The organism is Holdemanella sp. DFI.5.55, assembly GCF_020593575.1.
GTDB classification, from domain to species: domain Bacteria; phylum Bacillota_I; class Bacilli_A; order Erysipelotrichales; family Erysipelotrichaceae; genus Holdemanella; species Holdemanella hominis.
This window is the reverse complement of sequence record NZ_JAJDMK010000010.1, coordinates 1-47,507: the sequence shown is the minus strand read 5'-3', so window position 1 is coordinate 47,507 and position 47,507 is coordinate 1. Positions and strand designations below refer to the sequence as shown.

The window sequence follows — 47,507 nt, the reverse complement described above, 5'->3', positions numbered from 1 at the left end:
TGTGAAAGCAGGACGTTATAAGAATATGTCAGAAGCATTAGAAATGGCATGGTTTGATGCTAAATATGAGCAAGCATTTCAATGTGATATTTGGAAAGCAGGAGGAAGTGATTGTTATGAATAAGACAGTTAATATTGAAAATAAATTCTTGCTTACATTCACAGAAGCAAGTCAGTATTTCAATATTGGTGAAAATAAGTTAAGAAATATGGCTAGTTTAGAACAAAATCCAGATTGGATTGTATATAACGGCTATCGCCGTTTAATTAAACGGGTGCGATTAGAGGAGATTCTTTTGAAATCCGAGACAATCTAAAATATATGAATTGAGCTTTGTGTGTGGTATAATCAGCTACATGGCAAGGCTCTTTTCATACTAGAAAGGAGCAATTATGAGTAGACGAAAAGATAACAAAGGACGATTACTCAAAACTGGAGAATCACAAAGAAAGGACGGACGATACGCATATAAATATCAAGATAAAAATGGAAAATCAAAATTCCTGTATTCGTGGCGATTAACCGATACTGACCCTATTCCAAAAGGCAAACGTTTTTGTAGGTCGTTGCGAGATCTTGAAAGAGACCTGCAACGTGACATCATGGACGGAATTGATACATGCGGAAAGAAAATGTTGTTGTGGCAATTATACGAAAAGCATAACGCTTTAAAACCGAATGTGAGAAAATCAACGGTAAACGGAAGAAAATACCTTATAGACATTCTTAAAGTAGATACACTAGGTAATATGCCTATTGAATCTATCAAACCTAGTGATACAAAAGAATGGGCTATCCGCATGAAGAAGAATGGATATTCCTATCAAACGATAAACAATCATAAAAGGTCATTGAAAGCGTGCTTTTACACAGCTCTTAACGATGATTTGGTAAGGAAAAATCCTTTTAACTGGAATCTTAGTGATGTATTGGAAGATGATACGATACACAAAACTGCATTAACAGATGAACAGGTCAATGCTTTATTGTCATTTTTAAAGATAGATGATGTATATAAAAAGTATTACAACGCTATTGTGGTTCTGCTATATACAGGATTGCGTATCTCTGAATTATGTGGTTTGACAACTTCTGATATTGATTTTGAAAAAGGGTTTATACAAGTGAATCATCAAATTAACTATGATAAAGGTAAATATTCTATCAACGAGACAAAGACAGAAAGCGGAATCAGAGAAATTCCTATGATTAAAATTGTAAAAGAAGCATTGCAAGATGAAATCAAAAACAGGGGTAAAATACAAAAAGTAAATATTGATGGTTATTCTGATTTTGTATTCTTGAATCAGAAAGGCTATCCTATGTATGCAACAGCCTATTCCTCAACATTTCCTAATATGCTAAAGAAATACAATAAGTATCACAAGGGAGATGAACTTCCGCTCATCACACCACACACTCTACGCCATACGTTCTGTACAAACATGGCAAATAAAAAAATGACCCCTAACACACTTCAATATGTTATGGGTCATAAGAATATCACGATGACACTCGGATATTATGCACACGGTACAGCTCAATCAGCTATGGTTGAAATGCTTTCTATCTCCGCTTAGTTTACTACAAATTTTACTACATTTGAGAGATAGAATATGAGTTGATTTAAGCCGATTTGTGAACTGACATTCAAGCTATAACTTCTCAAATACCGCATAGAATAAGGGTTTATAAGGATTTGAGAAGTTATAAGCTGAATCGTAAAAAATCATTTAATGTTTTGAATAAAAAATATAAAAAGTCAACTAAAAAGTGTAAGTGTTTTCTTTTATAAAGAGTATAATAATAGTTAGGAGGAATTGTCGATATGATTATTCAAAGTAAAAGAATTTGGGTCGTAAATACATGGTTGGCAGCCCAAGTTGAAGTAGAAGAAGGAAAGATTGTTAATATCTATCCATATGGCGAAAAAGAAGTGGATGAGGATTATGGAGATAAACGAATTATCCCAGGATTTATCGATGTACACACACATGGTGCTTATGGATTTGATACTAATGATGCGAATGAAGAAGGCCTTCGTAACTGGATGAAAAATATTGTTAAAGAAGGGGTTACAGGTATTCTTCCAACAACAATCACACAGTCTGAAGAAGTTTTGACAAATGCGGTTAAAAATGTTGCGAAAGTTGTTGAAGAAGGGTATGAAGGTGCAGAAATTTTAGGTATTCACTTTGAAGGACCTTATTTGGATCAAGTATATAAGGGAGCACAACCTGAACAGTATTGTGTAAAACCAGATCTTGAACAATTCAAACGTTACTTGGCAGCTTCTAATAATTTAATTAAAATCGTGACTATGGCTTGTGAACACGATGATAACTATGAATTAACTAAATTCTTACGCGCAAATGGAATTGTGTGTAGTCAAGGTCACTCAGGAGCCACTTTTGAACAGGCTCGTTTAGCCATTGCGAATGGTGCAAACTCAATGACTCACGTATTCAATGGTATGACTAAATTCCATCACCGTGAACCAGGATTAGTTGGTGCTGCAATGCGTTATAGAGATGTATATGGTGAAATCATCTGTGATGGAAACCACTCAACTTATGAAGCATTAAACGACTTCTTTACAGCTAAAGGAGCAAACCACTGTATTATGATCACTGACTCATTAATGGTTAAGGGACTACCTGTTGGTACAAAAGTATTGTTTGGTGGAAATGAAATCGAATTATATCCAGATGGAAGTGCACACTTAACAGATACGAAAGGTCTTGCGGGATCTACATTGCATGTCAACGATGGACTTCGTATTTTAGTAGAAAAAGCAATGGTTCCTTGGCAAACAGCTATCAATGCTTGTACATTGAACCCGGCTCGTATGTTGAATGTAGATGATCGTAAAGGATCGATTCAAACTGGAAAAGATGCAGATTTAGTTGTATTAAATGATGACTATTCTGTTGAAATGACATATGTAAAAGGTCAAAAAGCATTCTAATATAATAAAAGCACATTTAATGTGCTTTTATTATGTTTTCGTGTTTTATAGTATCATCTAGTTTATTATCGGTGATAATCATGTCAAAATCATCAATATTGGCTATTTTTGACATATACTTCTTATGGAATTTTGTATGGTCTGCCATACAAATTTTTTTATTGGAAGAATCAAGAATCGCTTTTTTAACTAAAGCATCACTCATGCTGGGAATGGATACGCCATAGTCTAAGTCAAGGCCTAATACGGAAATAAAGGCTTTATCGATATAATAGTTTTGAAAGAATTGAATGGTGCTTTCAGATAGAGCTGCCTGAGTTACAGGATTATAGGTGCCTGGAGCCATAATGATTTTCGCCTTGGTATTTCGATCTACATATTGAAGAATCTTCCAGAAATTTGTAAAGATTGTGATTTTTTTATGGTGTATACGTTTAAAGAGCTCAAGGCAGGTTGTACCACAATCCAAATAGATAGAATCTCCATCTTGAATGAGTGTACTAGCATAAATCGCGATTTCTTTTTTATCCGATTGTGACATACCTTCTTTGATTTCAAAGGAAGGTTCAGTTGAACTAGACTCATTGAGTGTGGCTCCTCCATAGCGCTTTGTGGCGAGTCCTTGGTTTTCTAGACTATCTAAATCTCTTCGTATGGTCATTAAGGAAACGGAGTATACTTTTGCGAGTTCACTTACTTGTACGGTTTTATCTTTTTTTAGTTTTTCATAGATTTCATATCTTCTTTGTGTTGTGTTCATAATTCTATTAAAGCACAAAAAGAAACAGAAGGGAACATGTTTATTTGTGTTCTTTTGAAATAAATTGTTTGATGTGAAAAGGTTATTGAATCAAAATTTTTCTGGTGTTAGTATACAGATGAACTTAAGGAGGATCTATTATGGAATTAATTATCGATTCATCAAATATTGAACAAATTAAAGAACTAAATGAGTTATTAACAATTACGGGTGTTACGACAAACCCTACAATATTAACAAAATCGAATAGAGAAGCAATGGATGTAGTAAAAGATCTTTGTGAGGTGTTGAGCGAAGATCAATTGTTGTTTATTCAAACGGTACAGACCTCTTTTGAAGGTATTATGGAAGAGGCAAAAATGATTTCTTCCATTCGTAATAAAAATATGTATGTAAAGATTCCGGTTACACATGAGGGCTTAAGAGCTATTAAAGAATGTAAAAAGTTAGGAATTCACACATTGGCTACTGCCATTTATACAGCGGACCAGGCTTTTTTAGCTGCAATGAATGGAGCTGAATATTTAGCACCTTATACAAATCGAATGTGTAATTATGGAGATGGTGTTCAGAATGTAAAAGACTTGATTGAAATGTTGAGAGTGAATCATATGCCGGCTAAAGTGATTGCGGCAAGCTTTAAAAATACATATCAAGTACATGAATTGATCAAGGCTGGAATTCAAGCTGTAACTGTTCCTTGTGATGTTTTATATCAAATGATTGATCATCCAGGAACAAAGATTGCGGTGGGTGAATTTAGCGTAAATTGGCAAAGAGCTTATAATCGTAATACATTGGAAAAGTAGAGAAATCTACTTTTCTTTTTAAAAAATAATTAGCACTTAAGTGTTGACAGTGCCAAAAATGGTGTTATACTATCATTAGCAATCATAAAGAGTGAGTGCTAAGTGCAAGGAGGTGCTTATTTATGAATATCGATCAAATGTCAGAGCGTTTGCAGAAGATTTTAATGGATGCCATTAATTTGGCAAAATCCAACCAACATCCAAGTGTAGATACTGTGGATATGTTGGAAACGATTTTTAAGGATGATGTATTGGACGGCTTGTTTGAGCGTATCGGCTTGGATAAAGGTCGTGCTTTACAGATGGTTCAACAAGAATCTAATCGTGTCGCAAAGAGCTCAACAAGTAATATAAATTTATCCAATGAAGTGCAGAAATCGTTTGAAGATGCGCAAAACTGGGCGAGTCAACATGATGAAACTTATCTTTCAGTAGCTAGTGTATTCTTAGCTCTATTGTTTAATCGTTCTTATATTTCTAAAGAATTGGTAAGAACTTTTAACTTGAATAAGGATGCTTGCTACAAAGCTGAATTAGAGCGTCGTAATGGTAAAAAATTTGATACGCCAAATTCAGAAGAGAATGTAGAAGCTTTAAAGAAATATGGTCGTGATCTAGTTCAGGATGTGCGTGATGGTAAGATTGATCCAATTATTGGACGTGATGATGAAATTCGACGTGTTATGCAGATTTTATCTCGTAAGACAAAGAACAACCCTGTTTTGATTGGTGAACCTGGTGTTGGTAAGACAGCTGTTGTTGAAGGGATCGCATGGCGTATTATGAAGGGGGATGTGCCTGAGTCATTAAAAGAAAAACGCTTGATTGAATTGGATATGGGATCTTTGATTGCCGGTGCTAAGTATCGTGGTGAATTTGAGGAGCGTTTAAAATCCATTTTGGATGAAGTTAAAAAATCGGATGGACAAATCATCTTGTTTATTGATGAAATTCATAACTTGGTTGGTGCAGGTAAAACTGAAGGTAGTATGGATGCGGCTAACTTATTAAAGCCAATGTTAGCGCGTGGTGAACTACATTGTATTGGTGCAACAACTTTCAATGAATATCGTAAATATATTGAAAAGGATGCCGCTTTAGAGCGTCGTTTCCAAAAAGTACAAGTTGCTCAGCCAAGTGTAGAGGATACAATCAGTATTTTGCGTGGATTAAAAGATCGTTTTGAAAGTTATCATGGTGTACGTATTTTGGATGAAGCTTTAATTGCGGCAGCTACTATGTCCGATCGTTATATCACGGATCGTTTCTTACCAGATAAGGCAATTGACTTAGTGGATGAGGCTTGTGCTACGTTAAAGGTTGAAATGGAAAGTATGCCTCAAGAGTTGGATGAATTACAGCGTAAGATTTTACAACTTCAAATTGAAAAGACTTCTCTACAAAAAGAAGAAGATAAAAGGGCTATTGAGCGTCGTGAAGAAATTGAAAGTGAATTAGCTTCTTTACAATCAAAGCGTGATGAAATGCATTCTAAGTGGGAAGATGAAAAACATGGCTTGGCTAATGAAAAAGAGGATAAACAACGTTTGGAGAAAGCTCGTTTGGATTTAGAGCAAGCGCGTAATGAAGCTCGTTACGAAGATGCTGCTAAACTTCAATATGGCACGATTCCAGAATTAGAGGCTCGTATTCAAAAAGAGCAGGCAAGTCAAAAAGAGGATGCTTTGATTCAAGAAACGGTCAATGAAGAATTGATTGCGAAAATCGTTTCTAGATGGACAGGCGTTGAAGTGACTCGTTTGGTTGCCTCTGAAAGAGATAAATTATTGAATTTGAAGGAAGAACTTGAAAAACGTGTTGTTGGTCAAAATGAAGCTCTAGAACTTGTAACAGATGCAATCTTGCGTTCTAAAGCACAGATTCAAGATGAGAATCGTCCAATTGGATCGTTCATGTTCTTAGGTCCAACTGGTGTTGGTAAAACGGAGGTTGCCAAGGCTTTGGCTGAACAGTTATTTGACGATGAAAGACATATTGTGCGTATTGATATGAGTGAATACATGGAAAAACACAGTGTGGCACGATTAATTGGTGCACCTCCTGGATATGTAGGATACGATGAGGGAGGTCAATTAACGGAAGCTGTTCGTCGTAATCCATATAGTATTGTCTTGTTTGATGAAATCGAAAAGGCGCATCCAGATGTATTCAATGTGTTACTTCAAATTCTTGATGATGGTCGTATTACAGACTCGAAAGGTGTTACGGTAGATTTTAAGAATACAATTATTATCTTAACATCTAACTTAGGTAGCCAATATGCCTTTGAATCTGGTGATGTACATGATAAATATATGGAAGAAGTAAAGCGTCACTTTAAACCAGAATTCATTAACCGTATCGATGAAATTATTGTGTTCAACGCATTAGATGATTCGGCCTTTATTAAGATTGCCCACAAGTTTGTCGGCTTGCTACAAAAACGTTTGGCTGAACGTGACATTACATTGAATGTAAGTGATGCTGTATACAATCAGATCGCAAAGATGGGGGTAGATCCTGTATATGGTGCTCGTCCTATGAAGCGTTATATCCAAAGAAATCTTGAGACACAGATTGCCAAGGAAATGATTAAGACTGGCGCTATGCAAGGGGATGTAATCCATGTAGATTGTCAAAATGGCGAGTATACATTTGATATTCAAGGAAGATAGTGAATTATCTTCCTTTCTTTTCTTATTTAGAGGTATAATAGTTTCAGGAAGTGTGCGCCAGTTCGGTGCCAAATATATAACTGGTGGGAATCCAGTCTGGTAAAACCTAGCAAGTTGCCAGTACCAAGTCCTTGGAGCACCAAAGGCTAACAACGGTGTTTAAGCGTAGGACAGGAAACAGGAACGCCGTAATGCGTAAGCGTGAAGTGATTGAGCTCCGTTAGAATTATCGATTGTGTGGGGTGGTCTACTACTTTCTTGGGTCACCAACAAGGATTAGTCGCTAAAGCGAGACTATGAAAACACACCGGAGTCCTAGAGCACGGCATACCTGATATTGTTATATTTGAAATACCTGGGAGGCCTGGATGGTTCTGTACATGAGACAGTAGGGAGTATCGGTCAATGCAATGATGAGTATGAACGAAGACCATTGAGGAGTCGGATTCGTCTATAGTACCATGGAAAGCAGTAATGACGCTAGAGGGAAGGGACGGACAATAAGTTGCTTTTGCAATCAAAACATAGAAAGCACAGGAGGCAAGTAATCTATGGAAAAAGAGAAAGCAGAAATAGCCAATCTCGTAGCAAGATATGACAGAGTACAGTCGTTAATGAAATATGTAAACAATGACGCACTCAAGGAATCCTACAAAAAGCAACCGAAAGGAAAAGCGGTTGGAGTTGACGGGGTAACCAAGGAGCAATATGGAGAAAACATAGACGAAAATATTGAAAATCTGTTAATCAGAATGAAGAAATTTTCTTATAGGCCTTATCCAGTTCGCAGAGCCTTTATACCGAAAGGAAATGGGAAAATGCGCGGACTAGGCATTCCATCATTTGAGGATAAAGTTGTGCAAGGAGTCTTCAAGGAGATTCTAGAGGCAATCTATGAACCCAAATTCAAAGATTTCTCTTTTGGGTTTCGTCCAAACAGGAGTTGTCACGATGCAATACAGAGAGTGAACAAACATATCATGGCTAATAAGGTTAATTACATCTTAGACGCAGATATTAAAGGATTCTTCGACAACATCGACCATGATTGGATGATAAATTTTTTAGAGCATGACATAGCAGACAAGAATTTTATCAGATACATCAAACGATTTCTGATTGGTGGAGTTATGGAAGATGGTAAAACGACTGGCTACAGATTCAGGAAAAGTACAGGGAGGATTAATATCACCAGTACTGGCAAATGTGTATCTACATTATGTACTTGATACATGGTTCGATTATGTAAAGAAACGTGAATTCAGGGGCGAAATGTATATGGTACGCTATGCAGATGATTTTGTATGTCTGTTTCAATACGAGAATGAAGCGCAAAAGTTTTATCAGCTTTTAATAAAGAGACTAAAGAAGTTTGGTCTTGAAATTGCAGAAGATAAAAGCAGAATACTACCCTTTGGCAGATACAAGGGAACAAAGGAATCCTTTGATTTTCTTGGATTTACACATTACAATGCGAAAAGTCATTGGGGCAAATATTGTGTACTGCATAGAACAAGCAAGAAGAAGTTGAAAATGAAAAGAGAAGCCATTAAGAGATGGTTATGGGAACATATGCACGAAAGCATTAAGGATACCATTGAAGCGTTGAATGTGAGATTAACAGGACATTACAGATATTATGGAATTTATGGTAACTATGTCGGTCTACTAAAGTTCTATAAATATGTTCTAGTAGAATTGCGTAAAAGCAAGAGACGCAGAGACCAGACTAACTGGTTAACTAGGAATAAATATATAAATATCCTAAAGATACATCCACTGGAGTGTCCTAAGATATATTTAAATAGTGCTTATTAGGTGAATAATTTGTTGAAGAGCCGTATGCCTTAATAGGGCACGTGCGGTTCTGCGAGGGGCTTTTGAGACTTGAACCTCTCATCGCGAAATTATTTTATATTGATGAAAGGGGTGAAGGTCGAGACAAAGTCTACTCGACGATGTTATGTCTTTAAAAGATTGGATTCAAGAAAGTCATAATATAGTATTTTTTGGTGGTGCTGGTGTGTCTACAGAAAGTAACATTCCAGATTTTCGTAGTGATAATGGATTATATAAAAAGAAGTATCCATATCCGGCTGAGATTATGTTGTCACATAGTTTTTATTTAAGTCATCCTAAAGAATTCTTTGATTTTTATTTTAATCAGATGATTTATCCAGATGCCCAACCTAATAAGGCGCATCATGCTCTTTCAAAGCTTGAAAAAATGGGAAAGCTAAAAGGGATTGTGACACAGAATATTGATGGCTTACATCAGATGGCAGGTTCTAAAAAGGTCTATGAATTGCATGGAAGTGTTTTAAGAAATACTTGTACGCATTGTCAAACAAAATATTCTCTAGAGGATATGATGAAACTAAGAGATAATGAAGGTATTCCTAGATGTAGCAAGTGTGGTGCCATCATTAAGCCAGATGTTGTTTTGTATGAAGAAGGCTTAGATGAATATACATTGTATTCGGCTATTCATGCGATTGAGCAGGCAGATCTTTTAATTGTAGGTGGTACAAGTCTTGTCGTATATCCTGCGGCTGGTTTAATTAACTATTTTCATGGCAAACATTTGGTTTTGATCAATAAAGACAGTACAAATATGGATTCAAAGGCGGATCTTGTTATTCATGATTCGATTGGTAAGGTTTTAGATGATTCACTATGTGAAGTTTATGTGAAATAAACACTAAACTTGAAATTTAGACATAAATAAACTAAAATTTTATCATGTCAGAAAGAAACAAGAAATCTTTTATCCGTGATGGATTATATAACATAGAAAGAACAATGCAGTTAGACCCAGCAGCACATTCAAAATGGGAAGTGTTTTGGTTGTATCCACATATTAAGGCAATTGGTTTACATCGTATTGCCCATTGGTTTTGGGTGCGTAATCATACATTTATTGCGCGTTGGGTAAGTAATCGAGCAAGGCATTGGACAGGAATTGAAATTCACCCTGGTGCTGTGATTGGTCGTGGTTTGATGATTGATCATGGTATCGGAGTTGTGATTGGTGAAACGACAATTATCGGGGATGATTGTCAGCTTTATCATGGTGTCACACTTGGTGGTACAGGAAAGCAACATGTCAAAAGACATCCAACTTTAGAAGATGGTGTATATATTGGCTGTGGAGCAAAATGTTTAGGAAATATCACTTTGAAAAAGGGATGTCGTGTAGGGGCAAATGCGGTCGTCTTAGAAGATGTTCCTGAAGGGGCAACTGCAGTAGGAATTCCTGCAAGAATTATAGAGAAGAAATAGGTGGTTGTATGTGGAAATATCGTTGTAAATCCCATTTAATAGCTTTAGTTGTAGCTTTTTTAGTTGGACTTTGCTTATGTGCGGTTGTATTTGCGAGTGGTATCGATATGAGTTCGGATATGTTGTCGAGTTCATTAAGTTCTGTACCAGGTGTAGATACAGAATCACTGAAACAGGTTTTAACGTATCTGCAAAATAATATGTGGATCTTATATGTAGGTGATGCCTTATTGATTTCAGGAATCATCAATATCATTTATATTGGACAATATGTAACAGCGCGATTCAACATTAGCCCATGGATCGTTATGTGTTTGATTTTCTTTTTACCTGAATACATGATCTATATTGGTGCCATTTTGGTTGTGCCTGCATTTGTTGTATGTATTTATGGAATGTTAAGTTTGCGCAAAAGCATTTCGAAAGAACGTCGCGAATTTAATTTTACAAGCGATGATGAATTGGTTCGTATATATAAGATTCATCATGAATTGGATGAGTCTTATAAGGATCTTGCAAAGACTTGTCGTAAAAATGTTCGTAAATTAACAGGTATCTATGCGTTAGGCATTGTTGCCTTATTTGCAATTTTAATTGCCGTAAATAATATGATGCTTCTAGCTGTATTATTGATGTTCTACTTATTTGCGTTTAATTTAGTGTTACGTTATCGTGCCGTATCCCTTTTACCAATCACAAAATTATTATATGAAGATTGTAATCCTGAGGCTTGTGCGAGTGCCATTATTTACTATTGCACAAATTCAAAGGGACATACGCGCTTGAGCCAGCATACATTGCTTGCACAATGCTTGATTTATTTAAATGATGCTGAACTTGCTCAAGATGTATTGATTAGTTATCCGCGTAAGGATGCTGCGAGTTCTTTACAATATTGGTCATTGATGTCGTATATTTATTATATGTTGAAGGATGAAGAGGCTTTATCTCGTTGTAAAGAAGAGGCGCAAAATATTCGTCTTCATTATGGACGTGCTGGTGTCATGATTCAAAGTGAAGAAATGGCGGCCATTGAAAATAAGATTCATCTTATGGATGGGGATTTGAATACTTGTAAGAAATATTATTTACAAGGTCTACAAAGAGCGAATTTTCCTTTCCAGCAAGTAGATTCATGTTACTACATTGCTTTGATCTCCTTTGTAGAAGAAGATTATAAATTGGCTCGCTTATATTTTGAAAAAGTACTTGAGCTTGGAAATCGTATGTATTTTGTGAAAAAAGCGAAAAACTACTTAGTTAAGATTGAAAAGATCAATCCTGAAACATCCAGTGATGTAGTAGAATATTCGTAGTAAATGAAAAATAGATTTCGCAAAAGCCAGTAATGTGGCCAAACATAAATGTGAACACAAAACTCAATCCAATGTTGATAAAAAACAGGATTGAGTTTTTATTTAAGTGAACCGGAATATAAAGAAACCATTCAAGGATAAAACAGGCTACAAAAAGAATGGAAAGCCATACGTGAAGGTCTTTTAAAAGTGTTATATCGTTATAGGGAATACTACATGAAAGAATCATGCCTAAACAGATTAAGACATGATTTTTTTTATTGTAATTTACGTTATATTTTTCCCATATTTTTTTTGAATAATAATAAAATCCAATTGCCGAACTAAACGCCCATAGAAATAAATATATGGGGTGATGTAGTTGATTTCCTATATACGTCTGATTGTCATAGAAGATGTCAATCCAGCAAAATGGAAGGAAATTCAGGATGGTTTGAATTAAATAAACGTGAATATATGTTATAAATTTCATCATTGTTTCATTTTAGACAAAAAAACTCAAAAAATCAAAAAAATAATGAAAGTTTTCTGGAAAAAGTATTAAAAAAAACGTTTAAGAGTATGGAGGTGATGAGATGTCCGAATGGATTGAACAAGATCACATGGATGATAATCACTTGTATGTTCATTTGAAAAATCCAGAATTACTCGACCTATCCATTTTTGATCGATTATCGAACGATGATTTTTGTCTGCCTTGTATGTTGACAAACGAAAAAACGGCATCGATGGTGTATGCGATAGAAGGCTATATTCCTTTACATGATTTTTTAAGTCAGTATGTGTTTGAAAAAGAAGAAGGCTATATATTCTTGCATCAGTTATTTGAACAAGCCATCGCATCCAATCGCAATAAACCAGTTCTATTTGATCCAGACTACGTATTTGTCTCTAGTTTTGGAGATCGCTTTGCGTTTGTCGTGGTGCCCATTCAAATATCGAACTGGATGTTTCAAAAGGATATGTCAGAAAAATGGGTGGAGTATATCGCAAAAACGATGCAGACTACAACCGCTTTTGAAATTCCTGGATTTTTATTGAAGTTTTTAAAGAGTGCTGAGTTTAGTTTACCCAATCTTGTCTTAGGTCTGGATAATATACGAAATTTATATTATCCGAAAAAGTTATTTTTCTTTAAAAACAAGAGAATGCAGACATTTAAAGTCAAAGAACCCATACAAGCTTTCCATAAAGAGAGGCCTGTTGAATCTGTTTTGGAAGAAAAAACACAGCTTTTACAAGTAAAAGTAGATTTTTATGCCTACCTATTATGCGATCAGGAAAAATATGCATTGTGCAATGAAATCAATCTAGTAGGAAGAGCGATGGTATGTGATGTCCGTATACAGGATGCGAGTATATCTTTAAAACATGCCAAGATCGTATGTGAAAATGATCGGTACTATATACAAGATCTAAAGAGTACGAATAAGACGTATCTGAACGAAAAAGAAGTGAAACGCAAGATGCGATTAAAAGATGGAATGACGATAAGATTTGGTGATGTCGTGTGTGAATTTAAAGAACAATAGATATAAGGTCGTACATACCTATAATACCAATGTTTATCGTGTTATGGATGAATTTAGTACATGTGTTTATATTTTAAAAATCTGTCCAGATTATGAAACAGAACGATATAAACATCAATTTAAAACAGAGATCAATGTGCTCTCTAACTTAAATTCGATCCATGTCCCTAGTTTGATCACTTGTTTTGAAGAAGACTTTGCACAATGTTTTGTCGAAACGTATATTCCAGGAATCAACGCAAGACAATACTTTCAAAACCATCGTTGTTTATTCAAAAAGTATCGTTTGCTAATTGATGTTTTAAAAGTCTTGCAAGACCTGCATCAGATTGGCTATCTCTATATTGATTTAAAACTTGAAAATATTATTTATTATCAGAACCATTTTTATTTAATTGATTTTAACGCATGTATTGAAAATCACTCACATGTGGCAGTGATGGCTTCAAAATCCAATTGTGCACCTGAATTATTAACATTGAGTGAAAAGGATATTCGTTGTGATATCTATGCACTTGGTTCTTTGATTCAAGAACTTTTCGGCATAAGTATGATGCCCATAGTTCTTTTGTGTCATCAAAAACAAGAGCGAAGAATATCTCGATTATTTACATTTAAGAACTTGATTTTTATACATATCATCATTCGAATCTTGCTTGTACTTTCTATATGTATTCTGTCTGTCTTCAGTACAAGTCCAAAAAGTGTCTTTGATGCGTACTACACCCATCATCAAATTGCCTTATTTGAAAAAGCGTATAAAGAGTCTGATAAACAAGATCGTTTATATACGTGGATCTCTAATGGATGGATCTTGGATGAAGTATATGTCAATGAACAAGCATCTTTATTTTTAATGGAGGAGGCAATAGCAACAAAAGATGCTACTTTGATTCGATATGTATATGATCGTGTTTCTTTAAATAAATGGCCAGAGCTTCAAGCACTTGTGCTGGTGTATTTAAATCCGGATGCCGCACATATTGATACGTGTGTTAAGCTGGTTAATTCAAATAACTTGCTTCTAAAAGATAAATTGAACGTGTTAAATCAATGTCTTCAGTTTGGTCTACATAAAGAAATCAAAATTTCGATTCAACCGATTAAAGACTGGATTGAAAGTATAAGTCCAGAGACATTAAAAACGTATCAAGCCGAATTTGAAAATCTAGGATGTAATTACTTGGAATATGTACTTTTATTACGAAATAAGGAGAGTGAAAATATGGAAATTCCAGTGGTTTTTATTGACAATTTAAAAAGTGAAAGATGGAAAGATCTTTATGAATTTTGGAGGAGTTTATGATTTCTCTACAAGATGTTGAATATACAGATTTTATATATTGGCAGGAAACAGAAAACTTTATAAATGGTGTGGCCTCTGCGACAGGGAATATTGAGTTGTTCTTTGATGAAAAAGTGGATCGAGATTCCAGTTTAGTTATTTATGATGGCAAAGAAATTGATTTAAACAACGAACATACTTTTATCGATATTCAAAAAGAAGGAATCACACAGCTTGTATATATTTTAAAAGATGTAGATGGCTATGCGTTACAGGAAGGTGAAAAGACAATTCTATTAGATACGACAATGCCAGATATTGTATTTAATACAAATAATCAAAAGATTCTGGATGTACTTCCTTTAGAAGATAAAGAAACCGTTCATGTAAAGATATTCGAACAAAATTTGAAAAGTATTGAGGTTTATTTAGATGATGAACAAATGGATTGTGAAGAACTTGAATTTGATGTGGATGTTACATCCAAAAATCAATCTTTACGAATAATCTGTACAGATATTGCACAAAATAAGTTGGAAAGAGAAATTAAAATTTTACCTATTAAATATCCTGAATGTTTATTAAATTCTGTCGTGTACACAAAAGAAAATCATTCTAACATGCAATTTGAATCTGTATGTAAACAGGCTTTTAATCTGCATGTGTATTGTGATGGTATATATTACTATTCACTTGATTTAGAAGACAAAAATCAAGTGTTGATTGATCATTCAAAAAATGGAAAGTATACATTTGAGTTAGAACATAAAGAGTATCCACAATTTAAAAAAAGTATCGAAGGCTCTATTGAATATTCCAATATTTTGCCAATAATCACATTAACTCCTTCAAGTAAGCTATCTAATGAGGATGTCATTGTGAAAGCAATCCGTAATGTATCTAAATTAGAAATAGGATATATAGATGTGGATCTCAATGGTATTAAAACGCGCTATGCGCTCAATGAAACGATTCGTTTACCGGCCATACATAATCAGGATGTCATCTATTGTGTGAGTGCGTATGCCAAAGATATATATGGACATGAGGTAAGTGATCAAATTTATGTTCAAATCGATAAAAAAGCCCCTTCAAGTCAGTTGTTTATGAATAATGAAAGGGTTGTGGATCGCATGAATGTAAAGAAACGCCCCAGCCTAGAATACAAGTATGATGCTTCAAATGCGTATATGCGGGTGGAATACTATTTAAATGATACTTTCATGGATATGGATTTTGAGAAAGTCTTTAATCGTATGGTCAAAGATGATGTATTAAAAATTGTGACATATACAAATGATGTGCTGATGAACCTAGAAAAGAAAGAATATGAATTTGTATTTAGTCCCGATAAAGAGATTGAAATGGTTTCAAAAAGTGAACAAGTTCTAGAAAAAGATGAAGTGGTTGAATTTGAACGTGTCTGGGTTGTAAATGACGATAATGAAGTGGTCTTAAAAAAGAATAAGAAACATATTCAAAAGGTTTCTAAGCCCAAAATTCACTATACGCGTAAAAAGAATAAGGTACAAATATGGTCTGAAGATAAGATCGAGTATGTTTTAGTCAATGGTAAGCGTGTACAGATTGAAAAAGATGTGATGGGACATGATTTTGTCGAGATTTCATTAAAAAAGAAAAAGACCTCAATTGAGGTAAAGACAAAGCATCGCAAAGTATTAAAAAAAGAAGAAATCAAAAGGTCAGCTGTGAGAATCACCTCTATACAGAAAATAAGAATGTGGCTCAAACAAATCTTTAAATTATGATCAAACTATGGCTATACACAGACAAATCCTGCCACTACTTTGACTTGAACTGTGCAAAGTCATTTTCAAAGTACTTCTTTGAAAAAAGAAGGAATGGTGTGTGTATTGTATGGAACCAATCTAAAAAAATATTGAGATATGGCGAATCGTGTATTCTAGATGAAGTTTTATTTTATTTAGAAGAAATAGAAAGTACAATGTGCCATTTTCCAATTTCTAAAAAGATAAAGGTTGGAAGAAGTGAAGCATGTGATATTCAATTATGTACGAACGGAGTGTCTAGGTATCATTTTCAAATTGAAGAAGGCGTGTTACAGGATTTTGATAGTTTAAACGGTACGTATGTCAATTCGAAACGAGTTAAAAGATGCAGCCTTTGTATGCAGGATGAGATTGTGTTTGCGAACATTCGCATGATTTATTTTAAAGATTATGTACTTTTGGATATGGTCAACAATCCTTATAGTAATGTAGAGCTAGATCGTAAAAATACAACATATTATCCGTACTGTTTAAATATTGAAATGCCAAAGGTTCAAAAATTTGATATTCAGATGCCACAAATTATGCGTACAGTTCAAAAACAAAGTCTATTTAGTGCGATAGGACCGAGTTGTATGATCGCAAGTTCTGGTTTTGTCTCCTCCATTTTGATTGGATATCTTCAAAAACAAAGAATAGAATCACTCTTCACAAGTATGATCAGCTCTTTGACAATGGCATTTACTTTTATGGTGTATGGCCTTTACAACCGGAATTATCAATACAAATTAAGTGTAAAAGAGAGCAAAAAAAGTATCGATATGTATAATGCCTACATAGAGAAGATGTATGAAAAGGGTGTTATATCTAAAGGTACATTTAAAAAACAGATGGATGAATATATTACTAAATATATCGATACATACCAACACGAAAACAGAGATGTGATTTATGTAGGGTGTGCATACAATGCATGGTGCAAAATAAGTTATCGTGAAGTTTCGTATGAATATGCACTTGATGAGTTGATGCAAAAAAGAGAACAGTTAATCTCAAACTTAAATCAATTTGTACAATTTCCTATATTTTTAAGACAAGGCGAAGCTTGTTGGATTCAAGGAGATGTGAAGGCAAGTGTTATTTTATTTGAAAATTATTTGTGGTATTCCAAACAAAAACGTAAATGGGTATGGCTTCAGGAGTTTGATGGAATGAAACAAATTCTTTTAAATCCCTATTGTGCTATTTGTGAAAAAATCGATGCCGATACAATAGTCGTTGATATAGAAGGAAAATATCTTCCTAAGTCGTATTATTGTTTGATTTATGTGGGAAACCAAAAACCATCTTTCCATTATGACTACCAAATTGAAACAATTGCGATAACAGAATTAGGCTTGGATCGAAAACGATTTGTATTGCGGAATGAAGATTCAAATTTCTATGATCAACTAATCAAAATAGGTCCTGTTCGAAAATCTGAGTATGTAATGAAAGTTCCAGTAGGTATTGATGAGTCCCAACAAATTGTTGTTATGGATTTTCAAGAGTATGGGCCTCATGGCTTAGTTGCAGGAATGACAGGTTTTGGCAAGAGTGAATTTATTAGTTTTCTTTTGATGATGCTGATATGGCATAATACACCTCAACAATTTCAATATGTATTGATTGATTTTAAGGGCGGTGCTTTTGGACAACCCTTTTATGAATTTGCGCATTGTGCAGGAATTGTGACCAATTTAGATGCACAATCTATGGAACGTTTTTTTCAGAGCATGAATTATGAATTGGAGAAAAGACAGCGCTTGTTCTTAAAAGAAAAAGTATCGGATATTCATTCCTACAATAAGATCTGTACAATGTCACATTTATGGATCTTTGTGGATGAATTTGCCCAATTGAAAATGCGATTTCCACAATTTATGTCACAACTGCAGGAAATTGCACGAATTGGAAGATCACTAGGCATCCATTTGGTTTTAAGCACACAAAAACCTTCTGGCATCATTGATGATCAAGTTTGGTCCAATACAACTTGGCGGGCTTGTTTTCATGTGAGTAGTGTACAAGATAGTCGGGAAATACTTCAAAATGAAATGGCGTATCATTTAAAAAATCCAGGAGATATGATTCTTCAGCACCAACAAAAGAATCAATCTTGTCGAAGTTTTTATTTACAAAGTTCAATAGATGAAATATGTTGGCGTGAAATCAATGAGAAAAAAGAAGTACTGCATTCAAAACATCATGCGGGTAAGCGTGTCATGGATGTATTAAAGGATCAAATTCATGATTTAAAGGAAGCAAGAGAATGGGTGTTGTTGCCTAAAGATATTCCTGAATATGTATTTGGTGTGTTAGATCTTCCTTTTGAACAAAGACAATGTGAAATTGAATTTATGTCAATACAGTTGTTTTATACAAAAAGTCTAGATATTGTATATCGTTTGATCAAATATTTTGAAAATGAAACGATCTATGTCTATGGAACAAATATGTTGGATTCCTATGTAGATTTTAGTTTCTTTCAATCTCGCTATTTTTCAAAGATTCATGAAGGTGTTTGTATCATTTTCGAAGATGAGAATTTGGATCTTTCTGAATTGGATGAACATGTAATTTCGTTTGTGGTTACGAATAATGAAACCACAAATTTGAAATGGATCTTAAATAAGTATGTATTTGATATAGAGAGTTTAGATGATAAACGGATATTCTTTGACACCTACCATCTGCCTTCGTATCTAAATATGACGCTGTATCACAATGCATATGTTGAAATTTTATATCGAAAGATAAAAGAAACAGATCTTAAAACAAGAGCTACAAAATCGATGATATTTAATAAGGATAAAAATTGTATTGGTTTTGAATGTAAAGGCGATCGACCGGTTTTTATGGATGAAACAAAAAAGTTATTCATTTTATATATGCATACGGATTATGTGCATGTAGTAAATTGTATATGTGAGAGTTTAGCACATTTAAAAATTACGAGTGATTGGCATCAAGAGAGTGATGTATATGTCGTGTGTGTAGATGTGAGTTTATTGAATGAGGATGCATTTCAAAAGAAACTATACAATGCTCAAATTGTATGGGTTGGTTATGGTTTAAAAGAATATGGATATATGTTAAAGCGAAAGCTTCCATATGAACATTTTGATTGTGTCTTTTTTAAAGATCAAAATGAAGGGGTTGGTATTTGTGAATGAGGTTGGTATATATTTGTCACTTGATCTAAGAATGGTATATGTATCTCAATTGTATGTTGTAAAAATGTTTTTGAATGAGTTTTTAGGTTATGAAATACAGTATGTGTTTAATGTGACAGGAAATTATTTTTTAGATTTAAATAAAACGTTTCAAGAAAATCAAATCGCTTATGGCGATATCTTAATCTACGGGAGGTAAAAATGAAAATATCAGTGGATTATTCCGAAGTATATCAGGCAAGTGTCTATGTGAAAAACAAAGCGGATAGCTATAATGATCTAATTCAGAATCTTTATAAAAAAGTGGAGCAGATGCAAAGTATCTGGCAGGGGGTGGATCATTTAGCTTTTCAAAATCAGCTAGAAGAATTTAGACCTTCATTAAATGAAATGTATCAAGTAATTCTAGAATACAGCAATGTATTGAAGCAGACAGCTTCGGTTTACGAACAGCTTCAACAAGATCGTGTTGCACAAGCTAGATTGTTGTTGTAGAAGGAGAAAAGTATGGTACAAATTCAAATATCAAGTGAAGATGTAATGGCATATTCTAAGCAGGTGGATACGTATGCCAATGAGATTCGAACTGTATTTAACGAAATTGAATCCAGAATGTATTATGTGGAATCTATTTGGCAATCTCCAGCTTCGAAATACTTTATGGAACAATTTCAAACGTTGAATCCAGCAATGATGTCGTATTTAGATACGTTAGCACGCTTTTCTACGTATTTACATCAAACCGCAAATCTATATCAGGAAAACGAACAATCTTTGATGCGTTATGAATGAGATAAATTTCTACAATGCCTTGTCTAGTGATTTAAATGCGTTGTTAAATCAGACAAAAAATATTGTATCGAATGAAGAGTTTGTCTATGTGAATCAAAAGGTCAGTCGAATTCAATATTTAATTCAAATTCAGATGCAGGGGATTATGAATCGTGAACGGCGATAGTATAGCTTGTCAAAATCTAAGTCTTGAATATAAGGCGCTCGCTTCTAGGCCTCTATCTTCAAAAGATCCGACAATTAATGAAAGGCAATATCGCATCGCAAAAGAAATAATGGATATTGCGAATTATTTATCGAAGAGCGCATCTTTAATTGAGTCTTGCGAGCACAAACAAAGTGCTTGGAAACCTGGAAAGGTGAATTTGATCAAGTATACAAACTTGAATTTAGTTTCACAATTGACAAAACAGAGTCGCTATTCGTATGGTTCGATTCGTTATACAAAGTCATTTAAAGAATGGAATAAAAATTACACAAAGCCTTATTTCCATGTAGGGGCCAATGCCACACTTCTTGATGGAGAAATTAAATCGAGTATCAGTGCAAGAATATGGAAGAACAAGAAATTTGATCCGCGTATAGTATTAAATGCAGAGTCAAGTCTAGCGTTATTATCTTCTACAGTAAATGCGCGTATTGGAAATTCAAAAGTCTATGCGAGCGCTCGAGCAACAGGGCAAGTTGGTGTTGCGTATGCGACTTGTAAAGCTGCTTTTTCTAGGAAAGAACAGTCGTTTGAAGCTGGAGTGGGTGTTGCAGCCTTACGAGGCGAAACACGTTGTGTATTGAACATTCTTGGGGCGAAAGTCACTTTAACAGCACAAGGAAGTGTAGGTAGTGCAGAGGCCAATTTCTCTTATCATTTTTCTAGCAGGGAGTGGGAAATCGGCTCAAAACTTGGCTTTATTGCGGGACTGGGCTTTAAAATCAACGTAAGTTATTAGAAAGGAGTCGGCATGAAAGATTTATTACCGATTGGCAGTGTTGTCACTTTAAAAGAGGGGACAAAGAAGTTAATGATCATGGGGCGTCTTCAACAAAATATGAAGACAAAAAAACTCTATGATTATGCGGGATGTTTATGGCCAGAAGGCTATATGGATAAGGAGCATTGTTACGTATTTGATCATGAGGATATAGATTGTTTATTTTACATAGGGTTACAGGATATAGAAGAATTTAATTTTCGATTTGAACTGGATGAAATGATGAAAAAAATGGGCCACTAGACTATTGTCTAATGGCCTTTTATTTAGTCGTCTAATTCAGATAAATCTGGTCTAGAAACTAGATATTCAGGATTGTTTGCCTTTAAATTATTGAATACATCTTGATCGTGTACTTCAAAATTATATTTCTTTAAATAATAAACAAGACAAGCTTTTGTGACGTCATCATCACTGCTCAATGTTGTATATACATCATCTTTAATGTCTTTATATGTATTAGATACTAATACGGCAACATATGCATATGTTGTTCCACTGCTTTCGTTTGTGAAGACTTCGTCAATGACTCCGGCTTTTTTTGTCTTTGACAATGTATTGATCAAACGAGTTGATAAATCCGTTGTCTTTGTCGTTACCAATGTTTCTTTTCCAGAATATTTTGCAGAATCAACCATGTATTGTTGAGCTACTTCTTCTGGATCTGTTCCGTTCTTTAATGCCTTCAAAGCTTTTTTAGCAGTTGCCTTATTCTCACATTGAATGATACGAGCTTTACTTGGTTTATATGTTTTTTGGATGTCTTTCTTTGCGTCTGTGAAGTATTTTTCGGTTAATTCACTTGCTTGTAAACTTGGGATTAGAACTTTATTCATATATTGTGTGCTGTTTTTATATCCCAATGATTGAATTTGTTCATCAAAGTTTTCCATGTTTTCTTTGTAGTTGTTAACTTGTTCTTGTGCTTTTTCCTTCATTTCCTTTGTAACTTTGACTTCTTGTTTGTAGATAGCCTGTTTTACAAGTTCCATTGTAAGATCTGTACCAGTAGATATTTTTAACAAATCATATTCATCACCCTTAGTGTATTTTGTGTCACCAATAGTCATAATTGTTTCATCTTTATCCTTAATAGTTGCGGTTGCTCCAGAGCATCCTGTCAACATCATGGCAGCACATACGAATAATATAGGTGTCTTTTTCATTATTGATCACCTCCATAAGTTGTTTTTACATAGCTGTCGAATTTTTTCTTTGTGTCTTTATCGTTGAATTTAATATCTAATTTTTTTGCATACGAATCTAAAATCTTGTATGAAAGAGAAGAATCGCTGTTTAAGATGGCATACAATGCTTGGTTTGAAACGGTGTCACTTTTTGCGTTAAAAATCTTCTTTGAATTTGTTTCTTTTACATATACCTTATATAAGCTTGTTCCACTTGAACTTGTAACTGTGATCCAGTCACTTGTTTCACCTTTTTTAAGGCCGATTGCAGCTGTCACTACATCAGCAGGAACAGTTGATGTTGAATTTGAGCCTGAACTTGTTGAGTTTGAATCTACATATCCTGCAAATCCATTTTTATTAGCGGTATTTGAATCTTCAGAGAAGGCTTTAGCGACATCCGCAAAGCTTTCTTTTTCTAAAGCCTTATCAATATTACTTTTCTTTTTAGTTTCTGTTTCTGTTAGATTATCGGCATCACTAACATCCATTTTAATAATGGATACGGTTCTTGGGCTTTTATCTTCCCAAGCTTTTTTCACTTCATCAAAATGTTTAGTGATATATTTTTTATTCATTTCTTTTTCTTTTACACTTGTTAAGCAATAATCATTAAGTTCTTCATAGGATGCATAACCATATTTGGCAAGCTCTGTTGTTAGTGTAGATTCATAGTCATCACTTTGACTAGATGCGTTAGATTTAATATTAGACTCTAATGTGCTTGCCTGTTTCTTTAAATCTTTTGTAGTTTTGATAGATTGATCGATAACGGCATTTTTATACATATTGTAGATAGTAGAGCCATCATAAGGTGTGGATTCATCATATAAATCATCAGCGGTAATGTCATCCTTATTAATAGAAGCAATAACTTGTTCATTGTTGGTTGTTTTTGCGGAAACATTATCTTTATTGGTGTCGTAGATGAAGTAGCCAATAAAACCAATAATGATGATGGCAATAAGTACAACAAACCAGTTATTTCGTAAAATATCAGTCATAATTAACCTCCTTGAGAATGTCTTTTCAATTATACGAGATATCTTTTTAAATTGCAATGAAGGCTCGAGATGTATTAATTGAGATTTTAATAATTATTTGGTATTATATTGCAGTGAAAAGAGGTAGAAGGTATGGCAGATTTGGTCATTAAGGATCTTCATGTATCCGTGGAGAATAAAGAAATTTTAAAAGGGTTGAGCTTAACTGTAAAATCAGGTGAGCGTCATGCTCTAATGGGACCTAATGGAAATGGTAAGTCTACATTGCTTGCAGCCATTATGGGTAATCCAAAATATACAGTTACATCTGGTTCGATTACATTAGATGGAAAGGATGTACTACAAATGTCAGTCGATGAAAGAAGTAAGGCAGGACTTTTCTTGGGTATGCAATATCCTAGTGTTGTTTCTGGTGTTACAAACTCTGACTTTTTAAGAAGTGCAATCAATGCGCGTTTAGAAAAACCAATCTCATTATTTAAATTTATCAAAGAAATGGATAAAGCTATTGAACAATTAGAAATGAAACCAGACTTGGCTCATCGTTTCTTAAATGATGGTTTTAGTGGTGGTGAAAAGAAACGTAATGAAATCGTTCAAATGATGATGTTAAAACCGGCAATTGCGATGTTGGATGAAATTGACTCTGGACTTGATGTCGATGCATTGCGTATTGTTTCTGATGCCATCAACCAATGTCAGCAAAAAACAGATCTTGGTTTATTGATCGTATCTCACTATGCACGTTTCTATGAATATTTACAGCCAACACATGCTCACGTATTAATGGATGGACAAATTGTTGTATCTGGTGATGCAAGTTTAGTTGAAAAAGTTGACCAGGATGGATATGAATGGATTGAAAAAGAGTACCACGTAACCGCAAATAAAGAAGAAGATAAACAACCTATTTCTTTAGGTTCTTGTGGAGCTAAAAAATATGCTTAATCGCAAGGAAGTACACAATAGCGAAACTTTAAACATTCAAATTGATCGTCATGATCAAAAATCATATTTAATTGAATTGAGTAAAGATTGTACAAAATTTGATTTGAATGTGGAGTGTTTAGAAAATTCTTTTTCAAAATTCTTTATTTTAAACCATGCTGAAAGTGCGTGCGAATTAAACATTAATATGGTACTTAAACAAGATGCCAACTGCCAAATGGGTGTCTTGGATCTAGAAAAAAGCCCGTTGAAATGGAATCACTATGTGGATCTAAAAGAGCAGGGGGCTGAATATGAAATTTTAAGTGGTCAATTATGTCAGGAACACATCGAAAAAGTATGCGATATGGAAGTAAGACATAATGCGCCTCATACAAATGGTCAAATGAAAAACTTTGCCGTTTTATTTGATCATGGACAATATCAAATGGTTGCCAATGGAAATATCAAAAAAGGATGTTTCGATGCTCAGTCTCATCAGGCAACGCGTGTATTAACTTTGGGTCAGGGACATAAGACAAAAGTTATTCCACTGTTATTAATTGATGAAAATGATGTAAAGGCAAGCCACGCTCTAACAATTGGACAGCCAGATGCTGATCAGCTATATTATCTACAGTCTCGTGGATTGAGCACAAAACAAGCTGTTGGATTGTTAAGCGTTGGTTATTTCTTGCCAGTTATTGATTTAGTAGAAGATGAAGAATTGAAAGATAGTCTTCGTCAAGAAATGGAAAGTAAGGTTGGATTATATGGACATCAGTAAAATTCGTAAAGATTTTCCGATTTTAACGCGTAAGATGTCTGATAAACCTCTAGTGTATTTAGATAATGGGGCTACGACATTAAAGCCTCAACCCGTGATTGATGCCGTAGTGAATTATTATACATACCTTGGTGCTAATGCTCACCGTGGTGATTATGAAATGAGTGCACAGGTCGATGCGGCTTTTGAAGGGGCTCGTGTTCGTACTCAAAAATTCTTAAATGCGAAACACAAAGAAGAAATCGTTTTTACTTCAGGCTCGAGTGAAGGTTTGAATCTTGTAGCTATGATGGTTACAGAACAGCTTTTACATGAAGGTGATATCATTTTAAGTGACGAAAGTGAACATGCCTCAAGTATCTTGCCTTGGATGCAAGCGGGAAAGAAAAAAGGGACTAAAATCGATTACATTCCTTTGGATGAAGAGGGTAAGATCACAGTTGAAAACTTTAAACGTGTCTTAACTGATCAAGTTAAAGTTGTTGCGATGGCGATGGTTTCTAATGTTTTGGGTTTTGTGGCTCCCGTTAAGGAAATCGCCAAGATCTGTCATGAACGAGGCATTTTGTTAGTGATTGATGGAGCGCAGAGTACTCCTCATTTAAATATTGATGTGCAGGATTTAGATTGTGATTTCTATGCGTTTAGTGCTCACAAGATGTGTGGTCCTACAGGCGTAGGTGCTTTATATGGCAAGAAAAAATGGTTGGATCAACTAGAACCAATTTTCTATGGTGGTGAAAGTAATGCGCGCTTTGACAAGTCTTGTTCATTAACTTTAAGGGAAACGCCATTAAAGTTTGAATCTGGAACACAACCAATTGAAGGTGTAATTGGTATGGCAGCTGCCATGGATTATTTGGATGCGATTGGAAAAGAGAATATTCATGCGCATGAAGTAGAATTAAAGGAATATTTCTTAAAAAAAGCAGAAGCTTTAGGGAATATTGTTGTATATAACGAAAATGCGAAGAGTGGAATTGTGACATTTAATGTGAAGGATAAAGATCAAATGATTTTTGCACAAGATGTCGCTAGCTATTTAAATACATTTGGCATTGCCGTTCGTTCAGGACAGCATTGTGCTAAATTACTTCCGGAAGTGTTGAAGACTCCGGGTACTTGTCGTGCAAGTTTCTATTTGTACAACACAAAAGAAGAAGTCGATCAATTGATTGATGCTTTGAAGAATGCGACAGTGGAAAACTGTGTCAGCATTTTCTTTTAGGAAGGAAGCTTAATTATGTCAAATATTGATCCAATGTTGATGCGCCAGATTATTATGGATCATTATGACTATCCTCGTAATAAAGAATTGACAAAAGACAATGGTTACATGTCACGTCATATGGCGAGTGATTCTTGTATTGATGATATTACGGTGCAGACAAAAATTTCAGATGGAAAAATTGATGATATTCGTTTTGATGGGGTTGCCTGTACAATTTCAACAGCTTCGACTTCAATTATGTCTGAACTATTAATAGGAAAGACAACAGAAGAAGCAAAAGAAATTATGGACAATTATTTCAAAATGATTGATCAAAAAGAATATGATGAAGATGTTTTAGATGAGGCCATAGCGTTTCAAAATGTTGGAAAACAAGCCAATCGTATCAATTGTGCCACAATTGGATGGAAGGCTATGCGTGAAATGATTAAGGAAAGTGAGGATGGAAAAGATGAGTAACGAAAAAGATATCACACTTTCTAGTGAATATGAATATGGTTTTCATGATGAAGATGTCAGTGTTTATAAAACCCAAAAGGGATTGAATGAAGAAACAGTTCGTACGATCTCTAAAATCAAAAATGAGCCTGAATGGATGTTGCAGCTAAGACTTGATGCATACCATTCTTTTGAAAAGCAACAAAATCCAAATTGGGGTCCAGATTTAAGTGAAATCAACTTTGATGACTATACATACTACATCAAACCAAGTGATAAGCAGGAAAAGTCATGGGATGAAGTTCCAGATACGATTCGTAATACGTTTGATAAGCTAGGAATTCCGGAAGCGGAACAAAAATTCTTGGCCGGTGTATCTACACAATATGAGAGTGAAGTTGTATATCACAATATGTTAGAGGAAGTGGAAGAGAAGGGTGTTATCTTCTTGGATACGGATTCTGCATTAAAGGCATGTCCAGATTTATTAAAGGAATATTTTGGTAAACTTGTTCCTTATACAGACAATAAATATGCAGCTTTAAATACAGCAGTATGGTCTGGTGGATCCTTTATTTATGTACCGAAGGGTGTGAGGCTGGAAAAACCACTTCAATCCTATTTCCGTATCAACTCCATGCAGATGGGACAGTTTGAAAGAACGTTGATCATTGTAGATGAGGGTGCTGATGTACATTATGTAGAAGGATGTACTGCGCCAACGTATTCAAAAGATTCTTTACATGCGGCAGTTGTAGAAATTTATGTACATAGGAATGCGAAGTGTCGTTATTCAACGGTACAAAACTGGTCAAGCAATATCTTGAACTTAGTGACTAAGCGTGCAAAAGTATTTGAAAATGGACACATGGAATGGATTGATGGAAATGTTGGTTCCCATGTAAATATGAAGTATCCAGCTTGTATTTTGGCTGAGCCATACGCAAAGGGAACAACGATTTCGATTGCGGTAGCCGGTGAAAACCAGATTCAGGATGCAGGAAGTAAAATGATTCATTTAGCTCCTCATACTTCTAGTACAATTATTTCTAAATCTATTGCACGTAATGGTGGTGAAGTAAACTATCGTGGTTGGGTAACACATTCTAAAAATGCAGCATATGCCAAGAGTAAAGTAGAATGTGATACTCTGATTTTAGATAAGAAATCACGTAGTGACACAGTTCCGATGAATGTATCTTATAATGATACGTCTCAAATTGAACATGAGGCGACAGTTTCAAACATTAGTGAAGAACAATTGTTCTATTTAATGTCTCGTGGTTTAACTCGTTCTCAAGCTACGGAAATGATCGTTATGGGATTCTTAGAACCATTTACGCGTGAACTTCCAATGGAATATGCGGTTGAATTGAATCAAATGTTGAAACTGGATATGAGTGATAGCATTGGATAAGCGAAAGTTGTGCATTCAAAGGCGTAGTTCATTATCAAATTCAAAAAGATTTGAAAAGGAAAAGGCAATCACTAATTGTGTTTTGCCTTTTTTAAAAGGAAAAATAGGAACATATATTCCAATTCGAAATGAAGTGGATGTATATGCAAAGTTTCGTGATGAATTTGATTTATATATACCTAAGACGTTAGATGATACTACGATTGCCTTTTATTCGGATTACGAAGAAAAAAGTAAGGGGCCATTTTCAACAATTGAACCCATTGGGATCCATGAGGTAAAAGATTTAGATGTGATTCTAGTACCGCTCGTTGGATTCTTTGGTACGTATCGAATGGGGTATGGAAAAGGCTATTATGATCGGTATTTAAGTAAAAGTTCTGCATTGAAGATTGGGGTAGCATTTGATGTGCAGGAAATGGAATTTGATGTAAAACCAACCGATGTAAAGTTAGATATGATCATTACAGAATCGAGGATATTACGATGAAGATATTATTTTTTGGGGATAGTAATACGTGGGGCTATGATACCAAAAATGCGTCTAGACAACCAAATCGTTTTACGCAGCTTGTTAAAAAGGTATTTAGTGAACATGAAATTATTGAGGAAGGCTTATGTGGTCGAACATTGTGCTTGGATGATCCGTATGATGCAGATCGTAATGGAGCTAAAATGATTTCGATGGTTTTAAAAACGCATGCTCCCATTGATGTTGTGTTTATTATGTTGGGAACGAATGATGCGAAGCGTCAATTTTCAACGAATTCCATTTCTTTAGAGAAAGGGATTCGTACTTTGATGTATAGAGCTTTAAATCCGGAAAACTATCGTGATGGATCTAAACTACCTAAATTTTTTGTGGTGTGTCCACCTAAAATGAATGTGGATGGCTTAAAGAATGAAAGAACAGTTAGTAATTTTGGTCAAGCTGGATTTGATATCTTAGCGAATACAAAGCCATACTTAGAAAAAGGTTGTTCTGGTTTGAATGTAGAAGTGATTGATACGAGTGCTGTAGCTGGAAGTCTGGATGGAATCCATATGGATGAGAAGGGTCATAAACTTGTGGCGGATGCCTTGATATCTATGATTAAAGAATTATAAGAAGGGAGATCATCAATGAGTGCTTATACAAATGGTTTAGCGTTATGGAAGCATTTTGAAGAAAAACAGGGTGCAATTATTAATTGTTTAAAGGCCGAACAATATGAGGAATTAAACGAATTGATTCAAGAATTGGATGAAGAGGTAATGGAAATTAGTGGTGCCCATTTCTTTGTCGAAAGCTTTTATGATTCTTTTGAGATGACCTTTGACACAGGTCCAAATAAGACAACGCAATATTTGTGTCAGATGCTTTGTGACATTGCACCTAAGAGTGTGAAACAAAAGTGGATCATGAATGCGACTTTACCGCCTATGTCGCAAAAGGCGATTCAGGCCATGGTTCAAATCAAAAATGAGGAATATACTTTAGCAGATTTTCATGTATTCTATCAAATTGAAAATGATATGTTGGATTGTAAAGTATATTGTCCTGGATTTAATTTAATTGGTAATCCGGAAAATAAAAAAGAAATGAGTATGTATCTTATGGAGCTTGCGATTGGCCAGCTTGCGTATGAGGCATATATTTGTCGTGTTGATTTTATCGATACGCCAGACTCAGATATGAAGTTCTGTCAAATGATTGATTTTTATGAAGTGATTATGGCTCTTGTTGAGAAGAATCATTGGAAAGTGTATGATAAGCCAATTGATATTTATTCGGTATATCAGCCAATTCAGGATTTTGCGCACGATGCCTTAAGAAAAGATATGAAGCTTATTTTTACTACGCATCCTTTATTGGTGGAACAAACGATTGAGGAAAAGGAAGAAGTGCTTGCAGATCTATCGAGTAAAGATGGTGAGTTTGGCTATGTGTATTATTCGAATCCTTTCCATAATAAAGAAGATGCTTTGTATCGTCAGAAATTATCGAAACAATTGGATGAAACTATTTCTAAGGTGCATGCAGGTAAAGTGGTTGGGGGAGCTATTGGTAAGAGCTTTTCCTATATTGACTGGATTGTGTATGATAAAGACGTATTTATGAAGGTGTTTAATCAATTAAAAAAACAGCTCGATGCGAGTGTCGAACTGTATTATCAAAAATTTTAATGACTTTGAATGTCAGCGCAAGCGTTAAGCAGGCGCTGTCTTTTCATTCCTGTGATTTCTTTTTCGGGATTTTCTAAGAAACGAGCTAATACGTCAGCGTCTTTTAAGGCTTCACAAAGTGGTGAGTCAAAAGATTCTTTTTTGGAATGTTGACGAATCGCATAAGTAATATCATCTATTTCTGTAGTTTTAAATAAGCCACTTTCTTTTAAGTACTTATAGGCGTGAAGACTTGATAATTTAGCATGTTGAGAATGTGGGCAGTTATCAATAAATTGAGCGTAGTCATGAAATAGAGCAGCTACTTTAGCTCGTTCTAGATTTGTGCCTCTTGCCATGGCAATAAATGTAATGGAAAGGTCCACACTAGCTGTATGGGTAAGGGCGGATACTTTTAAATCTTCATTATAAATTTTGGCATATTGAGAATATACATATTCTTTTACTTTTTCATATCGCTCTAACATAAAATCCCTCTCTTTCATGAAAAAAGCGCACATTGTGCGCTTGATTCGAACAAATTTCTACGCAGCTGTATCTACAACTGTGACATTGTTAGCCTGTTGTCCACGATTGCTTTCAACAACGTCATAAGTAACAGTTTGTCCTTCTTCTAAAGTTTTAAATCCTTCAGAATTAATTGATGAGTAGTGTACGAATACATCTTTTCCATCTTCACTGGTAATGAATCCATAACCCTTTTCAGCGTTAAACCATTTTACTTTACCTGTGCTCATGCCTATACCTCCTGGACTAAGCCAATATCCTTTGACCGTTAAAATAGAAAGTATTTGCATACAATAGCATTTATCACAATCAGAATACGAGTCTAATCCTTAACTGCTTTCATTTTAGCATTTTCTAACAACATTGTCATTAAAAAAACTATTTTTATATAGTTATTATGTTATATTTTGATTATAATGAATATATAAAGGAGGGCATTTGTTTTATGCTTATTCAAGATGATGCGTTACGTAGTGTAATTGCGCGTACTTTGCGTGTTAAAGAAGAAGAACTAAACGAAAATTTGATGAAGGAATTGATCCATTTAGAAGTACAAGATCATGAAATAGAGAATCTAGAAGGTTTGCAGTATGCGGAAAATCTAGAAACTTTAAATGCGAGCAATAATAAGTTGCAGACATTGGATCCAATCAAAGATTTACATAATTTAGTTTGTTTAAATGTTTCTCGAAACCAATTAAGAGATTTGCAGGCTTTACATGGTTTTAGACAACTAAAAAAATTAAATATCTCAAGAAACAATTTATATACAATGGATATTTCAAGTATTGCTGCTATGATTGATTTGGAAGTATTGAATCTTTCCAAGGCGAAAGTTGATAGTTTGATTTATTTAGAGCACTGTAAGAAGTTAGAAGAGGTTCATATCAATACTGAAAATGGTCCTTTTAGTTATGCCATCTTAGGGGTGCTTAAAAAATTAAAGAAATTGGATATGGGTGGTATGCGTTTATTCAATATTGAAGATTTAACATATCTTTCTAATGTTGAAGAATTGGATTTAAACACAAACTTAATGTCGGATCTAAGTCCATTGTTGTCAATGAAAAATTTAAAGAAATTGAATGTATCTAACTGTCCATATTTAAAGGATTATTCTATGCTCAAGGAATTTTCAAATCTTAAATCTTTGAATATTTCTTATAATGAACCAGAACACTTTACATTCTTGAAGGAATTAAATCATTTAGAATCTTTGTCTATGGAGCAGACTGGATTTAAGGACATGTCTTTATTGAATAACTTGGGTGATTTAAAAGAATTGAATGTTTCAAAAAACCGCTTGAAGAGTTTAGAAAAATTCGCAAATGTTGAGCATTTGGAAAGTGTAGATGCGAAGTTCTGTCAATTAACAGAGATCAATTTTTTAAAGAATGCGAATCAATTGAAGCATTTAAATTTATTCACAAACCGCATCAAGGATATACGTATTTTAAAGGATGCCAAAGACATGGTGTATTTGAATGTGGGTCGTAATAATATTAAGGATATTACTTGTTTAAAGGATATGAAACAATTGGAAATCATTTCTTTGGAAAACAATAATGTTAAAGATTTGACACCATTAAAAGAATTAACAAACCTTTGCGATGTGGATCTATACAACAATGTCATTGAGGATTTAACACCATTAGAACATTTAGAGTTTATTTCTTATTTGCGTTTGGATCACAATGCGATTACAGATTTAACTCCATTATCTAAACTTAAATATTTACGTTCACTAACTTTGAAGGCAAACTACATTACAGATGTAACTCCATTAAAAGATCTAGAATTATTAGAAGCTTTACGTTTGGATGATAATCCAATCCAGGATACAAGCGTACTTGAGAGTATGGAGTTCTACGAAAAATTTACGAACTAACATAAAGCCCCTTGTTTAAAGGGGCTTTTACTAAATATATAGCACAGTACTTGACAATCTAAGGTAGTGTGCATATCATAATAGTGAATGAGGTGATATTATGAAGCCTAGAGCGGTCATTTATTGTTCTAAGCATGGCTCGACAAAAGAATATGCGCAGTGTTTAGGTAAAAAAAAGAATCTTCCTGTGATTACGATTGACCATATTTCGGGATACTCTTTCCAAAATATTCCAGTGTATTTTTGTGGTTGGATTCGTAATGGAAAAATCATGGGGTTGAATAAAGCTTCGAAATTATTTATGTGTGTTCAAGTAATTGGTGTGGGTGCCATTGAATATAATGAGGCGTATGAATTGAAGTTAAAATACAAGAATGGGATTGTGAATCCAAATTTTAAGTATGTACAGTCGATTCGTAATCTTTCATTGACAACTTTGGAAAAGATGTATGTAGATGTGTTTCAGCCATCATTAATGGGAAAGAACAGGGGTGAAACGCATGAATACTCAATTTAAAAAAGGTGTTTTAGAGTTGATTGTATTAAAGGCTATTGTATCGGATGATCTATATGGGTATCAGCTTGTGTCTCGTATCAACGAGGTGATTCAAGTAAATGAAGGTACGATTTATCCTTTGTTGAAGCGATTGTCGAACGATCGTTTGTTGGAGTCTTATTTAAAAGAATCTACAGAGGGTCCTCCAAGAAAGTATTATCATATCACAAATTTAGGACTTGAAAGATATGATGCATTATTATCGGAGTGGACGGATTTTTCAGATAATGTAAATGCATATTTGAAAGGAGTGGAGTAGAGTGTTAAAAAAGGAATTTTTGGATGTTTTAAATCAAAAGTTATCGTTGATTAGCGATAAAGAAAGAGAAGACATCCTATTAGAATATGGAACATACATTGATGACAAAATTGCCAGTGGTGTTGCTGAAGAAGAGGCGGTTGCTGGTTTTGGCGATGTGGATGAGTTGGTAAAAGAAATTTTAGATGCTTATAAGATCAATACGGATTCGATGGATCCATTTTCAAATCGTGCAGATAAAACGATTGATAAGGTGTATGTGAAGGTAGAGGAATTATTTTCTAAGCTAGGTAATTTTTCGATGAATGAAATTTTTCACATTTTATTTGATGCGATTGTTTTAGTGTTGATTATGTTGATTGGAAAAGTCATTGTGGTTGATATATTATGCCAATTCTTATTGTCGATGATTTTTTCGTTCTTTGTCGGATTCTATATGATCACAGATTTTATGCTGAGTCTATGTCGTATCCTATATTTATGTTTAGCCATTTATTTCTTTGTGAAAGTTATGGCTAAAAGAGTGGAGCGTTATCGTTTGCATGCGCATAATGTCGGTGTGATGGATGATATCAAAGATACTTGGAATGATAATATTAAATCGAGTGATTTGCCTCCAACGCCTGAGCGTCCTTTGTATCATGAAAGAAAGCCAAGACATCTTGAATCCGATGTCTTAAAGGTGATCTTAGTCTTGGCTATGATACCTGTAGCTTGTGTTTTGATTGGCAGTGGTATTGGTTTAGTGGTGTTAATTTATGTCAGTGCTATGTATGCCACAACAAGCGCTGGGTTATATTGTATGGATATTGCCTTTGTGTTAGGAAGTTTGGCAATACTATTGATGTTAGTTCGTGCTTGGCCTAAGAGGGTGGATACAAATGCGTAAGTTAGGTTTATTACTTGTTGTTTCAATCTTATTATTTGTGTTTGGTTGTGGAACTTTTGTATATGAATTGAGTCAAATTAGTCCAAATCAAATTGATTTGTCAAAAGAAACGCAGACTATGACAACGACAATGCCAGATAGCTGTCACTTATATACAAAGACGTATTTAAGTTCGGTTGGCGATGTACGTGTAGTTGTGGATGAAATGGTGGAAGATGATCAATTGCCAGATAATTCATTGGTGATCACATATCCTAAAATGCTTCATGTTGTGCAGGATGAGGATAAATTAGATTTGCAGATGGATGATTATGAGATGTCAAAGAATCTTCAAACCATATTTAATACGTTTAAATCAAAGCGTTATGATGAGTATTGTGCAAAGAATGGTGAAATTCATGTGAGTATTCGTTATGGCAAGAGTTTAAAGGATAAAATCACATTCGTCGATGACTACTATTAAGGAACAGTTTATACTGTTTCTTTTTGATTTTTAACAAGTGTGTTAAAATACTGTTATGGTGAAAAATAATAGAGACTGGAGTCATTTGTTGAGAATGATTCTGGTGGGTGATAAAAAGAAGTCAAATTCGCTAAGGAATTTAAAAAGGGGTAAAGTGACAAATACGCCTTTACGTAGAAAGCAGGATGTGAAACGATGAGTGATACGAATACGATGTCAACGAGTGCAAGGTTTGCGCAGATTGTATCTATATTAAGAAAGCATCATATCCAAAAGGGAATGGATCCCGTTAAGTTACGTATGATACTTGAAGACTTGGGTCCTACTTTCGTTAAGATTGGACAAATTATGTCGACAAGACAGGATCTATTTTCTGAGCGTTATTGTAAAGAGTTGATGAAGCTTCGCTCGCAGGCAAGTCACATGCCTTTTTCTATGGTTGAACAAATCATTCAAGAGACGTATGGCGATTTATTTCAAGAAGAGTTTGAAAGTATTGATGAGGTTTGTCTAGGTTCAGCATCTATTGCGCAGGTGCATGCAGCTACTTTGAAGTGTAAAAAACGAGTTGTACTTAAGATTCAGCGCCCTAAGATCTATGAGTGGATGGAACGTGACGTGGCCTTGTTAAGGAAGGCTGTTAAGATATTGAATCTTTCAGATATTGTATCAAGCGTAGTGGATCTAGATATGGTCATCGATGAATTTTGGACAACCGCAAAACAGGAGATGGATTTTACGATTGAAGCGCAATTTGCGAAACGCTTTAAGAATGATTATAAGGATTGTAAGTTTATTGATGCGCCAAAGATTTATGATGAATATACAAGAAAGAATATTCTTGTGATGGAATATGTAGATGGCATTGAGATTAGTGATTCAAAAAAATTAGATGAACTGGGCTATGATCGTAGTGAGATAGCGGATAAATTGGCATTTAATTATATTTCACAGATTATTGAGAATGGTTTCTTTCATGCGGATCCGCATTCGGGAAATCTAAGAATTCGTGATAATCAAATCGTATGGATCGATTTTGGTATGATGGGCACTTTAGATGCGAATGAACGTGAAACGATGAAGGAGGCTGTTCGTGCAATTGCCTTGAGGGATACACAAAAATTAGTGGATTGTATCTTGATGATAGGGGATTGTAAAAAGGAGATTGATTATACGGCTTTTTGTGCGGACATGGATCGTTTTGTGAATCAATATTTGAGTGTTCCATATTCAGAGATCGATGTCGCCAAACTGATTCAGGATATGTTTTCGATTTGTCATGTATATTCGATTTCTTTGCCTAAAGGCATTAGTATGTTAGCTCGTTCTATGATGACGATTGAAGGAACGTTAACTGCTTTAGATTCGAATATGAATACGATGAAGATTGCGATGAGTCATAAGACAAGTTTGACAAAAATTGATTGGGAGAAAGAAATAAAGTCGGGATTTAAGCGTGGTATTGATGCGCTTTCTCGTTCGGTTGATATTCCTGTGCAGGCAAGCGATGTGTTGAAGATGGTTCAAAGAGGACAGATCAAGGTCAATTTGAATCTAATGGGTTCTCAAGCTCCACTTGCGAAGATTGATCAGATGGTGAATCGTTTGATTGTATGTGTGTTGATTGCCGCTTTGGTTATGGGTTCAAGCTTGATTTGTACGACAAAGATGAAGCCGATGATTATGGGAATACCAGCACTTGGATTTTTTGGATACATCATTGCGATTGGGATGAGTGTATGGTTGTTTTTTAAGATGTTATTTTTGCATCGAAAAAACAAGTCATTTTAAAGGGGAAGTATATGAAAAAAGGTAAAACTACAGTGGCTTCACTATTGATTGTGTTGGTCACTTTGGGATTGGATCAATGGACAAAGTGGGCTATTGAGAAGTCTATCGCATTAAATGATTCGGTTGAAATGATCAATCATTTCTTTTATTTGACATATGTTCGAAATACAGGGGCAGGTTTTAGTATGTTTGCGGGAGCTGGAATGGGTTTCTTTGCCACACTTACCATTATTGCCTTAGTAGGTATGGTATATATGTTTTTTAAAACGAATGATTCGCGTTATCAGATTTGTTTATCTTTAGTTTTTTCGGGAGCTATTGGAAACTTTATCGATCGTATGACGCTAGGTTTTGTAAGAGACTTTTTTAGTTTCTATATTTTTGGCTATCCATTTCCCGTATTTAATGTAGCGGATATCTGTATAACAGTGGGTATCGCATTAATATTAGTAAGTATGTTTATAGATGATAAGAAGGAGCAAGAGAGATGGAAACAAGAATCTTAAAGATAGATGGAGATACTAAATTGGATCGTTTGGATAAGGTTCTTGCGGAAAAATTGGATTTTTCACGTAAGAGAATTAAGGATTTATTGGACGAAGGAAATGTCTTGGTCAATCAAAAGGTGATGAAGGCAAGTTATAAAGTTAGCGTAGGAGATGAAATCGCGGTTTCTATTCCTGAACTAGATTCCACGGAAGTTCTTCCTGAACCAATTGATTTGAATATTGTATATGAGGATCATGATATTATTGTGATCAATAAGTCAAAGGGCATGGTTGTGCATCCAGCTCCTGGTCATTATTCTGGGACTTTAGTGAATGCGTTGTTGTATCATTGTAAAGATTTGAGTGGTATTAATGGGGTGATGCGTCCAGGTATCGTACATCGTATTGATAAGGATACGTCAGGATTATTGGTTGTTGCCAAGAATGATGTGGCCCATGAATCTTTAAGTCAGCAATTACAGGATAAAACGTGTCATCGTGAATATGTAGCTATTGTACATAATCCTTTTACGCACGAGCATGGTACGATTCATGCACCAATTGGTCGTGATGAAAAGGATCGTCAGAAAATGGCGGTTACCGCAAATAATTCGAAGGATGCGATTACACATTTTACAGTATTAGAAAACTTCAAGAAATTTGCGTATATCAAGTGTCAGTTAGAGACAGGTAGAACACATCAGATTCGTGTTCATATGCAGTATATTGAACATCCAATCGCAGGAGATCTCAAGTATGGTCCTAGAAAAACAATTCAGGCCAATGGTCAGTTGTTGCATGCGTGTGCGTTGGAATTTGTGCATCCTACGACAAAGGAAAAGATGCGTTTTGAGATTGGTTTAGAACCTACTTTTGAAAGAGTTTTAAATGAACTTAGAAAAGGGGAAGAATAATGCGTGATGATGTATTAAGTTGGGATCAATATTTTATGGGCATGGCTCATTTGAGTGCAAAGCGTTCAAAGGATCCAAATACGCGTGTAGGAGCTTGTATAGTCAATCCTCAAAAAAGAGTGGTTGGACTTGGATACAATGGTTTTCCTTATGGTTGTGAAGATGAGGAGTTTCCTTGGGATCGAGATGGTGAATTTCTCGAGACTAAGTATCCCTATGTTGTGCATGCTGAATTGAATGCAATCTTAAATAGCATTCAAGACCTTCATGGTTGTACTTTATATGTATCGTTATTTCCTTGTAATGAATGTGCAAAGGCCATTATTCAGGCTGGTATTTCTTGCGTAGTATATGAAAGTGATAAGTATGATGGAACTGAAGGTAATATTGCGAGTAAGCGTATGTTTCATGAGGCGGGAGTAAAGCTTGTACAGCTTCCTTATGAGATTGATGTAGAAACAAAAATCAGTGAGCGTTAAGTCATCCAATTAGATGACTTTTTATTTTAGTTGTGGTAAATGAAGAGGATGCTTTTGCGAGTGTTTTAACACTGAAAAAGAATTATATGGTCATGGTCATCTGTGAAATATTGATTCTCTTATTGTATTGTGGATTCTATATCGCAATAGTTCGTAGAATTTCTAAAAAATCTGATGAACTTAATGAAGATTTAAATGGACTTAAAGAAATTAATGATAAAATAGGACATATCGCAGGTGATACACTCATTATTACTGCATCATATGCTCTACAAGAAATCTTCTTAGATAATTCCTATCGTGTAGGTGGAGATGAGTTTGTGGTCATTGGACAAGATGTATCCGAACTCTTATTCTTTGATCAATATGCAAAATTACTTAAACGAATGAAAGAATTAGAAATCAGTGTTGCGACAGGTTGTGTGTGGAAAGAAACTTGTTCAAATCTATCTGAAACTTTACAAGAAGCGATCAAAAGATGTATGAAGATAAAGAGCGATATTATTCTTTAGTTGAAAATGATCGAAGAAGACAAAAAAGATTGGAAATTAAACTCCAATCTTCTGTGTGTTTTTGAAATGAAGCTTTGCCACTTGGTAAAGCTTTTCTTTTCCAAATTTTTGTACGAATTTCTTGCCGCACACATCCACCTTGCTTCCGGCACCTTTCTCAAATTTAAAATCATATTTTTCTTCCATAAGATCCCACGTTTCTAGAAAGGCATTTCTTGCCAGGATACTCGCACAAGCTACTGCTAGGTATTTGTTTTCGGCCTTGGTCTCAAAAGTGATACCTCTAATGACTTCAGGAAAGCCTTGTAAGTAGCGATAGTAACTTTTTTCTTGCACAAACTGATCAATAACAATCTGCTTAGGAAGCGTATATCCTTTATGCACCAAATTTACATAAGCCTGGTTATGCAGGCGACACTTCATATCCACCATATTACAAGTATCATGCATGTCATTATATTTTGTATTGGGAACAATCAAAATACTATGTGGACATACTTCCTTGATGATAGGTGCAAGCTTACGAATCTTAACATCATCCACCTGCTTTGAATCTTGAATGCCAAGATGTGCAAGTTTTTTGCGAGCCTTGTTTGTGACAATACAGCTAGCTACTACAACTGGACCAAAATAATCACCAGTACCCACTTCATCGCTACCCGCTTGATCTTGTGCTTCACTATTTGTTTGTTTTGGTTCTAACCAAGAAAGATCGGCTCCCTGAAATACAACTTTACCACTTGTATATGCCGTAATCGAACATTCTTTCGTCTTGATTTGATAGTACGTATACTGTGGTGTACTTTCTTTTAATATAAAAGGAGATAATCTATTTTTTAATTGAAAGATCTCTTCTTTTGTCATATTCTTTGTCAATGTTGCCATTTTAATCACCTTATTTAGTTTACCATAAATTTTGTGTTAAAATAGGTGAGAACGGAGTATTTTATGGAACAAAATTTTAGAAACGAATTAAACCAGGCTATTGATTTTTCAAGTGTATTAACACAGGTTTCTGCATTTTCTAGCTTTTCTTGCACCAAAGAAAAAATTTTAAATGCGTTACCTGTATTTGATAAATTAGAAATACAAGAACAATTAAACTATGCCAAAGAAGCCATTCAGTTTGAACAAGCCGGAGGCTTACTTTCTTTATCAGGAGCGAATGATATTTCTTTACCAGTCTCAAAAGCTTCGAAACAGATGACACTAACAAGTAAAGAATTGATTTCCATCTACCATTTTTTAATGGCTGTTAAACAAGCCAAACAAAGCCTGGATGAATCTGACTATCCAAAACTGACAAATTTAGCTCAATCTATGGATGGATGTACACGTTTGATGGATTCTATCATTTCAAAGATTGATCTAACAGGATCAGTCAAAGAAGATGCGACACCCGCATTAAAAAGTATGCATAAGGCGTTGGTAGATACGCGCTTAGCATTACAATCAAAATCAAGACAGTTTTTAAAGAAGAACAGTTTAAAACTTATGGAAAATATGACGACAACTGTATCTGGACGTGTTGTTGTCTTGGTTCGTGCCCAAGACAAGAATGCCTTTGGCGGTATGATTCATGGACAATCAAGTTCAGGACTCGCCTATTATGTTGAACCATCCAGCTTTGTAGCTGATAATAATGAGATTTCTTCTTTGATGATTCGAATTGAAGAAGAAAAGAAACGAATCTGTAAGGAATTGTCGATGCAAGTTAAGAAAAATGCGTTGTCTTTAACTTCGGCATTAGAAACATTAACTGTAATTGATGTAGCTTTCACAAAGGCAAAATGGGCAGTACGCTATGATGGATGCATTCCATCTTTACAATCAAGAGATCACTCTATGTATTTAGAACATGCCAAACATCCTTTGATTGATGAAAAGAAAGTGGTTTGTAACACATATGAATTAAATGATAAACAAGCTTGCCTTATGATTTCAGGACCAAACATGGGAGGTAAGACTGTCACATTAAAGACAATTGGACTCTTTGTAGCTTTGGCCCATGCAGCCTTTCCCGTATTATGTCATAAAGCCATTCTACCATTCTATCAATCGATGTATTTTGACATTGGAGATCATCAGTCCATTGAAAATAACTTATCGACTTTCTCAAGTCATATTTCTCGTTTGTCTCATATTTGTCAGAAGAGTGATGAGAATAGTTTTATCTTATTGGATGAAATTGGAAATGGTACCGATCCATTAGAAGGAGCCAGTCTTGCGGTTGCGATTTTAGAGTATTTGATTTCAAAAAGAAGTACGATCATTACTTCAACTCACTATTCGCAAGTAAAAACATATGGAAAAGCAAATGATTCTGTATTAGTATCGAGTGTTGAGTTTAATCCAGAAACATTAAAGCCAACCTATAAATATATTCCTGGTGTATCTGGAGCAAGTTATGCCTTTCATATTGCCAGAGAATACAATTTAGAAGAGTCCATTTTAGAAAGAGCGGATTTTTTAAAGAATGAAAATGAAAAGCAGACAGAAAAAGAATTGGAGAAATTAGAAAAACTTCAAAATGATGTCTTGAAACAAAAGGAGCGTTTTAATCAATTGATTGAAGATGCGCACCGCGTTCAAAAGGAGGCTTGCGAAAAAGAAAAAGAAATCGAAAAGCGTAAGGCCCAATTGGATGCATCGTATCAGGAACAATTGAATGAGATGCTCGAAAAGAAAAAGGCAGAGGCCAAAGAAATCTTAACTGTGCTTCGTAAAGAAAAGACGGGTAAGCAGCATAAGCAGATTGAAAAGATGCATGAACTGGATCTTTTAAATGAGCATGTTGAAGAAATCGAAGACGATAAGAAAGAATTTAAGGTTGGTGATTATGTAAAAATCACAGGTTTAAATTCGCATGGTGAAATTGTGGATATTCGAAGAAATGAAGCTACCGTTTTAACGAATGGTATGAAGATGAAGGTGAAAATTTCTAAGTTGGAGCCTATGCATAAGCCACAAATCAAGAAAGCAACTTATAAAGCGCATGTAGAATCGGTATCCAGTCGTTTTCCTTTGGAGTTGAATCTAATTGGAATGCGTGTTGAAGAAGGCGTTGCTGCTTTAGATAAATATTTAGATCAAGCTGTCGTTAAACACATTAAACAAGTACGTATCATTCATGGTATGGGTACGGGTGCTTTGCGTACAGCCGTATGGAAGGATTTAAAGAAACAACCAAATGTTTCTAAGTTTAACAGTGCCGGTCCAAGTGAAGGTGGACTTGGTGCAACTATCGTTATATTAAAGTAGGGGATAAAATGAGTGTTTCTAAACATTTACAAGATAAATTAGCCTTACTTCCAGATTCTCCTGGTTGTTACATCATGAAAGATGAAAATCAGAATATATTGTATGTGGGAAAGGCCAAAGTATTAAAGAATCGTGTGCGTTCTTATTTTCATGGTACCCACAACAATAAGACGACGCGTTTAGTGTCGCACATTCGTGATTTTGAATTTATCGTGACGGGCAGTGAAAAAGAGGCTTTATTATTAGAAATCAATTTAATAAAAAAACATACGCCACCTTACAACATCATGTTTATGGATGATAAGACATATCCATATATTGAGATTACAAAAGAGAATAATTTTGTGGTGCGTACAACACGAAATATCAAAAATAAAAAGAGTGAATATTTTGGACCGTATCCAAGTAGTCAGTCGGCTTATGAAATCGTGAAATTGATCAATCAGATCTTTTGCGTACGTAAATGTCGTCATATTCCAGATTCTCCGTGTTTGTACTATCACATGCACCAATGTCTAGGACCTTGTATTCATGAGATTGATCCTAAGGAAAACGAAGTGACGCGTAAAAAAATTAAGAAGTTTTTGCAGGGAGACACCAAAGAGGTGATGGATTCTTTGCAGGCTAAAATGATGGAGGCCAGTGAAAACTTGCAGTTTGAAAAAGCACAGGAAATCTATAATACGATCCAAGCATTAGAGCATGTCATTGAAAAACAGACGATTGACTTTAAAGATCGTGCTAATCGTGATGTATTTGGATATTATGTGGATTCTGGATATATTTCTTTTCAAGGTTTCTTTATTCGTCAAGGAAAATTATTGGAGAGAAATATGTCAATTACACCGTTATATGAAGATGAGATGGATGCCTTTACTAGCTTTATCATGCAGTATTATGAAAAAAATGTGGTGCCAAAAGAAATTTTGGTGCCGTCCGGAACGCCTGTGGATGTTTTAAAGGAAGCTTTAAATACGAATGTGCATATTCCAGTTCGTGGTGAAAAAAAGAAACTGATAGATTTAGTTTATAAAAATGCCAAGGAAGCACATGAACAGAAGTTTAAACTGGTATTTCGTAAGGATAATGAGTTGCGTCAGGCCAATGAAATGTTGTCAAAAATATTCAATGCGGATATTCATACGGTTGAAATGTTTGATAACTCCCACATCCAAGGTACGTTTAATGTGAGTGGTTTGGTTGTCTTTAAGGATGGCTTACCCGATAAGAATTCATATCGTCATTATAAATTAGATGGGTATCGCAGTGATGTGGACAGTATGAAAGAAGTCATTTATCGAAGATACTTTCGATTGTTGAAAGAACATTTGCCGATGCCAGATTTATTGTTGGTGGATGGTGGTGCTGCACAGATTGCTGCGGCCAAAGAAATTATAGATATGTTGCAGCTTGATTTAAGAGTGGCAGGACTTGTAAAGGATGATAAGCATGCGACAAGAGCGTTGATGGATGTGAATTTAAATGAAATTCAGATTGATTCCAAATCGAGCTTATTCTTCTTATTAACACGTATGCAGGATGAAGTGCATCGATTTGCGATTTCATATCATAGAAAACTTCGAAATCAGTCTATGACAAAATCTGTATTGGATACGGTGAGTGGTATTGGGCCGAAGCGTAAAAAGGAATTGTTGAAGCATTTTAAAAGCATGAAGCAGATGCGTCTTGCGAGTGTAGAACAATTGAGTGAAGTGATTCCAGAAGATGTGGCTAAGATTCTATATGCTCGTTTGCATGAGAAGTAATAGTCTAGTATAATGGGGTGCGTGAGGTACTTATTTTGATTAGTAAAAAAGAATTGCGAGCACGTATTTTATTGATTGTGGTTTGTCTAGCGGTTGGCTTATATTGTCTATATACTATGGATAAATCGTACGATCCTTTAGCTCGATATCCTTATACAACCGATGAAAATCGTGATGTTTTATTAAAATATCTAGATAGTGATGATATTGATTATTTGGTAAATCAACATATTACTCCGGATAAATTTATGGATTTTATAGAGTTGAAAGATTTCGATTTAAAAAATACGTTATATTATAAAGAAGCCAAGGAAACGCAGGATGCAGATAATGAATACATCGTCAATTTTGTGAATCGTTTTCGAAAGAATTTTTCGTATGATTCTTTAAAACAAATGTTGATGCACTATTCATATATTGATTTAACGACGTTCTATGAAAACGAAGCTGTATTATATTCAGATTTAAGATTGATTGCTGATCCAACCAATCCGTATGCTGTATTAAATCAGGAAAATACGGTATATAAGTATATACCAGAAAAGATTACGACATTTAATACTATCTTTGTTCAAATATGTATGGTCGAAGATCTAACGAATATGTTAGATTCGTATGCGTCTGTTATGGATGGTCAGGATCATTTGAATTTGGTCAGTGGTTATTTGAATTATGAACAAATTCTAGATCAATATGTCAATGCATCCAAAGAATATGAGGGTGTTGATCACTATATGTTTAGTGCCGGCAAAAATGAGCAGCAACTCGGGTATACGATTGTATTAGAGGGCCATGATGAATGGATCGATCTATGTAGGCAATATGTCGATGATGAATATGATTATTCAAAAGTCGAAGAAGAACTGTCTGAAGAAAGTAAAAAGCGTATGGAATGGATTGAAGAAAATGCGTATCGCTATGGTTTTGTAATTCGTTACCAACAGGAACAAGAAAAGAAGACGGGACATTGGTATCAGCCTTTTATGCTTCGTTATGTGGGTGTAAAAACCGCAAAATTAATGCATGATAGCGGCAAGGGTATGGAACAAATGTCATTTCCGGATGAATTGGAGTAAAAGACTTTATGAAAATAGTTGTTGTGAGTGATTCTCATGGAAGAAACGATATATTAAAAACAATCCAGGAAAAACATCCGAATGCGAAATTGTTTATTCATTGTGGTGATTTAGAGGATGATCCGATGAATTTTCCAGGCTATATCATTGTGCGTGGAAACAATGATTATTTTGGTCGTTTTGAAAATGAAAGAATCATACCGATTGGTAAACATCAAATTTATGTAACACATTCTCATCGGTTCTCTTATTTTTTAAGAAGTGAGCAACTGGTGAATCGTGCTAAGGAATTGAATTGTGACATTGTATGTTTTGGACATACACACGTATCATTTTTAGATCGTTTCGATGGTGTTACATTAGTAAATCCAGGATCTTTATCGCATTCTAGAGATGGAAAGCCATGTAGCTATGCGATTTTAGATATAAATGAAGATGACGTTCAGGTTGAATTAAAATTTGAGCCTGAGTGGTAAGAAAGAGGGAAGTTTTATGTACAAAATAAGCGAATTATATGATTTAGATCATACTTTGGCAAAAGATTATTTAGCAAAGTTTGAATATCCTTGGCAAGCTTTGTCGGGAATCAAAGACTTGATTTTAGAACTGGGTAAAAACTTAGGAGAAGATTATGTGGAAGTCAAAGAACACGTATGGGTACACAAGAGTGCCAATGTCTTTGAAAGTGCATATCTAGGAGCTCCATGCATCATTGGTCCTGAAACAGAGGTTCGTCATTGTGCTTTTGTGCGTGGAAGTGCTTTAGTGGGCGCAAACTGCGTAGTTGGTAATAGTGTGGAATTAAAGAACTGTATTTTATTTGACAATGTAGAAACACCTCACTACAACTATGTAGGAGATAGTATTCTTGGATATCATTCTCACTTGGGTGCTGGGGGTATCACAAGTAATTTAAAGAGTGCTCGTGACAATATCATCTTAAGAAGAAAAGATGAAAATTATAATGTGGTTGAAGAATTTGAAACAGGATTAAGAAAAATCGGTGCCTTTATGGGTGATTATGTAGAAGTTGGATGTAACTCTGTACTTTGTCCAGGAACGATTATTGGTCCACACACAAATGTATATCCACTATCTCGCGTGCGTGGCCAGATTGCGGCAAATTCAATCTTTAAAGATGATTCACACGTGACTTTAAAGGATTAATCTTACGAACTTGTAATTTTACAAGTTCTTTTTCTTATGTTAATGTTTAGGTATGAAAAAGTTTGTTAAGTTTATATTTAAATTATTATTAATCTTGATTATTGCCTTTGTAGGCATCTTTTTCGGCAAAGGATATTGGGGTTATTTAGAATTAACAAAATCTCAATCTGTGGATGATGTGGTAAGTGAAGTCACATCTAGATCTACTTTTGTCGGATATGATGATTTATCACCTGAACTCGTACGAGCAACAGTGGCAATAGAAGATCGTCGTTTTTATGATCATAGAGGCGTTGATTATATTGGGCTTATGCGTGCACTTGTATCCCAATTTGATGATGATCTATTAAAGAGTGGTGGTTCTACGATTACGCAGCAATTGTCTAAAAATTTATATGGTATGTTTGATGGTACGTGGGATCGTAAAAGTACAGAATTATTTGTAGCGCGTTATTTGGAGAAGCATTATTCTAAAAATGAAATCATTGCCCTATATGTGAATGTGATCAATTATGGAAATAACTATACAGGTATCTATGAAGCAAGTTATGGATATTTTGATACAGATCCAGAAGATCTGACTATAGCGCAGGCTTCTTTACTTGCAGGGATTCCCCAATCGCCAAATAATTATGAATTAGTTTATCATTTTGCCCAAGCCAAACAAAAACAATATGCCGTATTAAAGGCGATGGCTGAGTGTGGCTATATTTCAGAGAGTGATATTGCGACATATTATAATGCATCTGTTTAAGGATGCATTTTTTTCATCTTTTCTAAAATAGTTTAATAAATTTCGTATATGAGTATGTAGAAAGTGCCTACTAGAAAAGAGATGCTCATGAGGAGTGCAAATTTATTAAATGATTTCGCCTTTAAATATGTCTTTGGCGAAGATTGTAAAGAGATAATATGAAGTGACCTCCTATTGTCAATACGTGGATTACGACTCATAATTG

At 34.8% G+C, this 47,507-nt stretch carries 48 protein-coding genes and 1 pseudogene; 43 read left to right on the top strand and 6 right to left on the bottom strand.

Going from position 1 to position 47,507, the window contains the following annotated elements:
• The first annotated feature begins 116 nt into the window (after positions 1-116).
• The 3 genes from LJE08_RS04020 (at position 117) to nagA (ending at position 2,969) form a co-directional block, all read left to right on the top strand.
• Positions 117-317, top strand: coding sequence for an excisionase (locus tag LJE08_RS04020; RefSeq protein ID WP_227402477.1), 201 nt, complete (start codon positions 117-119; stop codon positions 315-317).
• 73 nt (positions 318-390) lie between these two features.
• Positions 391-1,581: a site-specific integrase gene (locus tag LJE08_RS04015; RefSeq protein ID WP_227402478.1), complete on the top strand. Its 1,191-nt coding sequence runs from the start codon at positions 391-393 to the stop codon at positions 1,579-1,581.
• 248 nt (positions 1,582-1,829) lie between these two features.
• The gene (gene nagA, locus LJE08_RS04010) at positions 1,830-2,969 is read left to right on the top strand and encodes an N-acetylglucosamine-6-phosphate deacetylase (RefSeq protein WP_117924209.1); all 1,140 of its coding nucleotides are present in this window, start codon (positions 1,830-1,832) and stop codon (positions 2,967-2,969) included.
• 16 nt (positions 2,970-2,985) lie between these two features.
• Here the strand turns inward: nagA and LJE08_RS04005 are convergent, their stop codons facing one another.
• A complete protein-coding gene (locus tag LJE08_RS04005) occupies positions 2,986-3,729 on the bottom strand; it encodes a DeoR/GlpR family DNA-binding transcription regulator (RefSeq protein WP_186998791.1) in 744 nt (247 codons plus the stop codon).
• A gap of 140 nt (positions 3,730-3,869) precedes the next feature.
• Here LJE08_RS04005 and LJE08_RS04000 point away from each other — a divergent pair, with 140 nt between their 5' ends.
• From LJE08_RS04000 to LJE08_RS03925, 16 genes and pseudogenes are all read left to right on the top strand, one after another.
• Complete coding sequence (locus tag LJE08_RS04000; RefSeq protein ID WP_227402476.1) at positions 3,870-4,538, top strand: transaldolase family protein; 669 nt, start codon at positions 3,870-3,872, stop codon at positions 4,536-4,538.
• A gap of 122 nt (positions 4,539-4,660) precedes the next feature.
• Complete coding sequence (locus LJE08_RS03995) at positions 4,661-7,213, top strand: ATP-dependent Clp protease ATP-binding subunit (RefSeq protein ID WP_227402475.1); 2,553 nt, start codon at positions 4,661-4,663, stop codon at positions 7,211-7,213.
• A 551-nt stretch (positions 7,214-7,764) separates the two neighbouring features.
• A pseudogene (gene ltrA, locus LJE08_RS15245) lies at positions 7,765-9,031 on the top strand (group II intron reverse transcriptase/maturase).
• 145 nt (positions 9,032-9,176) lie between these two features.
• The gene (locus LJE08_RS03985) at positions 9,177-9,911 is read left to right on the top strand and encodes an NAD-dependent protein deacylase (protein ID WP_117924202.1); all 735 of its coding nucleotides are present in this window, start codon (positions 9,177-9,179) and stop codon (positions 9,909-9,911) included.
• A gap of 44 nt (positions 9,912-9,955) precedes the next feature.
• A complete protein-coding gene (gene epsC, locus LJE08_RS03980) occupies positions 9,956-10,495 on the top strand; it encodes a serine O-acetyltransferase EpsC (RefSeq protein WP_227402474.1) in 540 nt (179 codons plus the stop codon).
• A gap of 8 nt (positions 10,496-10,503) precedes the next feature.
• On the top strand, positions 10,504-11,811 hold the full coding sequence (locus LJE08_RS03975; protein ID WP_227402473.1) for a hypothetical protein: 1,308 nt from the start codon (positions 10,504-10,506) through the stop codon (positions 11,809-11,811).
• A 575-nt stretch (positions 11,812-12,386) separates the two neighbouring features.
• The gene (locus LJE08_RS03970) at positions 12,387-13,343 is read left to right on the top strand and encodes an FHA domain-containing protein (RefSeq protein ID WP_227402472.1); all 957 of its coding nucleotides are present in this window, start codon (positions 12,387-12,389) and stop codon (positions 13,341-13,343) included.
• On the top strand, positions 13,324-14,649 hold the full coding sequence (locus LJE08_RS03965) for a protein kinase family protein (protein WP_227402471.1): 1,326 nt from the start codon (positions 13,324-13,326) through the stop codon (positions 14,647-14,649). The genes LJE08_RS03970 and LJE08_RS03965 overlap by 20 nt, the downstream gene beginning before the upstream one ends.
• Positions 14,646-16,397 carry a hypothetical protein gene (locus tag LJE08_RS03960; RefSeq protein ID WP_227402470.1) on the top strand — a complete coding sequence of 584 codons (1,752 nt, stop codon included), beginning with the start codon at positions 14,646-14,648 and terminating at the stop codon, positions 16,395-16,397. Before LJE08_RS03965 ends, LJE08_RS03960 begins: the two co-directional genes overlap by 4 nt.
• Before the next feature lie 98 nt (positions 16,398-16,495).
• On the top strand, positions 16,496-19,594 hold the full coding sequence (locus LJE08_RS03955; protein ID WP_227402469.1) for an FtsK/SpoIIIE domain-containing protein: 3,099 nt from the start codon (positions 16,496-16,498) through the stop codon (positions 19,592-19,594).
• 31 nt (positions 19,595-19,625) lie between these two features.
• Positions 19,626-19,793, top strand: a complete 168-nt coding sequence (locus LJE08_RS03950; protein WP_222620943.1) for a hypothetical protein — start codon at positions 19,626-19,628, stop codon at positions 19,791-19,793.
• Between the two features lie 2 nt (positions 19,794-19,795).
• A complete protein-coding gene (locus LJE08_RS03945; protein ID WP_117924184.1) occupies positions 19,796-20,089 on the top strand; it encodes a WXG100 family type VII secretion target in 294 nt (97 codons plus the stop codon).
• Between the two features lie 12 nt (positions 20,090-20,101).
• Positions 20,102-20,386, top strand: coding sequence for a WXG100 family type VII secretion target (locus tag LJE08_RS03940; RefSeq protein ID WP_227402468.1), 285 nt, complete (start codon positions 20,102-20,104; stop codon positions 20,384-20,386).
• Positions 20,379-20,552, top strand: coding sequence for a hypothetical protein (locus LJE08_RS03935; protein ID WP_154555723.1), 174 nt, complete (start codon positions 20,379-20,381; stop codon positions 20,550-20,552). Before LJE08_RS03940 ends, LJE08_RS03935 begins: the two co-directional genes overlap by 8 nt.
• Complete coding sequence (locus LJE08_RS03930; protein WP_186998800.1) at positions 20,539-21,333, top strand: hypothetical protein; 795 nt, start codon at positions 20,539-20,541, stop codon at positions 21,331-21,333. Before LJE08_RS03935 ends, LJE08_RS03930 begins: the two co-directional genes overlap by 14 nt.
• A 12-nt stretch (positions 21,334-21,345) precedes the next feature.
• Positions 21,346-21,618, top strand: coding sequence for a DUF4176 domain-containing protein (locus tag LJE08_RS03925; protein WP_117924795.1), 273 nt, complete (start codon positions 21,346-21,348; stop codon positions 21,616-21,618).
• A 23-nt stretch (positions 21,619-21,641) separates the two neighbouring features.
• Here LJE08_RS03925 and LJE08_RS03920 read toward each other — a convergent pair whose 3' ends face one another.
• Positions 21,642-22,541 (bottom strand): hypothetical protein, encoded by a 900-nt coding sequence (locus LJE08_RS03920; protein WP_227402467.1) that lies wholly within the window; start codon positions 22,539-22,541, stop codon positions 21,642-21,644.
• The gene (locus LJE08_RS03915; RefSeq protein WP_117924791.1) at positions 22,541-23,566 is read right to left on the bottom strand and encodes a peptidylprolyl isomerase; all 1,026 of its coding nucleotides are present in this window, start codon (positions 23,564-23,566) and stop codon (positions 22,541-22,543) included. The genes LJE08_RS03920 and LJE08_RS03915 overlap by 1 nt, the downstream gene beginning before the upstream one ends.
• A 132-nt stretch (positions 23,567-23,698) precedes the next feature.
• On the opposite strand from LJE08_RS03915, the gene sufC reads away from it, so the two are divergent.
• Genes sufC through LJE08_RS03875 form a run of 8 tightly spaced genes read left to right on the top strand, consistent with a single transcriptional unit; the run spans position 23,699 to position 30,532 of the window.
• Positions 23,699-24,514, top strand: a complete 816-nt coding sequence (gene sufC / locus LJE08_RS03910) for a Fe-S cluster assembly ATPase SufC (protein ID WP_227402466.1) — start codon at positions 23,699-23,701, stop codon at positions 24,512-24,514.
• Positions 24,507-25,280, top strand: a complete 774-nt coding sequence (locus tag LJE08_RS03905) for a SufD family Fe-S cluster assembly protein (RefSeq protein ID WP_117924787.1) — start codon at positions 24,507-24,509, stop codon at positions 25,278-25,280. The genes sufC and LJE08_RS03905 overlap by 8 nt, the downstream gene beginning before the upstream one ends.
• The gene (locus LJE08_RS03900) at positions 25,267-26,508 is read left to right on the top strand and encodes an aminotransferase class V-fold PLP-dependent enzyme (protein WP_117924785.1); all 1,242 of its coding nucleotides are present in this window, start codon (positions 25,267-25,269) and stop codon (positions 26,506-26,508) included. The genes LJE08_RS03905 and LJE08_RS03900 overlap by 14 nt, the downstream gene beginning before the upstream one ends.
• Before the next feature lie 15 nt (positions 26,509-26,523).
• The gene (sufU, locus tag LJE08_RS03895) at positions 26,524-26,970 is read left to right on the top strand and encodes a Fe-S cluster assembly sulfur transfer protein SufU (protein ID WP_117924783.1); all 447 of its coding nucleotides are present in this window, start codon (positions 26,524-26,526) and stop codon (positions 26,968-26,970) included.
• A complete protein-coding gene (sufB, locus tag LJE08_RS03890) occupies positions 26,954-28,366 on the top strand; it encodes a Fe-S cluster assembly protein SufB (protein ID WP_370633230.1) in 1,413 nt (470 codons plus the stop codon). Before sufU ends, sufB begins: the two co-directional genes overlap by 17 nt.
• Positions 28,359-28,856: a 5-formyltetrahydrofolate cyclo-ligase gene (locus tag LJE08_RS03885; protein ID WP_227402465.1), complete on the top strand. Its 498-nt coding sequence runs from the start codon at positions 28,359-28,361 to the stop codon at positions 28,854-28,856. The genes sufB and LJE08_RS03885 overlap by 8 nt, the downstream gene beginning before the upstream one ends.
• Complete coding sequence (locus LJE08_RS03880; RefSeq protein WP_227402464.1) at positions 28,853-29,473, top strand: GDSL-type esterase/lipase family protein; 621 nt, start codon at positions 28,853-28,855, stop codon at positions 29,471-29,473. The genes LJE08_RS03885 and LJE08_RS03880 overlap by 4 nt, the downstream gene beginning before the upstream one ends.
• A 15-nt stretch (positions 29,474-29,488) precedes the next feature.
• Positions 29,489-30,532: a hypothetical protein gene (locus LJE08_RS03875; protein WP_186998806.1), complete on the top strand. Its 1,044-nt coding sequence runs from the start codon at positions 29,489-29,491 to the stop codon at positions 30,530-30,532.
• Here the strand turns inward: LJE08_RS03875 and LJE08_RS03870 are convergent.
• Together LJE08_RS03870 and LJE08_RS03865 are read right to left on the bottom strand one after the other, a co-directional pair.
• Positions 30,529-30,999 carry an HD domain-containing protein gene (locus LJE08_RS03870; protein WP_117924775.1) on the bottom strand — a complete coding sequence of 157 codons (471 nt, stop codon included), beginning with the start codon at positions 30,997-30,999 and terminating at the stop codon, positions 30,529-30,531. The genes LJE08_RS03875 and LJE08_RS03870 overlap by 4 nt on opposite strands.
• Before the next feature lie 57 nt (positions 31,000-31,056).
• Positions 31,057-31,269, bottom strand: coding sequence for a cold-shock protein (locus LJE08_RS03865; RefSeq protein WP_117924773.1), 213 nt, complete (start codon positions 31,267-31,269; stop codon positions 31,057-31,059).
• Between the two features lie 215 nt (positions 31,270-31,484).
• Between LJE08_RS03865 and LJE08_RS03860 the strand changes: the two genes are divergently transcribed.
• From LJE08_RS03860 to LJE08_RS03815, 10 genes are all read left to right on the top strand, one after another.
• Positions 31,485-32,927, top strand: a complete 1,443-nt coding sequence (locus LJE08_RS03860) for a leucine-rich repeat domain-containing protein (RefSeq protein WP_117924771.1) — start codon at positions 31,485-31,487, stop codon at positions 32,925-32,927.
• A 100-nt stretch (positions 32,928-33,027) separates the two neighbouring features.
• Positions 33,028-33,444, top strand: coding sequence for a hypothetical protein (locus tag LJE08_RS03855; protein ID WP_117924769.1), 417 nt, complete (start codon positions 33,028-33,030; stop codon positions 33,442-33,444).
• Complete coding sequence (locus tag LJE08_RS03850; RefSeq protein ID WP_186998810.1) at positions 33,428-33,742, top strand: PadR family transcriptional regulator; 315 nt, start codon at positions 33,428-33,430, stop codon at positions 33,740-33,742. The genes LJE08_RS03855 and LJE08_RS03850 overlap by 17 nt, the downstream gene beginning before the upstream one ends.
• Before the next feature lies 1 nt (position 33,743).
• Positions 33,744-34,631, top strand: a complete 888-nt coding sequence (locus LJE08_RS03845; protein ID WP_186998811.1) for a DUF1700 domain-containing protein — start codon at positions 33,744-33,746, stop codon at positions 34,629-34,631.
• Entirely contained in the window at positions 34,624-35,094 is a 471-nt protein-coding gene (locus tag LJE08_RS03840) for a hypothetical protein (RefSeq protein WP_186998812.1), read from the top strand. The genes LJE08_RS03845 and LJE08_RS03840 overlap by 8 nt, the downstream gene beginning before the upstream one ends.
• Positions 35,095-35,289: 195 nt before the next feature.
• Positions 35,290-36,885, top strand: coding sequence for an AarF/ABC1/UbiB kinase family protein (locus LJE08_RS03835; protein WP_186998813.1), 1,596 nt, complete (start codon positions 35,290-35,292; stop codon positions 36,883-36,885).
• A gap of 11 nt (positions 36,886-36,896) precedes the next feature.
• Positions 36,897-37,391, top strand: a complete 495-nt coding sequence (lspA, locus tag LJE08_RS03830) for a signal peptidase II (RefSeq protein ID WP_117924757.1) — start codon at positions 36,897-36,899, stop codon at positions 37,389-37,391.
• A complete protein-coding gene (locus tag LJE08_RS03825; RefSeq protein ID WP_227402463.1) occupies positions 37,373-38,287 on the top strand; it encodes an RluA family pseudouridine synthase in 915 nt (304 codons plus the stop codon). The genes lspA and LJE08_RS03825 overlap by 19 nt, the downstream gene beginning before the upstream one ends.
• Complete coding sequence (locus LJE08_RS03820) at positions 38,284-38,766, top strand: dCMP deaminase family protein (protein WP_117571467.1); 483 nt, start codon at positions 38,284-38,286, stop codon at positions 38,764-38,766. Before LJE08_RS03825 ends, LJE08_RS03820 begins: the two co-directional genes overlap by 4 nt.
• 32 nt (positions 38,767-38,798) lie before the next feature.
• Positions 38,799-39,278, top strand: coding sequence for a diguanylate cyclase (locus LJE08_RS03815; protein ID WP_227402462.1), 480 nt, complete (start codon positions 38,799-38,801; stop codon positions 39,276-39,278).
• A gap of 36 nt (positions 39,279-39,314) precedes the next feature.
• On the opposite strand, the gene rnhC is transcribed toward LJE08_RS03815, so the two are convergent.
• Complete coding sequence (gene rnhC, locus LJE08_RS03810; RefSeq protein WP_227402461.1) at positions 39,315-40,163, bottom strand: ribonuclease HIII; 849 nt, start codon at positions 40,161-40,163, stop codon at positions 39,315-39,317.
• 63 nt (positions 40,164-40,226) lie between these two features.
• Here rnhC and LJE08_RS03805 point away from each other — a divergent pair, with 63 nt between their 5' ends.
• The 6 genes from LJE08_RS03805 to LJE08_RS03780 are packed head-to-tail and all read left to right on the top strand — an operon-like array spanning position 40,227 to position 47,302.
• A complete protein-coding gene (locus LJE08_RS03805) occupies positions 40,227-42,539 on the top strand; it encodes an endonuclease MutS2 (RefSeq protein ID WP_227402460.1) in 2,313 nt (770 codons plus the stop codon).
• Between the two features lie 8 nt (positions 42,540-42,547).
• Positions 42,548-44,305 (top strand): excinuclease ABC subunit UvrC, encoded by a 1,758-nt coding sequence (gene uvrC / locus LJE08_RS03800; RefSeq protein WP_217256756.1) that lies wholly within the window; start codon positions 42,548-42,550, stop codon positions 44,303-44,305.
• A gap of 35 nt (positions 44,306-44,340) precedes the next feature.
• Positions 44,341-45,381, top strand: a complete 1,041-nt coding sequence (locus LJE08_RS03795; protein WP_227402459.1) for a D-alanyl-D-alanine carboxypeptidase family protein — start codon at positions 44,341-44,343, stop codon at positions 45,379-45,381.
• An 8-nt stretch (positions 45,382-45,389) separates the two neighbouring features.
• Positions 45,390-45,857 (top strand): metallophosphoesterase, encoded by a 468-nt coding sequence (locus tag LJE08_RS03790; protein ID WP_186998819.1) that lies wholly within the window; start codon positions 45,390-45,392, stop codon positions 45,855-45,857.
• A 16-nt stretch (positions 45,858-45,873) separates the two neighbouring features.
• Positions 45,874-46,548 (top strand): UDP-N-acetylglucosamine pyrophosphorylase, encoded by a 675-nt coding sequence (locus LJE08_RS03785; protein WP_117924739.1) that lies wholly within the window; start codon positions 45,874-45,876, stop codon positions 46,546-46,548.
• 52 nt (positions 46,549-46,600) lie between these two features.
• Entirely contained in the window at positions 46,601-47,302 is a 702-nt protein-coding gene (locus LJE08_RS03780; RefSeq protein WP_117924737.1) for a biosynthetic peptidoglycan transglycosylase, read from the top strand.
• Positions 47,303-47,507 lie beyond the last annotated feature (205 nt).

Excerpts from the sequence above, each read along its gene's own strand:
- sufU (WP_117924783.1), top strand. The coding sequence starts at position 26,524 with ATGTCAAATATTGATCCAATGTTGATGCGCCAGATTATTATGGATCAT.
- LJE08_RS03920 (WP_227402467.1), bottom strand. The coding sequence starts at position 22,541 with ATGAAAAAGACACCTATATTATTCGTATGTGCTGCCATGATGTTGACA.
- LJE08_RS03995 (WP_227402475.1), top strand. The coding sequence starts at position 4,661 with ATGAATATCGATCAAATGTCAGAGCGTTTGCAGAAGATTTTAATGGAT.
- LJE08_RS03880 (WP_227402464.1), top strand. The coding sequence starts at position 28,853 with ATGAAGATATTATTTTTTGGGGATAGTAATACGTGGGGCTATGATACC.
- LJE08_RS03970 (WP_227402472.1), top strand. The coding sequence starts at position 12,387 with ATGTCCGAATGGATTGAACAAGATCACATGGATGATAATCACTTGTAT.
- LJE08_RS03805 (WP_227402460.1), top strand. The coding sequence starts at position 40,227 with ATGGAACAAAATTTTAGAAACGAATTAAACCAGGCTATTGATTTTTCA.
- LJE08_RS04000 (WP_227402476.1), top strand. The coding sequence starts at position 3,870 with ATGGAATTAATTATCGATTCATCAAATATTGAACAAATTAAAGAACTA.
- LJE08_RS03945 (WP_117924184.1), top strand. The coding sequence starts at position 19,796 with ATGAAAATATCAGTGGATTATTCCGAAGTATATCAGGCAAGTGTCTAT.
- LJE08_RS03960 (WP_227402470.1), top strand. The coding sequence starts at position 14,646 with ATGATTTCTCTACAAGATGTTGAATATACAGATTTTATATATTGGCAG.
- LJE08_RS03855 (WP_117924769.1), top strand. The coding sequence starts at position 33,028 with ATGAAGCCTAGAGCGGTCATTTATTGTTCTAAGCATGGCTCGACAAAA.
- LJE08_RS03870 (WP_117924775.1), bottom strand. The coding sequence starts at position 30,999 with ATGTTAGAGCGATATGAAAAAGTAAAAGAATATGTATATTCTCAATAT.
- LJE08_RS03865 (WP_117924773.1), bottom strand. The coding sequence starts at position 31,269 with ATGAGCACAGGTAAAGTAAAATGGTTTAACGCTGAAAAGGGTTATGGA.
- LJE08_RS03850 (WP_186998810.1), top strand. The coding sequence starts at position 33,428 with ATGAATACTCAATTTAAAAAAGGTGTTTTAGAGTTGATTGTATTAAAG.
- LJE08_RS03975 (WP_227402473.1), top strand. The coding sequence starts at position 10,504 with ATGTGGAAATATCGTTGTAAATCCCATTTAATAGCTTTAGTTGTAGCT.
- LJE08_RS03840 (WP_186998812.1), top strand. The coding sequence starts at position 34,624 with ATGCGTAAGTTAGGTTTATTACTTGTTGTTTCAATCTTATTATTTGTG.
- LJE08_RS03785 (WP_117924739.1), top strand. The coding sequence starts at position 45,874 with ATGTACAAAATAAGCGAATTATATGATTTAGATCATACTTTGGCAAAA.
- LJE08_RS03835 (WP_186998813.1), top strand. The coding sequence starts at position 35,290 with ATGAGTGATACGAATACGATGTCAACGAGTGCAAGGTTTGCGCAGATT.
- LJE08_RS04020 (WP_227402477.1), top strand. The coding sequence starts at position 117 with ATGAATAAGACAGTTAATATTGAAAATAAATTCTTGCTTACATTCACA.
- LJE08_RS03825 (WP_227402463.1), top strand. The coding sequence starts at position 37,373 with ATGGAAACAAGAATCTTAAAGATAGATGGAGATACTAAATTGGATCGT.
- LJE08_RS04005 (WP_186998791.1), bottom strand. The coding sequence starts at position 3,729 with ATGAACACAACACAAAGAAGATATGAAATCTATGAAAAACTAAAAAAA.
- LJE08_RS03790 (WP_186998819.1), top strand. The coding sequence starts at position 45,390 with ATGAAAATAGTTGTTGTGAGTGATTCTCATGGAAGAAACGATATATTA.
- LJE08_RS03905 (WP_117924787.1), top strand. The coding sequence starts at position 24,507 with ATGCTTAATCGCAAGGAAGTACACAATAGCGAAACTTTAAACATTCAA.
- LJE08_RS03900 (WP_117924785.1), top strand. The coding sequence starts at position 25,267 with ATGGACATCAGTAAAATTCGTAAAGATTTTCCGATTTTAACGCGTAAG.
- LJE08_RS03915 (WP_117924791.1), bottom strand. The coding sequence starts at position 23,566 with ATGACTGATATTTTACGAAATAACTGGTTTGTTGTACTTATTGCCATC.
- LJE08_RS03940 (WP_227402468.1), top strand. The coding sequence starts at position 20,102 with ATGGTACAAATTCAAATATCAAGTGAAGATGTAATGGCATATTCTAAG.
- LJE08_RS03950 (WP_222620943.1), top strand. The coding sequence starts at position 19,626 with ATGGTATATGTATCTCAATTGTATGTTGTAAAAATGTTTTTGAATGAG.
- nagA (WP_117924209.1), top strand. The coding sequence starts at position 1,830 with ATGATTATTCAAAGTAAAAGAATTTGGGTCGTAAATACATGGTTGGCA.
- LJE08_RS03935 (WP_154555723.1), top strand. The coding sequence starts at position 20,379 with ATGAATGAGATAAATTTCTACAATGCCTTGTCTAGTGATTTAAATGCG.
- LJE08_RS03925 (WP_117924795.1), top strand. The coding sequence starts at position 21,346 with ATGAAAGATTTATTACCGATTGGCAGTGTTGTCACTTTAAAAGAGGGG.
- LJE08_RS03780 (WP_117924737.1), top strand. The coding sequence starts at position 46,601 with ATGAAAAAGTTTGTTAAGTTTATATTTAAATTATTATTAATCTTGATT.
- LJE08_RS03875 (WP_186998806.1), top strand. The coding sequence starts at position 29,489 with ATGAGTGCTTATACAAATGGTTTAGCGTTATGGAAGCATTTTGAAGAA.
- lspA (WP_117924757.1), top strand. The coding sequence starts at position 36,897 with ATGAAAAAAGGTAAAACTACAGTGGCTTCACTATTGATTGTGTTGGTC.
- uvrC (WP_217256756.1), top strand. The coding sequence starts at position 42,548 with ATGAGTGTTTCTAAACATTTACAAGATAAATTAGCCTTACTTCCAGAT.
- LJE08_RS03860 (WP_117924771.1), top strand. The coding sequence starts at position 31,485 with ATGCTTATTCAAGATGATGCGTTACGTAGTGTAATTGCGCGTACTTTG.
- rnhC (WP_227402461.1), bottom strand. The coding sequence starts at position 40,163 with ATGGCAACATTGACAAAGAATATGACAAAAGAAGAGATCTTTCAATTA.
- LJE08_RS03985 (WP_117924202.1), top strand. The coding sequence starts at position 9,177 with ATGTCTTTAAAAGATTGGATTCAAGAAAGTCATAATATAGTATTTTTT.
- sufC (WP_227402466.1), top strand. The coding sequence starts at position 23,699 with ATGGCAGATTTGGTCATTAAGGATCTTCATGTATCCGTGGAGAATAAA.
- sufB (WP_370633230.1), top strand. The coding sequence starts at position 26,954 with ATGGAAAAGATGAGTAACGAAAAAGATATCACACTTTCTAGTGAATAT.
- epsC (WP_227402474.1), top strand. The coding sequence starts at position 9,956 with ATGTCAGAAAGAAACAAGAAATCTTTTATCCGTGATGGATTATATAAC.